This is a genomic window from Sporomusa sp. KB1 (assembly GCF_007830295.1).
Lineage (GTDB): Bacteria > Bacillota > Negativicutes > Sporomusales > Sporomusaceae > Sporomusa.
In genome coordinates, this window is sequence record NZ_VLKC01000002.1 from 5,155,873 (window position 1) to 5,209,553 (window position 53,681).

Below are 53,681 nucleotides of genomic sequence, written 5' to 3' on the forward strand. Positions count from 1 at the left end.
TGATTTTGGGGAGGCGCGGATCGGTAAGAATAGGCTCTGGTGGCTGTACCTGCCTATGTATTGCCTGTAGAAGGTGAAATCGGACAGCCTCAACGGAGTAATGATTGGCTAATTGGGCTTTCCGAACAGCACCCAAGACCGCTTCTTGGCCGTACTGAACAGTGAATTTTAGAATAGTAACGAAATCTCTGTCGGCGTTTTTCCCCGCCAAGCGATGCTTGAAATCCATAATCTCTGACGGAAGTCCGGCGTGGCGTACTGGTGCTGCATTGGTGACAGCGCGTGGTTTTTTCTCAAGCACCGGCAAATAATGAGCTAACTTNTAGGAAACAGCACCTCTTTTGTAAGAGCGTTGATGAGTCACAATCTTTGCTGATTTGTACCAAACCTCCACATTNAGAGGATATCCTTTAACAGTGACTTCCTGACCAATGAGGTGCACCGGTACAGAGTACTCGTTATGATCGAACTGTATCAAAGATCCNTCTCNCACTTTAGCTGGTTTTGTAATGGCNCATTCGAAGCTACTGTGCGGCAGAGACGTGAGACAGGCCTGTTCTTCTGCTAGCATAGTACCAACCAGTGCTGGACGGCTTTGGATTTTGTGAGTCAAGTAATCCTTGCTGTATTGATCCAAACAACTTTGCAGTTCTTCCCATGAATCTACGTGGGGAATTGGAACGAGGACATTACGCCGGGAGAATCCTACCAGATTCTCCACCAGACCTTTTTCATTACCCTGTCCTGGATTGCAGAACGTGCTGGCAAAGGCATAATGAGCTTTGAGATATTGAAAGGGCAATTGCTCCTGGGTAACGTGTCTGCCCCAGCCTTCCTTTACTGCAGTCTTTACGTTGTCATAGATTAGACGTCGGGGCACGCCGCCGAAAAATTCGAATGCCTTTCGATGGCCCATGAGAAAAGACTCATAACGTTGAGTTGGGAAGGCTGCTACAAAAATGGCCGCACTATGACAGAGGCGCATGCAAAAGAGTTGGACTACGGTACGTTGGCCTTTTATATACGCGATAGCCGTTCCCCAATCTACCTGGGCTGCTTCGCCTGGATCAAATTCAAGGGGGATATGTACCTTTGTTGTCTGCTTTAGCTGACGGACGAATTGACGAATGGTGGAGTATCCACCGGTAAAACCATGTTCTTTGCATAAACGATCATAAATTCGTTTGGCGGTGTGTCGCTGCTTGGGCAGATTATTTTGCCGGTCTTCTTCAAGATAGCTATTAATGATATCTTTGACCGGCCCGATTACTGGAAAACCACGCTGAGGGGTTTTGACGGTCAATGGCATGACCTCTCCTTCAACGTACTTTTTTACAGTATTTCTAGAAATACCGAGCCTTCTGGCAATTTCTCTTTGCGAAAGCCCTTCAACTGCGTAGGCATGTCTGATAAACTGGTATTGATCCACCTCGATCACCTCTAAAACCTCCTGTCGCTTTTGTCTCAGCAACTCTAGCATACAGGATTTTAATGGGGTCGGGGTGGCTCATTTTGACATTGTCATTTTGAGCCACTTTGGCTCACTTCTAGAATATCATTCACACTTTGGAAGAATCAGAATGCTCAATCAATCTTTCCCAGTCTGTTACGTCTAATATCCAAATATTATCTAGTGGTAAATCAAGAGGAAGCGTATAGCCAAAGGCATATGTAGTAGGTCTAAACACAACCACACAATAAAATTCAAGTCTTTTCGGCGACACTGTAATCACTTCAGAATCTTGGGCAATTATACCCCTGACTTCTCCCCAATTTCTCCGTTCTTGGAATTCATTAAATTGTTGTATCTCTCCTATAATTTCTTGCGAAATATCTTCTTTGAACTTAGGTGGTACCACTTTGACGATTAAAACCTTATTTTCATCTAACAAATATGATGAATCATTTTGGTTTGTAAGAAGTTTTTTTTCACCTTGTCCTAAAATTCCTAGTAAAGACTTATTAAGAGAACATACTTCCGTAGTTCGAAATCTAATATAATCCATTGCCTCCTCAAATAAAAACTGCTCAATCTCTCCTAGTTTTTCAGAACGAATAATTAAGCCATTAAACAAATTATAAAGAGCCTGGCAATGTATCTGTGGTAAAAGGTAAAAACCATTTCCACTTGTAAACCTAGCATATACCCAATGTTCCAATATGCTAGTAACGGGCTCCAGCCGTCTCGCTTGCCTACATGTTCCTTGATCAAGTATTATACTTTCCGGAACAGACTCTAGAGAGTCAAGATAAAATTCTCTAGAAAAGCTATCAAAAAAAGCTTGTGAAGGAACATGCATATTAGGCTGGTTTTCTACCCAAACTGGTTCTGATTTTAATTTGGCAAGCAGTCTAGTCTGAAACTCTAAGCTTTTTATAAATAGAAATTCCACCGGACTAGTCTTAGCTAATAAGTCTTTATGTGTCAGATTAATAAGGGTCCCTAGTCTGTTCAGTAGTTCATATGGTCGCTCTAAATCGCCATAAAAGAAATAGTATTTCTTTTGGTTATAGAAGTAGGGAATTAATTTAGATTGTTCAAAAGGTTGCCAGTCTTCTAATTGCGAAAAAATTACTTTGCTTTGCAAATCAAATGTAGTTAAAAAATTTTCATATTCTTCTCTTGATAAATGGTTATATTCAAATTCACTATTTTTTATTGAAAACATCACTTCCAATAAAATCTCGAATCTTTTCTGAAATCTTCGATTTGCAGGATGAATAGCGGAAACTTGTATCCATAAAAATATGTGCTCTGGATTAAATTGTTTCATCCAAGTCGAATTTTTTTCAACCATAACCCCTCCACTGATAAAACGTTGTTATTTTCTCTTTCCCATACATCAATAAGATTACTCATTTTCGCTTTTAATCGCCCTATATTCCCATATCCCCTTTGGAAATCGCAATAAGTATTCTTCCGAAGTATTATCAGGAATTGCAACTACTAAGAGCTTTCGAGGTCTTGTCATGGCTACATATACATTTCTTAATTCTTCATCAGCTGGTGTCAAGGTTGCAATTTGTTTTACAGTTGCCTTGCCCCTATTAGAAAGAGCCACCATTACAGCGTCATAGGTTTTCCCTTTTGCAGCGTGAATAGTTTCGACCATAATATCTTCAGATTGATTTTTTACAAAAAATGATGCCACACTTCTTGTTATTGGAGTTGTCTTTTTATAACTTAAATTTACTGTTCTCGCAAGCACTTTATTTAACAATGTCTGAGTCTGACTTTTCCACATTTCAATAGACATTGTTGTTACTGGTGCATTTTTTAGAATACTCCAGCACCTGATACGCCAAGCTTCTAATCCGATACTCTTGGCAATTTCCGTCTCTACATAGTTTACTCGATGAGCGTTACTTCCGTAATAAATTTTTCGTAGAGCGGTATCTGTGGAACGCATTGCAGCTTTGTAATTTTTTATATCTCGATAATACGTCGCCTGTGCAAAGTATCTAGTAATCTCGTCATTCCAGGGATTAAAGTCCGGTTCAACTTTTAAGATTTTACGTAGCATAGAATTTCCCCGGCATAAGATAGCAATCAAATCAGAGGAAATCTCGATTGAGTTTTCGTTACAAATATCCTTTAATTTGTCTTTAAGAAACTCCTCGTCGCCCCCAGCTTTATACATCAATAATATAGGCCTAGTTTTGGAAGCACTTGTATTCCCTACAGCAACAGTCGGTTCCTTAATGATGAAAAAGGATGCGTAGCATTACAAATTAGTTGCGAACTTCGCCTGTTCTCAGTTAGCTCTAGGGAGTTCCACTCGTTATCGGTATACTTATTCAAGAATATTTCGGGATCAGCATTTCTCCACTCATATATTGCCTGATCTGGATCGCCAATCAACGTAATTTCTTCTAAACCGTTTTGAATAAGCAGGTCTATCAATTTCATCTGAACTTGGCTAGTATCCTGGGCTTCATCAATAATTAATGTCGGAAATCGCTTCACTAAAGCTTTGGCTAATACTGGATAAGCATTTAATATTCGCATTGCCCAGTAAGCTGCATCTGATTGAGTAGCCAACCCTGCCTTAACAAACTGCATTTTTAACTCTATACATCGTGCCATTTTATATGGGCATGCGTCTTTACTGAATAATGGATCAGTATTGATAAGTTCTCCATCTTCATTATAAGTAAAATCCAATAGGTTACATCTTTTTTTATAACATTGATTGTGAGCTTTTCCCCAGCTCCATGCCAGAGGAAGTTCCCACCCAGCTTCACTTAATCCAACTATATTCGGGCGCGATTTACATTTCATAACCAAATGTCCGTAAGGAAGAAAAATCCACTTGTTAACAAAACTATCAATTGTCCCAAAAAAATGAGGATAACTAGGCACAATCGAATGTTTCGCTAACTTTAATATTATCTCTTCACTAGCCACATTAGTGAAAGATAAAGCGGCAATGCCAGCATTCGTTTGAGACCATGAACTTATCAGGCATGCCATTTTACATGCTACTGTATAGGTCTTCCCACTACCCGGGCAAGCTTTTAAAATATTTTTCCCTGTAGAGTCAATTACCGTTCTTTGTTGTATAGATAAAGTCGTCAGCACGGTACATCCCCCACACCTTCTATTTGCATTGGGCAAGCTTTCTTAAAGACTTCTTGCAAATAGGTTGGAATTATAAATTTATACTTGGCCGCTCCCTTTTCATCAACTTCTTCCATTTTTACTGCTAACTTCTGAGCAAATATACCTTTCTCTTTGCGAACTGCTAACCAAATTAAAATGGCCGCTTCCTCTTCTGATAAGACTTTTTCCTTTATTTTCTTCAATATCCATGTATGATTTTTAGGTTGCATAACAGCAAGAACTTTCATTATCACGTCAATGTTGTTGTTTGAAGCTTTCGCTAATTCATATTCAAATGTTTTAAAAGCAGTACTGACCGTAACAAACTTGGATTCACATCCTTTTACTTTGGTTGCTCTATCCGATGGTATTCCAATCCCAAGTTTTTCCATAACAGTCTTAATGTCAGCCTTTTTAAGCTTTAAATCATCGCCAGTAAGCTTTACTCCATTTGTTTCCGAGCCCTTCTCCTCATTAGTATCGTCATCGGTATCATCTGTACATCGATCATCATCCGTAACAACAATACAAGGAATATCGATCCTATTATCTTTTTCATTTGCGTTAAATAATTTTATAAATGGCTCAAAAGCAACTCCATCAATATTCACAATTTCAACAGCATTTTCATCTAGCGGACATCCTAATCTCTGGGCAAGAACAGGTAGTAATAAGGCCTCTGATATACCTTCCACAAGTATGACAGCCTTCGAAAAAAACAACTGTGATTTTGTTACATCAAGGTATCGTTTTAGATCTGCCTTCTCATCATTATTTAGTGGACAATTTGACAGTGAAGTTACTGCTACATTTCCCAAACGATCCTCATGAAAGACCATTATATTGTCGATTTGTGCCTTGGATGTTAACGTTGGTGAATGTGATGTAATAAACAGTTGTATCGGCGAATCGTCTGTCCCATTTTGTAATCGATTTGTAAAGAAGTTAAAGAGTAGATCTTGTAATTGAGGGTGCAAATGTGCCTCTGGCTCTTCTATAAGTAACGCATTGTATGTGTAAGATTCAATATTTTTTCGTTCAATTAAATCTCCTAAAACTGTGGCTATATAAATGATATTATTATAACCAAGTCCGTTTTGATGAAGATCAAAGGTAAAATTGGCATGTTCTAGCAGAACGTTATAAAAATCCTGACCAACTAATTCGCTCGATACATCAGTTAGGTTTATTAATACTTTTCCGTTCAAATTCTCAATAGGGCATTCTTTTACATGGTATTTAATTGTGAGGTACTTCCATTCACTCTCATCGAATTGCAGCTTAAGAGACTTCTTGCCTGTAACTAAAAGTGTTTGGAGAGAATCCGCGATTTTATTAAAATCGGGTGGCATAAGACCAATTTGTACATTCTGCTTTAGTCTCCGTTTCTCAATTTCTTTCAGGTTTCCATTGATTATCTCTCCGGTCTTTATTACTGGACTTTCTTGGATTATTTTCCGATTTGCTTGTTTAACATGCTCAAGAATAGACCGTTTATCATCATCACCGGCTACTACTTTTCGTAGCAGTTGCCCCAACCGATTTCCCTTTCCCGGTCGCAGATCACTTTCTGCATCGCGTAAAGCCCCTAGAAACACGTGATTTAAAAGTTCTAAAACTTGAAAACTAATACTTTGCCCTTCAAGCTCTCCTCCCCAGACGGTTGTCTTAATCCGTTCTACGCCTTGCAACTTCACATCACGTTCATAACGAATGTGCAATTGTGCGGTAACTTCCGCTTCCTTTATCACTAACATTTCGTAAAATGTAGCCTGTTCTTTTTCTGATAGAGCCGCAAATGTTAGGTCAAGCGTAATTACGTTTGCCGGTTCACCTATTTTATTTATGTAAAAATCCTGAGGCGTGACATAGAGATCTCTCCGACCGCCCCCTAGAGAGAAAGCCAATCTCAATGCGTCAATAGTGGCCGTTTTTCCAATGTTGTTTTCACCAATAATTACATTTATATCAGGCTTAAAATATATTTGAATTCCTTGGTCATCAAAACATCGATAATTTTTAATTGTCAGCTTTTGCAGATACATTTTATGCACACACCTTTTCCTCATCTGACAAACAAGAGCCCTGTTCACAGATCATCAACATTATATATCAAACGAATTAATACATGGTAATTAATCTTAGCAACTTTTCATTAGACAAATACTCAAATGCCAAAATCATTTTCACCTTTAAATCCCGATCATCCGCTTCAAATTCTAGAGCCAAATTAAATTTATAAGTATGATGCTGTTCAATATAAACTAAATTGAATAGATAGTTTTCCTTAATTTTTTTTTGTATTAACAGTTCTAATTTATCTTTAGTAATATCAATTAAGTTTGCTTTTTTAAATTTTCCTGTTTTTTCACTTAATAGATATTCTAATTTTTTATCTTCAACAAGTACATTTAAATCATTTAAATCATGAATATCAGCGGTTATTGTGTTTAAAGCAAATGTATTATCTCTTTCAAATCCTTTAATTACGTTTCGTTCAATCTTATATGATAAAAAAGTACTGTAAGCAATGTCTGGTAGACTATAACATTCAAAACCGTTTTCTTCAAAAGCATATCCCAAGAAATTTTCATTCTGAATATTGTCCGGGTCAGGTCCATGGGTCATTATTATTTTCTTCTTGTGCTTTATAAATGTTGACCCAAGAATATGTGATATATATTCTTTTAATCCGGAGCTAAATGTCATATCTGCAAATCCAAAGAATGGCTCATAGCCTTCTAACTTAGCAACTATATTATCCATCACTGTATCTGCTAAATTATTAATATAAACACAAAAAAACTGATTGCTGTGCTGAAATTTACACTCATGTATTACTTTGAGCTCTTCTAATAAAATATTGCGTAAAAGCTTTTGATTAGAAATAATATCAATATAATCTCCAGTTAAAACACTATGGCTACTATCGAATGTAAATAGAGGTAAAATTTTATCCCAAACATCCTGCGCATACCAACTACGATCAATTTTTGAACTATCGAAAACAAGTAATAATTCTTTTTTGTGAAGTTGAGGTGTTAAACAATTTTTCAAATCATCATAATTGATTCTTTTGGAACGTAACATTGTTTTCATTACTGGAAAAAAATGCGATATTTCTTGGTATACATCACTAGGGCTAAGTGAGAACCTATCTGTCATCACTTCCCAAAATATATTTCCTCGTGCGTTAAACGTAAAAATCATTGCAATCCCCCTGCCAATCATAATCGCCCTATTTGTTCCCGAGCATTTCATATGAACTCACCATACAAATGCAGTCAAAATTATGTAGAATAATTGCGAAAATTTACATATAATTTAAAGTTCATCATTTATCCATTCTTTTCCTTCACTGCTCAAGCCTATTAATTAGTAATAAAACGGCTTACGATGTGCAGCCACACGTTTTGGTGATTGCTCATCGTAAGCCGTTAACATATAAATCATAACCGCACCTTAAAATGCATGATATTGTCTCCCGCATTGAATATCGGGCTATCCCTTAAAGGGATTGTCCGGTTCTTTTACGCTATCCGTTATTTTGTCGATATCTTCCTGTTCTCGGATATATTTCTTGATTATTTCCTCATTGATACCGACCTTGCTCACATAGTACCCCTTACACCAGAAATGCCTGCTGCCAAATTTGTATTTGAGGTTTCCAAACTGTTCGAAAATCATGAGTGAACTCTTGCCCGTGAGGTAACCCATTATCTGTGCTACGCTGTATTTAGGCGGTATCCTTAAATACATGCGTATGTGGTCTATACATGCGTTTGCCTCAACTATTTCGATCCCTTTGTATTGGCATAGTTTCCGGAATATCGCCCCAATTTCTTTTCTGTACTTTCCGTATATGATTTTTTCTTCTGAATCTCGGGGCCCATACTATGTGGTATCTACAGTTCCACCTTGTATGTTCCTGACTTGCATCCATCCTGTTCCCTCTCCTTTGCATTGTTTTGAAGACAGTATCACTTCAATTCTAGAGCAAAAGAGAGCTTTTTTGTCTCTACCACATCGGCTTCGCCTTTTTTGAACTCCCACGCATAGCGTGGGGTTTTCGGCTGCGCATAAAAAAACCTTACCCAATTTATGGGTAAGGTTTTGACCTTATAATTATTAAAATAAATTATGCCTCTAAAACGGTAGCAACTAACTTCCAATGATCACCATCGCTCGGATTGGGATCAGCTAAGCTAGCAACAAAATATACATTATCAAGCGAATAATCTCCATCTTCTATATCTTGATACTGCATTACAAAGATAGGGTCGGTAACTTTTATATACCGATAACTTCGCCCCATATATGTAAAGCATGCTGTAATCTTTGGCCGTGTGTTTCCATCCCATCGCTTAACATTAATTTTAGTATCTAAAGGCCTAATTAATGCTAATGAGTATTTATTGCCATCGCTAATAGCTTGTATTTCTCCTGGAGTAACCTTCTTATCGTTATTATAAAATAGCTCTCCATGAAAGTCTGTCGGGTGAAGGTCTATAATCTCATCAATATCTGCTCGTCCAGTTTTTACCCAATAATAAGAACTATCCATAGTATAATTCTCTGGCTGGTAATCATTAGGTGTATGAGCTGTCCATTTAATGCTCACTTTATCCAATACTTGGGGACTTGTCCCATCTTCATACTTCATGTCTTCATCCGTAACCGCATGCTGCCTAGCTGCATCATCTGATACTATTCGAACCCACTCTCCCGTTGTGGTGTCAATACCAGCAGTGCAGTAACCGCCACCTTTCCAGGATTTAGCCATAAGGATAATTTCTTTTTCCATAAAATCGCCCTCCACTTAGCTGTGGGCGGCCTCTTTTTCTTCATATCCTACAAAACCAATTTCTTCGTTTTTACGCCGATATGCTTCTTCAATCATTGCTTTCTCATCTAAAGGCTCTCCCAATTGATCTGCAAACATATTAACTTCCGGGAAATACGTCTTTAACAAAACCTTTTCCAATTCATGTTGTGTCATAGTCTTACAATCATGGTCAATGTGTACGACTTCAAAACCGGCATCGGCTAATCCCTTGCCTACTAAAATACTCCTATGACACTCAATTGCCCATTTTTCTGTACACATCAAAGCTATTATAAATCCTGCTTGCAAGCCTTTATTAATACGCTCAATGCCGCACATAAACAGTTCAGACTTACGAGTACGCTCGAAATCAAGATAACCGGAAGGCGAATATAAACTCTGCTCCTCGCGTCTCGCGCCAAATTCATCGCCCATAAAGACATACTGAACAGAATTCCGTTTCAAAAAACGATTTAATTCCTCTTTATTATATTGTGGAGCATGTCGGCTATAAGGAACACTCCGTACATCTACGATGCAAGAGATGCCAAATTTTTGGATAATACTTAAAAAAAATGCGCTGGAGACAGTTGAATGTCCCAGGGTATAAATCTTTTTAGCATTCGTCACTGCTTCCGCGCCCCCTTTTTTTGATCTTACGTTCATTATATCACCAAATTCGCTACACAGTACCGATCAAAGATGAACAATTCTCAATCCATTAATCTTTTCTGCCAAATATTCAGCAAGTAACCTGCGATGACATTGTTTAGGTGTTGGTTCGCTACAAAGTAAACAGGCTCCATCAAATAAGCTGTTATCTAATTGATTGAGAGAAGCACGTTCCTCCAGAATATAAGCATATTCGGTTTCGTATTCCCGCCAACTTATTTTTTTACCTTTATACCCATCCAACAGCTGCTTAGTCGGAGCAAATTCCGGCAAATGAATATACTCAATATCCGCTATCGCTTTAAGAAAATACGCTAAATCTGCCTTCTTGGTGTATCCTGCAAGCTGTGAGACATTATTCAGTCGGATATCAATTACGCGCTTAACTCCATTCTTGTGTAGGAGCGTAAAAAACTCCTGCGCCGTTTTTTTCCCAAATCCGATTGTGTAGAGAATCATATTACCCCTGCCTTTACAACCAACATAACCAATACTATTTCCTCAAGCCATCATCTTATGTATTATTCACATCGGGATGAAGGCCCTTGGAAAAATTGATCTTCACAAGGTTGTCCTCGTGGCTTAAGAAACCTGGTTCGAGTCCGCAAACCTGCTCAATAAAATCAGATTGCAATGCAATCTTTTCTACCAAATCCCTACGGGATTTAATTCCATGCTCTGTTATTAATTTTACAGCCTGCTGCAGAAGTACTGGTTTTTCAGTTTCCAATTGGTCATCATAAGGTTCGGCTTTCCGCCATCTCTGCCGAGAGATTTGCTTCCATAAATAAGTAGATCGTTCTTCTGAAATCAGCTCTAATCTTTCGCAACGCATAATCATTGCCTGAACGGATATCTTCCATTTTGGTTTTAGCAGTAATAGCTGGTTAAGCGCCGTTGAGAACACATCTTTTTCGAAGCCTCCCAGAGGCATCAAAAATGCATTTGCAAACCACTTTGCCTCATCTTCAAGTTCTTTAAGATGTTGTTCAATTTCTTCTGCATCATGGAACAACAAGTGGCATAACTCGTGGGCCACACTCATTCTCATACGTACAGCATTATTGGACTTGCTAACGAAAATGTATGGCCTACCCTGTTCCCAAAATGAAAAAGCATCTAACTTATCATCCAATGAAAGAACAATGACCACTACACCCCGTTTTTCAAGTATCCTGGTGAGGTTGCCTATCGGTCCAAGACCGAGGTCCCACTCACGTCGCACAAGCTTTGCCAATGTTTCCATATTTCTTTCTGTACGTACATCAAGTGCTTCAGAATTTTTTATCTTAGCAAACAACGGATCGACTGCCGGAAGCTTTACATAGGAATCAAGTGCCGGTATCACCTCGCGAGTTACCCATATCGATTGCAACATAGCTGTTTCGCGCATTGATTTAGTAGCGGCTTGGAAACTTCTGAAATATTCTTGGCTGCGAATTGGAGTGTCATTATATGGTTTATAGTAATAGGACGTAGGCATTTGATATATCTGTTGCATCTTAAGCAAGTTTTCTGGACTCGGTGGCACATTGCCTAGTTCATACTGTGATATCATTTGTCTACTTAGACCGATTAAATCAGCAATTTCCTTAATAGAAAGTCCTTTAGCAAGACGAGCATCCCGTAAACGCTGGGGAAGCAGGCCATTGGAGCTAGTCTTCACTTTCTCCCGCACTTTTTTCTCCTACCCTTCTTGCATTGTCTAACAATTCAACTAACATTTCATCATGGTCTTTTGCACTTATATATCCATATGGACCACGTTCCAACGGCAACGCAGCCAACCATGATTTTGCACCTGGAATGCCAACTCTGCCAAATTGAAATTCATTTTTACCACGGTCCCCATATGTAGCAAGAAACCCTTGTTTTATATTAGGATTTTTTTCTATTACATATTCAGAAAAAAGAGGAATGCTAATATCAAAAATATTATCCCGAAAGGTTGACGATGGAGGAATAGCGTTAGGCGCATCAACACGAGCCAGCAATAGAATAACGCCCTCACCATTAAGCTCTACATGGTGGCAATTTTTAATAGAGTTAGTTGGAAAAGAACAATGGAAAGGTAATATTCCTTTGGAACACCAAAGTTGTGCTGTCCGAGCACTAGCTGCACGAAGAATATCTGGCCGGATATCTCTAGCCACAGGATTTTCAGTTAGCCATTTTTCGCGCTGGATAAGCTCATTCGTTATAGTATAGGCTTCATCAAACATTCCTCGAATAGCATTCCGTACTTCCTGGGGAAAGGCTGCCTTTAAATGGGCTTCATGATACTCATACACTTAAAATATCACCTGCTTTCAAAATTGGTCTTTAAAAAAATTATGACACTTTTTCTTTAATTTGTCAATTAAAAAGAGATAACCTGAACATAAAGATAATTATATTGACATAGTCTGCTGCGCAGTTCGCGGCTCCCTTGCTGCCGGCAGGCCCGTTCGCACGGGGCGCGGCGGCGCGGGTTTGGCCGCCGTGGCCGGTGCGCTCCCCTGGCAAGCTTACTATCGCCACCGGCCAGGCTTACGATGTGCAGCCGCGTGGTTTTGGCGGCTGCTCATTGTAAGCCGTTGATTGAGTTGCAAGCACCGGACTGTCGCTTCCCCCTCCCGTTTATTCGGTCGGGAGGGGGATTAAGGGGGTGGGTTCCCTGGAGCGGAGCCGGGCCGTCTGGTGCCGCCGCCGTCTGATTGCCTCCCGGCTAGTGAAGGGCCCTGCCGCGGCCGCGTACCCCCCAATTTGTTCGGCCGCTCCTTAGCGGGGGGTTTGGGGGGTAGTCCTTCCCGCTAGGGCGCCCGGAGTCCTCCCTTCCCCCCGAATTTCAATCGCGGCCCACAGCTTGGACGGCAACGCCATTCAGGAGGGATGGGGGGCTCGGGGGGAAGGGAGGACGGAGAGTGGACACAGGCTTTTCGTGTCCACGGGGCGGGACGGGCGCGGCCACGGCAGGGTACGAACGGTTTGCTCGCCACCTGGCCAGGCGAGTGGCACCAGGTGGCCCGGCAGAGCGGTTGGTTGCCCCCGTTCTCCGGGCTACGTACTTTGTTTTCCGTTCCCGGCGATCGGCAGGACGCCCGGCTGGGTCGGCCGGTGGTGTTTCGGCCGGGCCTGCCGGAGTGGCCTGCCGGGGCCCCGCGCAGCTGTGCGGGGCCAGCCGACGTTCCCCGCAGTCCGGGCGCGAGTGATAAGGAGTGCTCCGGTCTGCCTTCCCTGCCCAGACTATGAACAGACGCCCGGCAGGATACGACTCTAAGCGTAGCGGTGGCTGAACGGGAGCGGATGAGGAGAGTGCAGCGCCAGCGGAACGCCGCAAGGAGCGGACGGGCAGCCATAGAGTGGTATCCGTCTTTTGGGCACTGAGCGGAGCAGCCCGAGGACGGCAGGCGGAAGACGCGTCAGCGGCTGCAGCGCCGCCCGCAGGGATGCGGAGCGGGCCTCATATCTGCAAATATTTTAGAGGATGGCAATTGTGAAGATTTCTTCGCGATTGCCATCCTCTTTGCTTGTAGTGGCACCTATTCGGTATAATACCGGATCACATACTCCCTAAAATTAACGGCGGCTTTAGACAAATACCGCCTTTCATTCCAGGCGAGAAAAAGCGTATTGGGGTAGGTAAGTTCCTTGTTTTTAACAAAGGTAAGCGGCAGGGCAACCTCTTTACTGAAGGGTTCCGGCAGAAACGAAATGCCCAGTCCGGCATGAACCAAATTCCTTATTGCGCTGATTTCATCGCATTCGCACACTATTTTGGGGACAAAGCCGGCTTTTTCAAACAGCTCATCACAGCGTTTCCGAATGCTGTGATTTTCTTTTAGCAGTACGAAGGATTCACCGGCAAGATCGGCAAGCGAAATCGTCCGGCAATTGCCGAAAGAATGCCCTGGCGGCGCCGCCAGCAGCAACTCTTCCGACAGCAGTTCAACACTGGCAACATCAGCGCATTGAATGGTCTGATTAATAAAACCGAAGTCAACATCCCCCGCTGCCAGGAGCTCCAGCTTGGTTTCATCCTCTGACAACTGCATAATGCGAAAACGCATTAAGGGGTGCTGGCTGACAAAAGAACCGATCATGTTACTGAAATCCTCATCCAGGCACGTTGTGGCAATCGACAAGGTGCCGTGCTCCATTCCCGCCAAATCCGCAAGCTCCTGACGGCCTTGCGTCAGAGTAGCCAGCGCCGTATTCACACTTTTAAGAAAAGCCCGCCCATACGAATTAAGGGCAATGCCGCGGTTTAACCGGTCGAATAAAGGCACTCCCAGGTCCTCTTCCAGACGGGCAATGGTCATGCTGAGGGCTGGCTGGGCAATGTGCAGTTCGTGAGCGGCTTTGGTCATATGTTCCGTACGGGCAACGACCTGAAAGTATTTGAGCTGCAATAATTCCATACAAGTGTCTCCTCCGCTCTCAATATATCCTAAGTTATGGTTATATATTATAACATATATTTTAATTTATCAATTATACCATTTATAATACGAACTGTGACAATACGGGATTATGCAGCACTTACTACCGGGAGGTGAACATCAATATGCTGCTTATTACAGCTTAGGCTGTGCAACATCAATTCCGGACATGTGTGAATGTCAGATCGAGAAGGAGAACAAAACAGGTGATGAATACTAAAAAAACCGTACTCCTAGCAGGAATTATCCTTGTTTCCTTTTGCTTGAGAACCCCGCTGACGGCCGTGGGACCGCTTGTCGACCTAATCCGGGCTGATCTTGCCATTTCCAATGGTCTGGCCGGCTTCCTGACAGCATTGCCTTTACTTGTTTTTGCCGCTTTTTCGCCAGCTTCTTCCATGTTAGGCAGCAAAATCGGCAATGAACTTACTATCCTGATCGGCCTGCTGATTTTAACAGCAGGCGTACTCTTCCGCTCGGCTGGCGGGACTGCCGCCTTGCTGGCCGGAACCTTTTTTATCGGGCTGGGCATTGTCGCCGGCAATGTCCTCATCCCCAGCATAATCAAACAAAAGTTCCCGGACAAAGTTGGGATTGTAACCAGTGCTTACAGTGTTTCCATGTTTATTTCAGGCGGTCTTGCCTCCGGGCTCAGCATCCCTCTTGCCGACGGTCTGCACTTAGGCTGGCGCTATACACTGGACGCTTCGGCTGTGCTTGTCCTGGCCGCCCTGCTGCTGTGGCTGCCGCAGCTCCGGCAGCCTAACCCTGCCGCCTTGCGGAAAGCTGCTGCTGCCCCCGCCTCCATTTGGCGCTCCCCGTTGGCCTGGCAAGTTTCGCTCTTCATGGGGCTGCAGTCGTTTCTCTTCTATTGCGTAGTCGCCTGGCTGCCCGCGATCCTCCGCAGCTACGGCATCAATGCGGCGACGGCCGGCTGGATGCTGACCTTTTACCAAATCTGCGCTATTCCCGCCAGCTTCATCGCGCCTGTGTTCGCCGACCGCTGCAGCGATCAGCGCGGAATTACCGTCGTCGTATGTCTGATCTATTTAGCCGGCATGCTGATCTTTTTCCTGGGCAGCGGCTTTTTCCTGCTATTGCTGGGAATCGCACTGATTGCCACCGGGTCCGGAGCAAGCATCAGCCTGGCATTTACGTTTATTTGCCTGCGCACCAGCAGCGCTGGACAAGCCTCCGAGCTGTCCGGCATGTCACAGTCAGTAGGCTATTTGCTGGCAGCCACTGGCCCGGCACTGCTTGGCTTTTTGTTTGACTACTCCCAAACCTGGACATCCTCCATCGTCCTATGGATATTGGCCACCGTGCTCCTGCTCTATTTCGGCTTGTGTGCAGGCAAAGACCGTTATGTTTTCCCCAGGGAACAAGCTGAGAATGCACTAAAAGAAGAAGAGGTGAAACCATGTTAAAAAAAGCCGCACTGCATATCCTGTTTCATACCTGGAAGCAGGGAAGCTTCTCCGTTCTGTTCTGGGACGGAGACCGGAAAAACTACGGAAAAGAGCCACCGGCATTTACCGTCATCTTTCATAAAGAACCGCAGCTAACCATTACGGATGACCTCATCCTTACACTGGGTGAGTCGTATATGGATGGAACGGTCGACATTGAAGGCCCTATGGACGAAGTACTGCGGGTTCTTTCCCGCAACACGCCCGGACGGGAACCTGCTTCAAAGAATACGGCCAGACAGATTACTAAAAAAAGCAACCCCGGGATACAAAGCGAACAACAAAACATCCACCACCATTACGACATCGGCAACGACTTTTTTTCCCTTTGGCTCGATGACACCATGAGCTATTCCTGCGGCTATTTCAAAACATCACAGGATACGCTGCAACAAGCGCAGCTGCAGAAGATGGACCATATCCTGAAAAAATTAAATCTGAAGCCTGATGAAACCCTACTGGACACTGGCAGTGGCTGGGGCGCCCTGATACTGCATGCCGCCCAGCATTATCAGGTAAGAGCGACTGGCATTACCTTAAGCACAGACCAATACCGCTATACACAGCAGCGTATCCAGGAACTGGGGCTGGAAAACCGGGTGGATGTCCGGTTGCTCAACTACCAAAGCATCGATGCCGCCCAAATGCGTTTTGATAAAATCGTCAGTGTGGGTATGTTTGAGCATGTTGGCCAGGACAATTTACCGTTATACCTGGACAAGGTTCAGGAATTATTGTCACCAGGCGGCATGTTCTTACTGCACACCATCACGGGCCTGTGAAACTACGGCAAACTCCTGGATGGGAAAGTACATTTTCCCCGGCGGCTATGTTCCTTCCTTACGTGAAACCATCTGGATTTCACCGGAAAATCAGCTGCACCTGCTGCAGGCGGAAAGCCTGCGCTTGCATTACGCCCTGACCCTGGAACGGTGGCATGAGAACTTTATGCAGCATATCGCCGCGATCAGGCAAAGACACGATGAACGCTTCATACGGATGTGGAGTTTATATTTACGCGGTTGCGCAGCCGCCTTCCGGGTATCCGGGCTTGATATCTACCAGCTGCTATTTACCAAAGATCTGAATAACAGTATCCCGTTAACCTATGACCATGTATACGGCAGCCGTTAACAGATAGGGTTCTTCCTGCGGGACGCCAAGTACGTTTATGGAAAAGAGGTAGTGAAAAATGATTGATCTGAAAAAAATTGTTGTTGCCTACGACAGCTCCGAACACAGCAGGCAGGCATTGAACTGGGCCATCCACATGGCGCAGCTCGCGCATGCTACAATCGACGTGATCATGGTCCTGGTGCCTTCCGCCATCAGTACACGGTCCGCCGGTGCCTATGCATCCCCGGAAGTAAGAGAAGCAGCGGAACAGGAAATTAAGCTGATTCTTTCAGAAGTCCAGGCTGTTTGTGAGTCAAACGGCGTTGAGGCCACAACTCATTCGCTCTTTGGCAATGCCGTCAAAGAAATTCTGCTTCATGCCGATTCCTGCCGGGCTGACATGATTATCTGCGGTACCAGGGGGCTGGGCAGCTTTGCCGGCTTATTGCTGGGCAGTGTGGCGCGTACTCTGGTAACGTACGCCAAAATCCCCGTAATGGTAATTAAATAGCGAAACTGAAATAAAAAAAGAAGAGTTTCTCAGAACTCTTCCGGCTTTCCCCACAAAACACAGCAGCACGCCCCACCAGCGTGCTGCTGTCCTTCCTGCAAAAGATTAAATTAATAACCGTCAGTTCACCTTACGGCGGTGACACTTACAGACCGGTATCTGTCATCCGGTACCACACCGGCCAATTGCCCGGCTTTATGCGTCTGCGGTTCATTGCGAAAACACCGGTTCTTGGCCGGAAGTCCAGGCGCAGGCTCTTCCCGGATGCAGTTTTCTTCCTCCGGCTCCACCGCCTCAATCCGTTCCATAGCCGCCGGCGGCGGACCGTACACTGTTTTTAAGATCATTTCTTTGTGACCTCCATCCTTTCAACGCAGCTGCACATCTGATTGATTGCGCTGGTCAGTTCGGTCAGACGCTTTTCCAGTCTGACCAAAAGATAGAAGGCCACCACCATGGGAAAACCGTAGGTCGCCGTCAGGCGGGCCATTTCTTCCATTTGCAGGGCCTCCTCTCAGCCTTAGCTTAGGTTAACTCGGTAATCGCCAGCTGACGGATCTGCGCCTCCTTGACACTCATCAGATCGCCACCGGTACTGGAAAATACATTCTTGGCAATGATGGTGTTCATCACCGCCTGCACCTCGGCCAGCGTCAGGCCGTCCTTCGGGTCCTTGACCGCCACCGTGACCTCTTTGCCGCTTTCCGTGGCAAAAATCATTTCCAGCGTTTTGGTATTGGTATCAGCCATTAGGTATTCCTCCTTCCCTCAATGTTTCGCTACACTGCCAGGACTTACTCGCTCAGTAAATAAGCATTGTCCACCCGCGCAATATCCACCAGCGGATACGCCTGCAGCCCCATCAAAGCCACAGCGACATCAAACAAATCCTGGTCTGTGGCCGATGGCTTGCCGGGATAATTCCGGGTCACGTACGCCGGACTGCCGGCAGACGTGATGCCCTTTTGCAGCTTAATGGCAATCGTGCTGTTTTGCGGCACTTTTACTATCGCCATTCCGTTTTGCCTCCTTCCCGATTGTCCCACGCAAAAGGCACACCCCGGGAGGTGTGCCTTCTACGCCTGGAACGGATTATGACAAGCGCGGCCTATGGCCACGCGGGTCACCAACGATTACCCGTTCCAGGGGCAATATTTCATTTTGTATTTATCATAAATACATTTCGCAAATATGTCAAGAGTTATCTACCGGCATATTGAGTAATTGCCGTGGAAATAGCAATTGCCGCCCCCAGTTGCCCGGCATAAGCCGTCAACAATTGCCGGTCCTGCTCATGGGAAACAAACGCAACCTCCACCAAAACCGCCGGGCACTGCGTTTCCCGCAACACCTGAAAGTTTGCTTCCTTAACGCCCCGGTCGGCAGTATTCAGCTCCGCCACTAGTCGCCTCTGTATCAGGCTTGCCAATCTTCGCCCCTGTTCGCTCCCCGGAAAATGATAGACCTCTGTCCCACGGGCAGCGGGATTGGCCACACTGTTGGCATGGATGCTGATAAACAGGTCGGCCTGATGTACATTGGCCAGCTCTGCCCGGAAGGCGAGATCATCGGTGGCAATATCGCCGCTACGGGTTAGTAAGACTTCATATCCCTGCTCCTCAAGCTGCTCTGCCAATAGTCTGGCTATGGCCAGCACCACATCACACTCCCGCACACCGCCGGCGCAAGCCCCCGGCTCCACCGGACCGGAATGGCCGGGATCAAGGACTATCTTCATAAACCTTCCCTCCTATCCAAATTCAATTGCTGTTCATCATACCTGGTCCGTCAGCTAACCAGGCCGGGCCAATCCCGGCCTGTCCAAAAACTCCACATCCCGGACCACCACCTCGGTCACTTTCCGCCGCTGACCGTCCGCTCCCTCCAGCTGCCGGGTATGCAGCCGGCCTTCAATGGCCACCCGCCGGCCGCCTTCCCCCGCCTGGCCAATTTGCTCCGCCAGCGTATCCCAGGCCACACAGTCAATCGCATCGGTTTCCTCCCGTACTTTCGTCTTAAAAGCGACGGTCAAAGAAAAAGAACAAACCGCCTTGCCACTCATGGTATAACGCATGTCCAGGTCCGGGGACAAGCTTCCCACCAGAAAGACCTTATTCATGCCCGTCCTCCCCCTTGTTGTCCACATAGTCACAGGCTCTACTACTATTATTGGTTTACGTTTATAAATAAAGTTTACGTTTAAATAATGTATTCAGGTTGCCAATCATAATGATTGACAAACCCGGTTTTGCCATTCCATTTGCCATTCATTATGATTGGCAAATGGGCTTTACCAGGGCCAGGCGCGGTTTATCCACAGGGTTATCAACAGATTTATCCACAGCCTTACCACTTAATGCTTGCAGTTCATAATACGGCGCCAGCCGGCCTGGGCGGGGCGTATGAACGAGCAGCCCGGCCACCACCAACTCACTCCTGGCCCGCGACAACGTCGCATAGCTGTAACCCAGAAATCCCAGCAGCGTACTGGCCGCCAGCGTCAGCCGGGGCGGCCATCCGGCCCGGTTGAACAAATGCAGCAACACATTCCACAAAGCCTGGGCCTCACTCGACAGCGGCCGCACCAGCAGCCTGGCATAAAACGCATTGATTTCGGTAATGTAATTCATGGCCCCGCCCACTTCCACCGGTTAAAGACAGCTTGTTTCCGGTGCCCTTTCACGGCAGGATGCGCTTTAAACCGGCCGTATCCACACCCGTCTTGGCGCTGGTCCGCCGCCGCAGCCACTCATTGGCGGCCTCCACATGAATAATAAAACGGTTCCCCTCTTTCGACGCCGGAAAATCCGGCAGATAGCAAAACTCCCGTACCCGGTTCTGACCGATACCGGTCATGGCCGCAAACTCCTTGACCGTAACCACCAGCTTGGTGTTTGTCATAAACAATCCCTCCCACAAACTGATCATTGCAATATTAACATTGCATTATGTAATAATTATAAGTGAGGCTTTACTATTTTTCAATACATTTTGCAATTTTATATTTACAAATCGCAATACACTGAGTACAATGTGGGTAGCAGCTCTTTTTAGTGTGTGCAAATAAAATGTGATGGTGTGTGAAAAAACATGAGCAAAGAACTAGGAAAACGCCTGCGCGCCGCCCGTGAACAGCTCCATATGTCCCAGGCCGCTCTGGCCGAGGCCATCGGCGCCGGCAATCAGTCCACAGTAGCCGGCTGGGAACGGGGCCGGACCGAACCGGACGGCGAGACACTGGCCCGGCTGGCTGTCATCTTAAAAGTTTCAACCGATCATTTACTTGGCCTCGACTCAGATGTTATGTCCCTGCCAGCCGACGTGACCGATCTGGCCAAAGACATTGCCAGCCTGTCACCAGCCGACCGGGCCGTCATCGAAAAAATCGTGGCAGCCTTAAAAGCTGAAGACAAAGACAAGGTTGTCCCTGGTTAACCGGTGGATTCGCAATATGTTGTATCCCGGCGGCAAGCGCCGGAAATGAAAAAGCGGCCGAGTGGCGGCCGCTGATAACTACATAGGACTTAAAATAAAAAGGATGGTGTGTGAGTATGGCGCATGTGGCAGAATGCCTGCGTGCCTCCGGGACGCCGCCATAACAGGGGGACAAGCCCTGCGGCAAATGACTGGAGCAATCGTCAACAAAGGAGGTGTGTGATATGAAACAAAGTAACTATGGCAAAGGCAGTATTTATCAACGACAGTATGGTCGCTCGATGGGTAAGGACCTGCCCGCTAAAAGCAAAGGGACTGACGCCATTCACGGCCTGACTGCCCAATCAAGCTAGGCTGTGCCTGTAATTCGTTGCAAACCGCATGCGGTGGCAACGGGTTATACAACAACAGTGCACAGCCGCCCTTGCCACCGAACAAAATTGTAAGGTGGTGTGTGCTCATGGCAAAACGGTCCAATGGCGAAGGAACCATTTGCAAACGGTCCGACGGCCGCTGGATGCTCTCGATCATGCTCGGGCGGGACCATAAGACCGGCAAAGTGATCCGCAAATACTGCTACGGCAAGACCAAAAGCGAAGTGCTCCAAAAGAAAGAAGCCCTGTTCGAACAACGCAAAGGGCCGGTCTACATCGACGCCGATAAAATCACCGTCGGCCAGTGGGTGGAAAAATGGCTGACCATCTACGCTAAAGCCAGTGTCCGGGAAAATACCTACGCCGGCTACCGTTCGGTCGTCGAAACCCACATCCTGCCCATCCTAGGCGGCATAAAACTGCAAAAACTCAGGGGGATTGATATTCAGCATATGGTCAATCAGATTAAAGATAACGGCGGCAGCCCGCGCCTGGCGGAACTTACCTTTGCCGTCCTGCGCATTGCCCTAAACAAAGCCTTTCATGAGGAAATCCTGCACCGGCTGCCGTTTAAAACGGTTGCACTGCCCAAGAAGCGGCGCAAGGAATTTATACCGCTGACCCAGCTGGAATGGATGAACCTGTTCGCGGCTGCCGAACCGGATGAAGAAATGTATACCGCCCTGTCGCTCGAATGGGCCACCGGCATCAGCCGCTCCGAACTGCTGGGATTAAAGTGGATAGACTTTAATTTCAGCACCGATACCGTCAGCATCCGTCGGGCCGCGATCATCACTGATCACGGTACCAAACTCGATGATACCAAAACAGCTGCCCGTCAGCGCGTCCTGCCCCTGCCGGAAGTCACCATGCAGCAAATCCGGCTGCACCAGGAGCGCCAGAAGCTATTTATCCGGGCTAACAAAAAAACCTGGGCAAACAACGAACTGGTATTTCCCGATCTCAACGGTAAACTTCAGGACCCTCGCCGTTGGTCCAAACAATTTCAAAAGATCGCCCAACAGGCAAATCTCGCGATCACCTTTCATAAACTCCGGCACGACCATGCCAGCCGGCTTTCCGAAAACGGCACCAGCATCAAGGACGCCCAATACCGGCTCGGCCACAGCACTACCCAGATGCTTCTCAATGTCTATACCCACAGGATATCCGGCGGCCAGGAAAAAATCGCCTTATGGCTCAATTCTTCCTTTCCGGCTGCCCCGACCGACCATGAAACACCACTGCAATGAAAATGTACAAAAAGCAATTCGACCGTGTTGTTGTCACGGTTGTTGTCAAATTGCTATAAAAACGACAAAAAAGGCTTTACGAAAGTATCGTAAAACCTTTGAAATATCTATGGCGACCCCGGCAGGATTCGAACCTGCGACCTTTTGATTCGTAGTCAAAAGGTATTGCCATGTTTACAAAAAATTATGTTCTGATTATACCTCACAACCCGCGTAAAATCAACAGGTATCTTTTATATATTTTAAAATTTATTTTTATATTTTATCTGTTTTAACCTGTTTTTTGTCCCTTATATCACTCCATAAGGTGCAAAATAAGGGACAATTTGCTTTTGGGAAATTAATTATTTCCCGGTATTTTTGACTTTAATTTTTGTTATTTTTCTATAAACCATCTTCCTTCAACACAAAATAAATACACCTGCTTATTTGCAATCCAGCAAGTATATCGCATACCATACCCGCCCGCTTTGAGTGATGCTGCAGGACGCGCATCAAGGACTTTATCAACTTCGAATTTCCGTCCATCTTCCCAGTGAAGTAGAATCGGCCTGATGTTACCCTTTGTGTCATGCTCGGCTGTTATTTTTACGAATATTTTATGTTTGTTAGGGGTATCGGTTGTGGGCATAAGGAACCTCCTTACAGAACATTTGTTTGTGTTTATTATAGAACAAACGTTTGCTATTGACAAGCGGCAATATTTGCTTAAAAACGCAAGTAAATAAAAAAATCAGCCTACCAGGCGAACCTGGCAGGCGGCAGTGGTTAAAATAGCAAAAATAATTTATTCACGGCGCGTTTATACATGATCTGTCCGCCGTTTACTTCCTTTAAATTAGTATTGAGATGCGCTTGCACATCGACAGCAGCATCCTTACTAAAGTTCCGTTGGGCAGATACCGGCAAATACCAGTCACTATCATGTACACCAATACCGGCACCAACATACCAATTTTTATAATTATTTACCTTGAAAATGCCTACATCCCAGTTGGATTCAGGCGTTTTCTGCTCATTCTGCACAACCAGGGTTCGGTCCGTTTTTTCAAGTGCCAGCGGCGGCAGCGAGTTGTCCTGCTGGTTTATCTGCTCAGTTATCTTTTCGGCTGCAGTCTGGACAGTTGGGGCCTGTACAATAAATTTTACTTCCGGCTGTAGTTTCCCGACCTGGGCATCTGCAACAGCCTTGGCCAGCAGTTCCGCATTTTGTTTTGATATTTTAAGCTCATTTTGCAAAACGTTGATATCCTCTGCCTGTTTGGCCGTCATTGTAACGGCCTGCTGCAGTCGCGCTTCTTGGGCCGCATTATGCTGGTATAGCAAATACCCAGCCACTACCAACAATAAAACAGCGCCAAGCATAACAGCCTGGCGCTTGGTTAAACTAAACATACCTCCAACCCCTTCTATTAAGCGCCGCGTTATGTGGCGCTATTTTTATATCCACCCGGCTAGATGCGCAATGCCGACAGCGGCCATCAACGCTACCAGTACACCTAACCAAACCTGCCATTTTTCAAAGTTATGCTTTTCGGCCACGGCTTCTACCGCATCATCGGCCTTATGTCCAGCATTGTCCAATTTTTTCTGTACTTGTTTGATCTCGGTTCTCATGTTCATTCCTCCATTTTTTTTACGCAAAGTAATCTGTAACACCCCGTGCAAAGGCTTTGGCTGATTCCCGCTGATTATCCGAATTTGCCAGCCAGGCTTCTTGATCAGGATTCGAAATAAACGGAAGTTCAAACAAAGCAGCTGGACAATCGGAATAATTTAGGACATATAATCCGGCTTCTTTATCAACATCACCGTCTGACCAATCTGCGCGGACAACCTGGTCCGGAAATGTGCCGTGCATCTGATCCATGAGTTTATTAGCAAATATATCTGCTTTTGTCCAACCTCGGGAAGTCCAAACCTCAATTCCTACAGCAGTTTCATTGAACGAGTTGCAATGGATCGACAATAATAGGTCATACCCACCCGCGTTTGCCGTTTCACAAATTTCTTCCAGGCTGTCAGACTGGATAAAATCCGCTTCCACTCCTGCGACCTGTAAATAATCAACTGTCATATGGGCAACATTGCAGGTAACATCACATTCTCGCAATCCATTCGGGCCGACAGCTCCCGGATCTGGATTTCCATTTGGGGCATGACCGGCATTAACTAATACTTTCATTTTTGCATTACCTCCGCTTTTTGATGATTTAGTTGCTCTAAACTATTTTTTAGACTGTCCGGTATGGGTAGACCCGCTTTTGCAGCGTTTTCAATTATGGATAGACCTTCGTTTCCCAGGAAAAACCAAATTACGGCAGTACGAATAACTTCTTGGTGTGTTGCTTGATCCAGGAAGTGGGCCAAGACGACCAATAACAAAATCATTATTTTTTTACAAATTCCGCGAAATCCGCGTTGACTATTTAGCTGGCTATCAGGATTGATGTAGGCCGCAAGCATACCTGATACATAATCAATCCCAATAGCAAACACCAAAGCTTCAATAAGCCCATCCCATCCACCGACTACATAACAAAAAACCGTGCCAACAATTGACACGGCTGCCCCCCATTCCATTTCCATTTTTACAGGGAGAATTTCGCGAAAAAAATTTATTACTTCGTTCAATATACGTTCACTCCTTCTTGAAATAAAAATAACCGCATTTTAGCGGCACGGCTCACGCGGCATACGACCTCCTTAACAGGAAATTATTGGTTTTTGTCGAATCATCACCTCTGAAGGGAGGTGATAAGCATGTCCGACGAATATATTTATACTTTTCCTACAGGTACTAATGTTTCTATTAAAACACCATACGGTCTTAAATCCGAAGATATCAAGACTGAAATTACCCAAACAGCGAAATGTAATAGATGCGTATCAACATATCCTAATGGATTAGTCTTAGATATATCCCAGTATGCTGATTTAACTATTATCAAGTCAAATAAGAAATTACTTGATAATAACGATGGTACTATGTCGATTGAACTCTAACGTTTATTGAATCCTTAGTTATAACCGCTTCTGATTTTCCGAACCTAATAATTGTTTGATCTTCTAACCGCTCAACAGTCCCTATTGTTTGAGCAGTTTCTTTTTGCTCGCTCATATGTAGACCTCCAATATAATTTATTTCGTCGAAGTATTACTAACCTCTAATTCCAGCACATCACGAAAATTGATACTATCAGCAAAAGTTTGATCTTGAGTAACAAGTGTAATACTTCCCTGGGCCTGCACTGCTGATGAGGTATCTGTAACCGGTGTCAACGTGATGTTTGTCGTAATAGTGGTTCCGTTATTAAACTCGCTTTTTCCATTGACTTTCATTTTAATATTCACGGTGATTCCCCCTTATATAATAAAAATAGACGCCTATGCGTCTTTATCAGCTACTGTCTTCTCGTTATCTGGTAGCAATAATTGCTGGAGTTCTTGGAGTTTCCCTTGTTTCATTCTATCAAGTTGTTCAAACTGAGCTTTAAGCTGTTCTTGTGCAGCTACTATGTCAAAGATTTCAGCCTTTAATTCTATTACTGTCATATTAAATCACCTCCGTTTCTATAGTTGTTTCAGTTTCAGTTGTCGTTTGACTAGCTTTATAATTTGCAATTACTTCTGGTGTCCATACTGCATTTGCTACCGCAACGACAACAGAATCTTCATTATTTAAATTATCACCGGGAGCAAGTACATGACGATGGTTGGTAATCGAGATTACCTCTCCGTCCTTTAATACCTTGTCAATTCTTTTAACATTTATAAAGAATCTTTCTGTTACCTCTGGACAATAAACACTTTCTTCTGTAAAAACCGACATTAACAAAACCTCCCTAAATCGTATATATTATAGTAAAACCTATTGACTTTCCACTTAATTGTGCTACTGTTGCAAGACCATTCGATGTATTCAATATAGCCATACTTGCAGCAGATGGGGTTGTTCTTGCGACAATATTTAGACCAGAGCTAGTAGTCATAGTGCTTGAGAAATATGAGCTACTAGCAAATGGAAGTCCACTGATAGTAGCACCGTTATTCGCAGCAGTGGTAGGATATGCAACAAAGCATGTAGCTATTACAAACCTACCAATCTTAGTATATTGTGCAGCATCAGCAACAGGGGTAAGTGTAAGTCCCGCACCACTTGAATCATTTGGTGTCCAATTGCCTTCCTCGTAGTCATCAAGAGTATTAGGGTCAGATGAAGCATTTTGTGTAATTGGGAACTTTATTTGGCCTGCCGTAGATACTATTCCATTAGCAAACACAGAGAATACTCCAGTAGTAGCTCCAGAATCACACCTTAATATAGTGGCATTAGCAGTTGCCTCGGTCTTGAATTGACCTACCACTCCAGTGTAAGAAGCATTGGTATTATAAGCCAATAATGTGCCAGTAGAACCGAAAGAATTATTGATAGTCAGCATTCTACTTGGATTTGTATCTCCTATTCCCACGAACCCATTGGATAGGAATGTAGCTTTCGGCAACATAGTACCACTAGTTGCATCATAAAAGGCAATATCTAGCGCATTTGATTGATTTTCTATCGGCGCTATTACAGCATTATTATTTGTAGGATTATATCCAAGACGCATACCCTTTAATGTTGGGGTTTGTATTTTAAAGTTACTACTAAAACTAGCCCCAATTGACACACCACTAGATACTACACCTAAACTACTAGTGAATATTGCATCGTCGAGTGGAGCAATAGGATGATAGCTAGCCCCATTATCTTTAGTTATAACAGCGTCTGTTCCTGATAACACCACTCTACCACTATCAGATTTTACCGTAATATCTGAATTAGCAGAACTACCATCACCTATATAACCAGTACGGGTAGTACCATTGGATTCATAAAACTCAATAAATGCAACGTTACCTACTCCTGTTGTGGTTCCAATTATTTGTATATTGCTGCCGAATTTAGAAGTGCCTGTAAAAGTAGGGCCGTCAGTAAAAGCCGATTGTTTCCAAGCCGACCAAACACTGTTATTCATTGTTCTCTGCCATGTGGCGGGACTTGCATAATCATAGCAAGTTTGTTGGATATAATTTGAATTGAACGATTGCACAAACAAATAACAAGCCGCAAGTGTACTTGGCTTATTTACGGGAGTAACGATATAATACATACCATTTATTGTTACCGTATTTAGGTCTGTCCCGGTTGTTAATTGCTTAGAAACCGTGCCTAGCCCATAACCATACGGTGCATATTTAGCATCACTAGCGGTTCTTGAGTAAGCATCAGTTATTCCGTACCCTGCCAAAGTAGTTGGTTTTCCTGTTACCCCGGCCCAAGGGACAGAGGCGGCAGTGGATATACCATCATTCTTAAGTGCCCTACCATTCTCAGTTAAAATGTTAATTATGTCCTTGAACGGTGTCTTAATTCCCCATGACCCTGCTAGGATTATGTTATTGGCAGAGTCCCGAATTTCGCCCTGTTCATAAGCCATTTGATCAACTCCTTTCTATAATCCCGTAACATCAATGACAAAATAATGATAATTGTAATTCAACCTAGTGTCTTTATAAGTATAATTTGTCATATATTTTCCGTTAATAATTTGTTTACAAAAACCTATAGTTTCGGTTGAATTAAAGGTATATCCTTGTCTCCAAGCGTAACCAGTTTGTGCATAATTATCATTTTCCGTCAACCAGTAACAGCCACCAACAGCTACTGCAGTTTTTATACTAGAACTGTGAGAAGTTGATCCTAATACATATCCGGTACTTAGCTTCCCTCCGGCATATCCGGTTCGTGAATCTAATACCTTTAAAAATTTAGCCGTATCTGAAAATACACGCTCGCCGGATGAATTCATTACTTCAAAGCACTGTCCTGCGGGGATAGAAGCATAACTAAAACGATATATTGTAACTATGGCTCCGTTGTCTCCAATAAAATTGATACCTGGAGAACTTCCATCTTTTGGGTAAATTTCACTCCATGTAACACTTAAGCCGTTTTCTACCCTACAAGCAAAAAAGGAATTTAGGTAAGCATCAAGTGTCAAACTCGTTGACCTTATGTCTAGTGTATTTCCCAAGCTGCCATCGTAAACATATTGACTAGACACTGTAATTTGATGTTTATCTATAAACTGTATATTTTTAAAAGCACTATCTATTTGTAAAATATTATTATTGTTGTATATTTGTAGTCCTGCTCCCATCAGTACACCCCATATAAAATCATAGTATCTATATTTGTGTTTTGGTAATTTCCTCCAGTGCTAATAAAAGCCCAACTTAAAATATTGCTACTAAAACTTATTTTTAATGGACGACTTCTCCAGAAATGGTTATCGTCCAAATAATATGTGAAATACCAAGGTGTTCCCAAAAGGAGATTGTTGTCAGTTATTGAACCATCGCTTGTACCTGTTTGAATCGTCCCTAATACTCTGGTCAATCTATCAGTAATATCTAATGTTAAATTTCCGTCAGCATCCCAGCATTGTAATCCTGCTGGCATTACCATACCCCCATTCTGACCCTAAGAACATTATTAGCGTCATAAACAAGTATAAGGTTGTTACTTATTTCTGACCTTGCTCCCGTTGTTGCTGTCCTAAGAGTCCCTATATTAGCCGTTATAGCACTTAAAGATGTTACGCTCATTTTGTCGGCTGTAACCGCTCCCGTTGCTATTTTTGTTGCTGTTATAGCACTTGATTGAATCATACCGGAAGTAATAACATTGCCATCAATCTGCGTGTCACCAGAAATACGAATCAATGATGATTTTAAAGTAATTGCCTCGGGACAAACATTAATCAGCGATATTAGATTTGCTTTCGTTGCTCTAAGTTGTATTGCTGAATTTGCTTGAGCGATTGCGGTATAGGAACAGGTATCTAGTGATTTCCCTAATTCCGTAATGACAGAAGTTATACTGTTAGCATTCTGCGTTATTTGGCTAGAAACACTGGTATTTATTCCGTCTTGCGTAGTCTTGTTTGATTGAACAGTGGTGCTAATGCTGTCGGCAGTGGCCTTTAGTTGCGATATAGCTGAATATTGTCCTGTTGCATTAGGTGCTTTCCCTAATGTAGTTATAATTGCATTTGCCGTCTGACTAACATTGGATATAGCGGTGTCGGCAGAAGTCTTGTTAGACGCCACAGTAGTAGCTAATCCATCTGCAGTAGCTTTGAGTGTTGTTATGGCAGTATACTGACCAGAAGCATCTGGAGCTTTTGCTAGCGTAGCTATAATAGCGTCTGCTTTTTGACTAACGGTAGATATTGAATTATCTGTAGCTGTCTTGTTAGCTGTTACTGTGCTTGCCAATCCATCTGCGGTAGTTTTTAATGTCGTTATGGCGGCATATTGTCCCGCTGCATCCGGAGCTTTCGCTAAAGTAGTAATAATAGCATCCGCTGTAGTTTTAATTGATGTTATTGCCGTATACTGACCAACAGCATCTGGGGCTTTACCCAATGTCGTGATAATAGCGTCCGCTGTTTGTTTTACTGAAGAGATAGCAGAATATTGCCCTGCAGCATTCGGTGCACTATTAAGAGTTCCTATCATGGAAGTAATACTATTAGCATTTTGATTAATCAATGATCTATTATCTGTGTCAGCCTGAGTGAGTGCATTAACTTGGCTTGTGAATGTTATATTACTAACTTTAGCGAGATCAAGTGCTGTAATGGTGGTATTTAATTCTGTCTTTGTATTAGTTATATTGGTATTTACGTCTGTAATAGCAGTCGATAAATCTTCGCTTACTCCGTCAAGTGCGGTATTAAGTACAGTTTGATCTATTGCTACTTGTGCCTTGGCTACTGCGGCCTTTATCAGCGCATCCATCATTTCTAGCGACAACGATTCCTTAGCAATAAGTGCTGGATCAATAGTTGCTTTAACTACTTTCTGAACTACGGCACTTAATATTCCCTCGCCAAACAGGTCAACGTACGCAATTTGTATATCATAAATACCACCAGTGGTTTTAAAGGTATAGCTATTATTTTTACTAAAATAAACCGTGTCATTGATATGGACGTTAATCCCCAAGCAATAAGCAGGTAGAGCATCGCATGTTATCACAATACCCTGGAATATGTCTGTAATTATTACGTTTGTTGGCGCGGCAGGTGCTGGCTTGTTATATTCGGCCCATACATCGTCAGAATATTTCCCAGCAGTATTGTGGTGGTACAGATACACCCTCCCTGATCTAGTTGGCAACGTAACCACTGCTTTATTTGCTGTTGTCTTGATTAGTTTATTAGTGTCACTGCCGGTATTGGTGTCTGTGCGAGCTTCCGTAAAATCAACATCGGTTTGTGTTGCAGCCATCCAAGACAGGGTTGCTGTCTCGGTTATGGTTATAGCAAACCCGCTTGGCTTGAATGGCGCGTATGTCTTGCCGCCGACTGTATATGTTGCTGTCGGGGCAGTGTCAAAGTCTGCCTTAATGTCCCCTTTTGCCACTGACACCAGTTTGAATGAGTATATATGCCCTTGCACAACATTTTGCACAGTAAATGTATTGATCGGATTGCCAAAAAACTTCCATCCCTGCTGCACAGTAGCAAGATCCTCATATGGAGTGCTTAGCATGGATTCGGTTATTTCTAGTATTTCGTCCGCTGCAGGGTTATTTGATTTCATGTAAGCATCACAGTATTTATAAAACTCATAATCAGGCGTTGTAAATGATACCTGCAGATCAATAACAACAACACCGTTACCCACATCCCTGGAATGCTCTTCGAACGTAATATCAGTAACAACAGGCGGCGTATCCGTGTTTCCTATTATCAGAATGCTTTTTATTACCCCGGCTGACTGCTGCAGCCCGTTTGAGGCACACACTTTAACATAATACGTTTTACCTGGGATAATCCCGCTTATGGTTGACATCATATTGTAGGTTGATTCCCAGAATATCCAGCTTGCATTATCGTCGGAATACCACACGTGAAAACTGTCTGCGGACTTACCTTGTTGTAGTGACCACGATGCATGAATAAGCGACACCGAAGTACCTTCCGTCGTTCGATAGCTTTCCTCAGACAACGACATGCCTATGACATCTGCCAACGTACTTGTCTGAGGCGTGTAATCTATAATTGGATAGTTTAAGTCTCCGGTATAAACGCCTGCAACATACTCAGCCAGGCTGAGCTTACATGTCAGGTCCCCTGACTTTTCTATTCCCACCACTCGAAACGGCTTAACAGCTTTGTCAGCTTCCCCAAACATGTAGTTGTCGTACTGTGCCGGGATAACGGTAAACGGTTGAGTTACTGTTAATACATTCGTCTCAGTGTCTGCAGTAACCGGGACAGTGCTTCTTTTTACAATTACATCACTAACGGACAGGGTAATTATAATCTGATATGATTGTCCAGTAGTCAATTTGACGGTCTTATCGAGCGTTACTGTACTAGCAGTAGCTGATATAAGACGTCCAGATGCAATCCCCATTTCGGAAACTGTATGATTTAACCCAATAATATCCCCGTATTGACAAACAAGCGCGTCAATGTCGGTGCCAATGTCCACAAACTGAGTTATTAGTAGATTGTTAGCCAGCGTATACATACCTTCGCGGTACGCCTGTGACTTACGTTTCACGCCAAATAATTGCAGCTGTGCAGGATTGTCCTGCGCGGCTGTCTGTGCAGCCCATTTCGGGGAGCGAACTAAAAATTGTTTATTTTTAAAATCGTTATCAGTATCCGAAAAAACGACTTCAACCGCCGTGGCTCGGTCGTCTATGCCGGAGAATGTTCCCTGCAGACTCGACATGGTAGTCCGGCCCTCACCGAACACTTGTGTCATAGTGCCAGGTTTGTCGCAAACGATACCGATATTGTTACCACGGGGCATTATGGTAGCATGTCCGACATTCGCGGCTTGCTGCGCTGCATCATATCGTTTCTGAGCACTATCAAAAAATGCGTCAAACTCAAAACGTTTTTCGTATGTCGTTCTATCGGTTCCTAATACCTGCTCATCTGCATAGGCCGCACATTCCACCCATTCTTCCCAGTACGGGTCAAGTCGAGTATGAGTCACGCCAAACACGGTGTATTCATATAGTCCAGTGTTGATATTTTTTAAATACCTGCACTGGTGGTAAATATCGTATGCTGCCCAAACTGGGTTGTTTGCGGCGCGGGTTTCGTATGCTGATATTTCAGGATTCCAAACATAAACGGTATTGCGTTTTTGCCGCCAGGTAACGTCAGGCATGCCGCTGGATAATTGACTAGTAGCTAAAACGCGAATACCGACTAATACTTTGTTGGGTCGGGAAAAGTCATCATAAATTATGCTGGTTAGTTGCGTCAAATAGCACGTTGTGCAGTCCATGGTCGATGTTGTTGCGGCTGATCTGGCGGTTACTTTTGCGCGCACTTCGTATTTACCAGCAGTTAGATTATCAATCCTAAAAGACCGTCTTACTGCCGTGTTTTGCGCTGCGGAAATTATTGAGTTATTGGCAATCACTATTTTATATGTACCCCTTTTGTTAGGAGCAGTAAATTTTATTCTCCCATTATCAACTATTGCGCCTCCAGCGGTTGGTAATTGTGTGCCAGATACACTGCCTTTTACTATTACCACATTAGTACCAGTACCCGTATTTATTACACTTATAGTCCATGTTTCTACAGGTGCAGTAGGGTAACACGTCGCCCCCGCTATTGATGTAGATGCAATATGAGAACCATTACCGAACCAGTTAGTCCACGCAGAATCACCCTGTAAACGATACTCAACTGCAAGCGTTACAGATGCATTTTCCAAATTTCCCTTTTTATTTATGTGGTATAGCCCATTAGGAAACTCAAGTGTAATTTGCAGCCCTTCTGCGTTGCTACCGTCAATTAATTGTGTAGACCAATTAGATTCTGACAGTTCGTATGACAATTCTTGATTATTGGTCGTGTCCCCGAAGTTTGGGATTACTTCTTGATCATTTGTGCCGTACCGAATTTCGTATGACACATCAGTATAGTTTTCTATTGGGTTTCCGCCGATTTTGATATCAGTAATTTCGTCAATCGGCCCCATGCCGCCACAAAGCAAAACATTTAAATACTGTTTATCGTTTACGGTATCAATATGAGTTTCTAGTATCTGGGGTGCCGGGATGCATTCGCCATAAGTTACACCAATGACATTTCCCTCGCCAGACAGAGGGGACGGTGTATTCCAGCCGTATGTCTGGGATGATCCCTCGGAACTAATACTATTTGCCTTGGTGCCAAACATAGTATTGATTAGCTTGCCACCGATTGCCATTACTGCACCGGCAGCGAGATATGATGTTAGACCAACCTTGCCCGCAGTCCATAGGCCACCGGCAATATTACCGACATAAGACATTAATAACATGGAAGCTATTGTACCAAGAATTTTTTTAAGTCCAGAGCTGACATGTGGCATTATTACAATCTGATCCCCATCAGCCGGATAGGTTAGTTCTGGCTGCTCCACAAAGTTGCTGTTTAGTATATAATCAATATCCGGTTCTTCGATATACTCTGTTAGCCGCTTCCCAGGCACAAAAATAACCTGCTCTACTTCCCGGCAGGCTCTATCAAATGGATTTTTTACTTTAATGATTTCAATTATTGGTTATCACTCCCTTGGCACGTAGTACCCCAGGATTTTATTTTTCCAACCAGGATCATATATGCGCGTAACACATATGCCACTAGCTGAATAAGCGTGGATAAATTTTCCGTCACCAATATATACGCCAACGTGATTAGCCCATGAGCCGCAAGCCAGGCGTATAACCACTAGACAAGGAACAGGCAAAGGCGGTTTGACTTTTACCCACATGGGTGATTCGTCGGCCATTTGCTGACCTATTTTTACATAGTCCATAGCTGAAATACGGTAGTCAGATAGCGTTTTCCCGTAACGGCGATATACTTCACAGGCAAGGCCCCAGCAGTCGAATTCATAGGGGCCGCGCCCGCCGTCCTTAAAACGTCCTTTTGCAAGTAAATCATCCAACTCTATCATGTCGACTGTATCCCTTGTTCCCCGCCAAATCGATTCGGATTCGTTCCTTTCCAGCGGCACGTCGATAGTGTATAGTCACATTCCGGTAAATCACCCGCATATCCACACTGAATATCCTTGTAATGATATGGGCAAAAATCCCGCATATACCGCCAAAACGGGAACCTAAAGCTATGGTCATTTGACGCGCCAATGATGAACGTAACCCACTGTTCACCATATTTTGTTTGGGTAATGATAAAATCCAGTTCCACTTCAGGGACTGGATTATCTAAATGGGCTGCATGCACCACCATGATTTTTACTTTTGCGTCACAAAAGCCACGATATTGTTGTACGTATGATTGAATTATCCCTTGAACATTACTAACTTTTAGGTTTACTGTCGAAAGTTCCTTGCCGTCCTCTTTTACCTGATCGAAGTCGATAGGAAATCGCTGCCACAGTTGATCGTTCCATGTTTGATTTTGGTTATCCCGTACTAGGCGTATTGGCTCCGGTATGCCGTCTACGTCGATTTTCACTAGTACTAGGAACGGTTTGTCGTTGGCAAGTTTATTTTTTTCAAGAATACCGGCTGCTGACCAGATTAGCATGTTATACCTCCTCGAAGGTTAGGGAGCCGCGATAACCTTCCGCGTACGGCTGCCAGTCGCCTTTCGCAGTAAACCGGACTACTTTGGGCACCCCGGCATATGGCCCATAATACGGAGCAAAATAAAACATACCAGCGGTACCGTTGACAGTAAACCAAAAATCAATCAATTTTTGATAATCGGCATCAGACACCCCGCGCCATGAATAAGACCACGTACCAGGCATTCTACTGGCGCGTGGTCTTGTAACTTTGTAGTTTGCATCCGTTGTGGTTGATATTGTGGAATCCCGGAAATCTTCCTTGAAGCTTCCGGACTCCGCTTCTGGGATTACCGGGGCCGGGAAATCACTTGGAAATATTAGCATGTTACACCCCCAAAGCTGCGCTCATATTTCTTGCATACGCCGGGCTACTAGCGGTTTTATTTAGTACCGCATCCGGCGCAATCTCAACAATAATTTGCCGTATTCCTTCCAGCAGTCCGCCGTCAGTGGCTGTTACCTTGTCATTACCGTGGTTGTTGATTATGATTTGTACGCCACCTGCCCGGCCTCCGCCTGCCTGGCTTACACCGGCGCTGTCGTATCGGTTGCTGAGACTGGATAGTGATGGGCCTGTTACTAATCCACCGCTGGCATAGGCCGGTATCTTGCCGGTTTCATTCATATAGTTCAGGTTGTCTATGCCAATTGCTTCTGTTGCCGCCGCGTTCAGCATATATTCCTTGTTTGAACCCCATAATAATATACTGTCTGAAGTGCCTGTCCCTGGGCCGGTTAGTAGGCCACCTGTGGCTAAGTGGGTAGTAATTGGGGTTTGTACGCTTATTCCGGAAAAGGAATAGTTGCTTGAACTGCCTGAACTGCTTTTTATTCCCGGCAACCAGCTTAGTAGACTAGTTGTCAGGTTCGCCGCCATTTGTTTAGCGTAAATATCCGCAATGATATTGACAACCATGTCGCGAAAAGATACCCACTTATTGCCAATCGTGTCAAGGTTGACAATCATATCCTTGAATATGCCTTCCATGCCGGAGCGAAATTGATTGGTAGCGCCAGCCATTATGGACATGCTGGAACGGTGGGAGTCCTGCCAGGCATCGTAATAAGCTTCAAACATGGCTTTGCGGCCTATTAAGTCTTGATTAAATAATGACTGCTCGCTTTCAATAAGCTGCTTCATTTTTTCAAAGTTCCCGGCATTTTGAGCAGATTCAATGTCTTCTTTCCATTTGGCATAGTCAAAATTTAGGGCTTTTAGTTTTGATAATTTTTCTTGTTCAATAATTTGAATTTCTTTATTTTTTTGTTTTTGAAAATTTACCATGCCATTGGCCGTAATTTCAAAAATTATCCCATTATCTTCCCATGCTTTTCTATAATTTTTTTGTTGTTCTTGGGTTGCGGCATTGTATTTTTCTGTTAAATCTCTATACCAGTTTTCTGTTTCTGTGTTTTGCTTCTTGGCATCATTATTAATATTTGATTTTTCTAATGCTACCGGCGAAGCTTCAACACCAAAGTCAGAATTAACTTTTTTAGACAATCCTAGCTTATCAATTTTTTCCTGCAATTCTCTCGCATGGTTATAGGCGGAATCTCTTATGTCGTTAACTTCTTTTTGTTTGTCGTAAGCGGCCTTAATACGCTTTCTGCTGTAGGTTTCTTCCAGCATGTCTAAATCTTTTTGATAGGTTTCGTTAGCCGCCGCTGATTCTTTGAGTTTTTCCAACGTGTCACTATACCCTATGTCTACTTGTTCCGTTTGGGTCTTAGTGGTGCTAATCCACTCTTGCCTTATTGACCTATGAACTTCTTCCGCCTTAGTTTTTAATTTTTCCCATTCTTTTTCCGCTTCCTTGGCCGCTTTGGCGCTGGAATCGCCCACGCTGGCCGCCGAATTTGACAACCCTTTGAATGTCCGGTCTGTCCCGCCCGCCACTTCTTTGATAGAGCGCAATCCGGCTTCTATTTTGCTGTAGTTTAGTCCGATATTGATTTTTCCCCAAGCGTCACTTACTCTTTTGGCCGCCGCGCCGTTATTATTCGCGGCCAGATTGCGGGCTGTGGTAGCGGAATTAACAGCTTTGGTACTGAAAGTAGATATCCAGTCCGCCATAGTACCAGATAAACTGTCGCCGCCAAAAAAATCTACCAATGTTTTGGCAATACGTAAAACCGCCGTTACGCCTTCATAAGATCGCTGCTTGATTCGTTCCCAAGCTAATGCAACACTATCGGCAATACTATCTCCCCAGGCTGAAAATATCTGTGTAAGCGGTTCCCAGTTTTTCCAGATTTCATAGGCTACTATGCCGAAAGCGACGCCTGCTGCGATCAACGGCAAAAATGGTGATACGGCTGCCCACGCGCTAGCTGCCAAGGAATACAAGGCCGGTACTGCCACAAACATAATCGCAGTTGATAACGCCGCAATCCCTGCCAATACTTCCGGTGGCACCATGTCCAATAATGCGGCTTTAACACCTGCGCTTTGTACTTTTGAGGAAAATTCGCTGAGATAGTTGGCTGTGTCCTGCATTTTTTCTTTGATTCCTAGGGTATCATTTAGCTTGTCCCCTAGATTTTTCATGACCATTTCCACGTTATCTTTTATGGTAGAGAATAGTCCTGGAATCTCTTTGGCTTGCGCTTCCATGCCACCTTTGAAATCTTTTTGCATGCCCAATAGTATAGCGTTTATGCCGCTTTGAGCATCCACTTCGCCGTCTGTAACTTTCTTCATCACGTTGGCAATGGACATATCCATACTGTCAGCCAGGTACTGCCAGGCATTTACACCGGCCTCAGCAAGCTGCATGACTTCCTCCGCCTGTATCTTGCCTTTGGCTTGCATTTGTCCAATTGAGCGCTGCATACTGTCAATGCCTTCTTGTCCGCTGCCCAACATGGCAGCAGTGTCGCCCAAGACATTCATAATAGGAATAATGTCTTGGGCGACAAATTTAAAGGCCAATAGCTTCTTGCTGGAATCCTGTAAACCTTTTAGTTCAAAAGGCGTGTCAGCGGCAAATTGGGTCAATTCGCTTAAAAACTGCTGGACGTTTGTGCCATCTTTTATTAGGGTTTCAAACGCCTTATTGCTGGCGTTCATTTTTCCTGATAACGCCACACTGGCAACACCGGCAGCAGTCATGCCGGTTACTAGCCCACCCAGCAGCCCCGCCGCATTTGATGATAATTCTAATGATTCCGGGCCAAATGCTCTTTTTAATTGCCGCTGCGAAGCCGCTATTTCCCGCTTTAAACCGGAACTATCCGCGCCTATTTTCACCAGAAGTTCCGCAACTGTCGCTATTTTACTCACCCCCCTTCTTAAAGATTGTTTATTTTTGTAAAATGATGGGTTATAATAACAGGAAAGGAGCTGATTATGTGAAAAAGATAGTTCTAATGTTTTGGCTGCTTATTTTTTCAATACCAGCCTTTGCGGCTGATGTTTACTGTGGCGATTATCAAGGCCACCCGGTATATTTGCGAACGGAAAGCATCACAAAAAACACGGTGGCATCAACTAACACCTTTACCGTGTTTCAGGATGAAAAATCTATCAGTGTTTTCCCTGAGTATAGCCATTATTACGAGGCCCATCTGATCACCGAGAATCAACTTTACAGGGTTCTCTTTTCTGAATCATTGAAAGAATCGTTTTTAGTTGAAAAAATACTTAACGGCTATAACAAAGAGACAATGCACGATATGGATTTAAATTTTGTGTACAATGCAGTAGTTGAAAGCTATACTCCCGAAACGCAAAAAGCGAATGCTGAATACAGTCGTAATTTTAGTAATCAAAAATACTCGGAACAATATGACGCTAAGAGGAAGTTAGAATTAGTTCAAGAGTTAGAAATAGAAATTTCCATGTATCGTCACAATAAAGAAAAAGTGCATCCAGAAATGTCCTCTTACAAATCAAATCAGGCACATAAAGGTTATACTCGTTTCCCTTCTCCTACTTCAGAGGAATTAGACCAGAAATATTATAAGGAGTTTGCTGAAGATCATAAGAATGAAATCTTAAGACTGAGTAAGTTTTTTTCCACTGATGAATTAATTCAAATTGCCGACAAATTGAAGTTTAATAATGAGGAAAGAGTATTACTCTTATCAGGAAAATAAAGAGGCCGCAAAAGCCTCTTTATTTATTTCTTAATACCTTCTTAAATTTTTTTCTTAGATATTCTTCATCTTTCTTGCGGTCATTCCGCTTTGTTTCAGGATGATTGAGCGGTTCTAGCAGATCCTTGGCTGAGATTGGATTTTTTATCCATACATTAATTAGACGGCTGACAAAATAAGCCGTTGTGGTTCTGTCCTGCTCCCGCCGCCATTCATACCCGTCGAGCATTGCTATAAATTCATGCGGCTGTAATCGTTCAAACTGCCATGGTTTTAGGTTTAGCGGGCCGTAGGCAATAGATTCGGCCCACTCTACCCATTCAGTAAAACAGGAAACAGTTACTCTGTTTCCTGTTTCTCGTTTTTTTCTTCTTTATCCTGAATTTCCTCAGTTTCATCCTTGGCTAATGCTCTTTTTTTAGCATCCTTACCGTAAATTCCTGTGGCGGCAATAGCCTTGGCAATCAATATACCGATTTCATTAATACTGCCGCCTTCTTCCAGATATTTTTCGATCTTTTCGGCATAAAATTCCAATGTCGCCTTGTGATGGTGATGTTTTAGCCCGATTTGTAGCCCAAGTAGGCAAAAGTTTACACCAACTTCCAGGTTGGCGATATTGATAATTGATTTTCCTGTTACTCTTTCTAGTTCTGACAGCCTTTGAATATCAAAATATAGGTATTGATTTTTATCAAATAACTCAAAAGGTATGCTGTTTTTCATGTTTTTGCTCTCTCCTTTTACTTCTCTTATTTTAATGTTTTTGGTTAGGCGGCAATTACTGTCACGCAGGGAATATCTCCCCCGGTTGTAAGGCTGGCATAAAATAGGTGTTCTCCAACTGTCAGGGTTTCAAGATAGTCACCTTTGATAATAATGTATCCGTAGTCTGTGGTATAGTTTGCAGCCAGGACCGCCCCAGACGCATCCTTTAGGGTTTTCACTTTTGCTTTGGCATCAAAGTAAATTGCTATATCATCGGCAGCAGTTTTTGAAACAACCTCTGAAAGATTAGATATTGGCCCACTACCGCTTAGCGTTCCTTTTAAGGTCGCTTCTCCATCGTGCGGCGTGTCACTGTCAAAGGCAGTAATAGCAGCCCACCCTACCTGATAGCTATCATCAGGATACCGTAACTTTATGTTGATTTTCTTTCTTTGATAGAACGCTTGCCTGAGTACCGCTACGCCTTCATTCTTAAGCAATAGTAACCCATCAAGACTTATTGACCAGGAAAGCAAACCCGGCATTGTTTCTTTAAACCCGCCAGACGTTTTATGTCCCGTTGAAATTTCATCAGCTGACTGGCTCAAGGATGCGCCGCGCTGTCCGCCCACCAGCAACCAATCAGGGACAAACGCAGTCCCTATATTGACATACATCAAATAGTCCTTACCGGCAGTAGCTATGCTTGCGTTCGGTTCTTCTGGTAATTCCTGCTCCATGCCTACAACAGCGAATTTTTGTAGTTCAAAGATATTTAATTTATACTTTTTCATGCTGACCTCCCATATTTTGAGTTTTTGCGTTAAAGTTTACAATCCCGTAAAATAAAGCGTCTTGCCTGGCACCCTTGCCGCTTTTAGCATCTTTTTCAATTAGCTTATATCCACTCGCTGACAAATCAATCTTACCCGCCGTCAGAACATAGGTAATATCCTCTACAATTTCATTAACTTCTGTCTTACCCTGGTAATCCGTCCATATCTCAAGTTCAAATGTTATGTCGCAGATATCAGTATCTTTCGCGCCGCTTAGTGTGTATTCATAGTCACTGATAAGGATATACGGGAATGATTGTTTCTTTGGCAGCTTGTCATATACAGGCGTGGTCTGCTTTTCTTTTAATAGGTTATATATGGCAGTCTGCAATGGATTAATAGGGACTCTGCGCCTCATGGTTTTTTAATCACCTTCTTTAATTCGTTGACCATTTTGGGGGCTTCATCCTTATAAGGCGGTTCCATGTATGGTTTGGCGCGGCGTTTCGGAATGTTGGCCTTGGCGGCGAAATGAGTCTGCCCCGGCATGAGCGGCCCCAGTGTTTTGCCGCTGACAGTCAGGGCCTTTTTTCTTTTTGGTACTTCTGTAGCAGCAGAGGCCCCAAACTCTACTAAGTGAGCATGGGGCCTCTTGGCCGCGATAGTGCCGGTTATGCTTAGTTTGTTGAACCGGAAAGAAATGTGCTTTTTTAAGTCTCCAGATTCTACCGAGACAAGTTTCTTTGCCCCGGCACATATTGTTTTGGTGGAATTATATACTACATGCTCAATACCCGCCGCCGTTTTTCTATCGTAAGCACTTATGCTTTTGATAGCTTCCTGCAGTTCCGGCACTTTATAATTGACATAAAAACCTCTCAACGCACCACTTCCCGACAAATCAAGATCATGTTTTCTGTATCAAAACTATAGGTGTTCTCCACACTGAATATATGCTCACCCCATAGCACCCGCCAGCCGCGTTCCACGTCTTGCCGCCGCCATATTTCAAATTCCTGCAGAATGTTGCCGACGAGGTTTCCTGCTTCCTCTTTTACCGTAGGGCGCGGCTTACGGAATCTGGCCCACACTGTAGCCACTGTGATCCACTCTGTTTCGCGCCCTCCCCGGCCATCCTCTAATTCTTCCTCGATTGCTTCCCGCTGTATAATTATTTTTTTGTTTTTAACCCCGGCAAGGTCTTTTGCGGCCTCAATTTTGGTTTTCAAGTTCCATCACCGCGCTTTGCAGTTGCAGTCTTAATATTGCACCGGCAAAATTTTCTTCAAAGTACTCGGATGCGTTATTATAGGCATAGCGGCAATAATCAAAAAGGAGTGACTTGGCAAGCCCTTCACTTTCAAAGTCAAGGGTTGTACCTGTCAATCCTTCCAAATGCGTTCTGCCGCGCAATATTGTGTTTTCTAATATGGTATCTTCGTCATTGCCGGTTATTCTAAGATAGTCTTTTATTTCATCCAGTAGCATTATGCACCTACGCGGTATGGGTTACAGCCAATACGTATGCTTCCATTTCCGTGTCCTTGGTTACGGTAATGACAACCACGTTCTGCCCTTCTACCCATGTCAAGGCGTTTGCTAGGTCTTCCGCCGTACCGTTTAATGTCGCCGTGATGGTTGCTTCTCCATCTTTAACCGTTGCAGTTACCAAGTCAGTAGCGTTTCCAGTTTCAGCCGTGTAGTAATGGATTGCACTATTAAACGCCGGGCTTATCTCAACAGCACCGTTAGCGACCTTCAACCCGGCCAAAGTAGCATCAACAAAAGGCTTAGTGCGCATAATCGGGTAAACCGGCTTTAAGTTCGTGATATTAAGGCGTTTGAAAGAGGTGCTGTCAAGCGGCTTACCATTTCCGTATAACTTGGTCAAATATACCCTTTCATCTTCAAGGAAACGGTATTCATCCGAATACTCTATTTTACCGCCCTTGCCAGTTCCAAGCGCCATAAAATACCGTTTTCCAAGGCCGATAATGGCCTCATTTGCCGGAACCCATACTGATTGTATTACTCTGGTGGGAAATGGGAAGATGTTGGTCACATAACTGCCATCTTGCCTCTGGAAAACAGATGCAGGCATAACCTTGGTAAAATAGTCAACCGGGTTGACTATTAGCAAAACTTCGCTGATCGTGCGGTATAACCCAGTAGGCGCGACGGCCAAACTTGCCAGAATGCCACCGTAATTTTCCGGGGTAAATGAGGAAAACGGCACGGCTACCAGTAATTCATAGCCGTTTGTGGGATGCAGTGCCGAATTCGGGTCCCGCCGCATACCGCAAGGCTGATTTACGCCGGTTCCATTAATAATGCCTTTTTCAAGGCCGTTGGCGATTGCTTCTGATAGGATTGTACGGATATACCGATCAAGCCACGCCGGTCCTAAATCCAGCATTGCTTTGCCAATCGGGATAAACGCGGATAATTTCTTTTGCGACAAGTCAATTTTACTAAATCCTGCTGTCAATTCGGTTGCGATAGCGGCGGTCAAGGTGTCCCATGTCGCTAAGTGCCGACCATCCTGAACACTGACCAAGATTTCAACCAATGGGCCGGTAGGCATAAAATTAATGGCATCTAACAAGGGGTGTGCCTCGGTTATGTCTTCAAATACCGAATCAATAACGGTTTTAGGGAGAACAACATCAAATTCCGTAAGGGACTGTTGAATGTTCCCCGTTTTCATGCCGGTGATGAGTTTTTCATAAAAGTTAGTTTCCTGTGAAGTCAAAACCCTTACGCCACGCCCGGCAAGAATGGTATTGTCGGAAGACTGGACAAGCCCTTTAGCCTCCGACATTACCGCTTCTTGCAGCATGTCGGTGTAATCGGTAAACGCCTGGGAAAAATCTTCCTCGTTGCCGTCTTTTATGGCCTGATTCATTTTGACCATGATTTCTGCTTTCTTTTGCTGGATTAAATCCAAGTTTTTCACATGCTTCACTCCTTTATTAATAAAAAAATCAGCGGAATAATGCCGCTAATAATTTTTTTGGGTTATTTTGTTGATGTTTTTCTTCCAGTTTGGGCGGTGGTTCCGGCGCGGGATGCACTGCCGGTTTGCTTTGTTGGCTCATTTCGCGGAATTGTGCCGTAAGCGCCCGGTGATAACTCAATTGTTGCTCTAATGTTTTATTAACGGCTTGCAGCATTTGTTTTGCCGTCGTTAAGTCGGCTTCCTGTTCTAAAATCTTGTCGCACAATCCATATTCAAGGCATTGCTTGGCTGTTAGCCACGTTTCCGCCTCCATTAGTTCTTTTAATTTTTCTTCGGTTATTTTTCCGCTTGATTTTTCAAGATATGCCTGTCGATTACCCTCCATTCTCATGTCGTTGTCATCAGCCGCCTTGCGCAGTTCCCGTGAGTTTCCAAATACATAAAGACGTATATCGTGTATCATTTGCATTGTGTTTGAGTACATAAAAACTTCATCGCAAGCAGTAAGGATAAATGACGCCGCTGAACATGCAAAGCCATCGACATATCCCGTCTTATGCGCACTGTGTCGTTTTAATTGGTTTCTGATAGCATAAGCCTCATAGGCTGACCCGCCAAAGCTATTCGCGTAGATATTAATTTGCTTAACATCTGGATATTTAGCCAATTCTCTCCTGAAATACTCGGCAGAGGTTTCGCTTTCGACAAGTTCCCAGTTCCACCAGTCTATATAATCCGCTTGAATATCCCCATAGATATACATATCCAGTGAATCCGGCTGTGCCGACTGTTTTAATTCCCATGTGCGTTTTTCTTGTTTCACTGTTTTTCACCCCCTTTTAATCTTGTTTCAATTGGTTCATAGTTCTTGGTCATCCAGCGGGCGCGGCTCCATTCGGTGTTTAGCGGTTCCATGCCTAAAACTTTAAGGCTGTCATCGACGCAGAATGCCCCAATGCGTTCCAGTATGTCTAGAGAGTTGGCAATTTCTTTAATATCAACGGCTTTCACGCGGGAAACATCTAACCTGGTGTATGTTTTTTCAAGGTACGCCGCTTTGCCGTAATATTTGCGGTTAATTTCATCGGTGATTAGTTCACCCATTGGGTTTATGCAAAATGTCAGGAAATTACTCATAGCTTTGTCAGAATCCGCCACGTTCCCCTTCAGTAATGGCGGCGGTACCTGAAAGGCAATAGCTGTAAAGTCAAAAACATCGTCAACAAGAGCACGTATATCACGGCTTTCCGTACTACTGCTTCCTGTAGCCGTTTTACTGTTTAATTCGTTATATTTCATCCCCTTGGCTAATGGGATGACGGCGTTTCCTTCCGCTTCAAAGAATCGTTTAAAACGAATATCAAGGAGATTTGTCAGGTCTTCTTGTGCTTTTTGCGTTTGCGGGTAAGTTGATTCAAGCTCCAGTGTTCCGCGTTTGGCCCGGCTTTTTTTATAGTTATCCTGGCTGGCCGCGATTAGTTTGGCGTAAGAAATATAAAGCCCTTCAACTACCGGCCTTATTTCTTCGTTATGGAGTTCAAAGCGGAATACTTCTGATTCTTTATATGGCCTATTCAATTTTAAATCGCCAATAACTATGTCGGTGTAGATGTTTTCAAGAAATGCAAATTCCTTTGGCTGAAAACTGTCTGCTACATAAAATTTTCCGCTCTGCTCGATAACCAGACATTCATTATCTAGTACCAATTTACTAATAACGTTCCGCCAAAATTTTGAGGCGGATTTGTTTTGATTCGGTTCCACATTAAGCAGATAATAGTTGTCCTTCCTCACTTCCTCCCCCTTTAAATACGTTAAAAACTCACCACGGGCCACGGTATTGGCAATCAGGTTAATGCATGACTGGATAGCTAATTTTTTAAAATATACTTCCGCTGTCAATAGCCCTACCTGGGTGTCTAGCTTTAACGTATTGGTATTTCTGTCAAATAGGCTTAAAAACCAATCCCATACAGCCATACCCAACCCCCTACAAAAAACATTAGTACGTCCTCACTTCCATTGTGTTAAAATCCTCGCTGATTTCTACTAATTCAGAATCAAGCACTAGGGCATGAATAAAGCCGAAAAATCCGTCAGTCTTACGGGTTTTCGGCTCAATTTTTTTATAGGTCACATTTCCTTTTTTGTCCATTTCCTGGCACGTGTTATTGATGTACCACCGCATTGTCATATTATCGCCGAATATAACTGTTTCCTCAGAAAATATAGATTCAATGAGCGGTGCAACCTTGGCATGGGTAATCGGCCCGCTGCGAACAACTTTAAGCGGCAGCCCTACTTCCGTGAATTTCTTTTCCACCAGTTTGGCCCGGTAATCGTCGCAAGCAATGTTGATTATATTGTATTTTTCTGCCTGCTCTAAAAACCAGTCGGCGATATGATCGGCGGTTATTGAATCGCCTTTGATTATGGTTATTAGCTTTTTTTCCTCAGCAACCTGGACGGGGAATTTAATTGGTCGGCTTTCGATCTGCAGAGCTTTATGACAAACAAATGAATGTTCTATGCCAATTCGCTTGCCCTTGTGTTTAAACAACAGTCCCACACTGGCAAAGTCACGAATACTCGCATAATCTAGCCAGCCAATACAGTCTAATCCCTCTAATTCGTCGTATGGGATTGGTCTGTCCGAGCTAGCGGCTGCTTTGATTTTTTCCCATTCGGCCACGGCAGCATATATATCCTCTGCTGGAAAATTCATGCGCTTTGTCATAAATTCAATAGCTATTTCCGGTTGGTATTTCATTTTTATAAATTCCTTGTCCATTTCCTTTTTTAGCTCCGGGAAATAAGGCAAGGACGGGCAGGCTTTCGGCCACATGTCCGGGTTTTTGGCTTCCTCTTTTTTGTCAATCCTATATATGAGCGGCAGTAGTCCCATGTCTTTTATTTCGCCGTTCAAAACATCCTCGGCTATTTTTAGTTCCTGATCAAGCACCCCGCCCCGTACATAGCCGTTAGTGGTGATCTTGAAAATCCTCGAATGTTTTCGCTTCCCAAATCCAGATGTAAACACTTTAATGGTATTATAGTTTTCATATTCGTGTATTTCGTCGAATACCAGGCAGCCGGAACGTTTGCCGTCCTTGGTTCTGGCGTTTGATGTGTTGTACCTGATATAAGACTGTGTTTTTAGATTGATAATTTCTTCTTTGGATTTGTAGAAGAATTTTTTTGACTTTGTCCACGTTCGGTCTAATACTTCGTAAACATCGTTAAAAGACGTTTTTGCCTGATCTTCATTATTGGCTATAATGTCAATATTATAGCCCCGCACGCCATGGTAATGCGTGGTTAAGTACCATATCACCGGGGACACAAAACCATTTTTCCCATTGCCCCGCCCCATGACAATCAATATTTCGTCAAATACTACCGTATCATTTGACCTGTAATAACAATGGATAAGGGCAATGGCAAGAAGCTCCCAATCCAGGAGCTTCATTTCAAAATACCGCTCGATTAGCTCAACGGCTTTGTCTATCTTCTCTGTGGCAATCAGTACATCGGCTGGCGGGGCAAGTTTAAATTCGATGTAGTCTAATGCCTTGATAATATCCTTTCCGGCTGTAATTTTACCGCCGCGAATATTATCCATGTACGAATCAATGTAAGGGTGATAGTTACATTTCCTCATCGTCGTCGCCAGGCGCTTTTAGTTCAGTTGCCCTAAGACCAAGGTCATTCAGGATTTTTAACATTTGCGCATTGGTTTTGTTTAGTTCTCCTATGGACTCATTCTTTTTATATCCTCCCTGGTTAGGGCCGTTATTCCAGGCAACCATAACGCCCCGTTTACGGATATCCGCTATGAGTTTATTTTTTATTTGCCACAAGGCCATGTAGTCATTGACCAAATCTGTATACTGGTTGCCGTAAACTCCATTTCTTTCCAGTTGTTCCATGAGGTCATTTTCAATATCGATTTTTTTTACTTTCCTTGCCATTTACCCCCCTCCCCCCTCACGCGAGAATTTGAAAAAATATCTTTTGTCCTGTCCCCTCCCCGGTCCGGGGTTTAGGCAGGAAAAGCCGTTTTTCTGACCGGGGGGGTATTACCAACGTTCGTTATTAACGAATTTTTTCTTTATTTGTTTCGAATGTAATTTTTCCGGGTGTTCCTCATTGTGGCATGAGTTGCAAAGGCTAATTAGATTACTGTCCTCTAATGCCAAGTCTTGTCTATTCTTTAAATGCTTTATATGGTGAACGCATTCAGCTATTGAAAATCTTCCTCGGCTTTTACATTTTTGGCATTCGTTATTGTCACGTTTTAATATCTCTGTCCTTTTGTGCAGCCATACAGCAGAGCGGTAAAACTGTCTGATTTGTTCTAGTGTCACATTATTACATAAATCTTTCCCAATACTTAGGATAAAGGCCAGATAGGTATTCTTCGCATTGTTCTCTTATGTCTGCACCATTCGTTCCACTGTGCCGCTCTGTATGATGTTTCAAGCAAAGTGTAACTCCATGTTCAATGCGATCTTCTTTGTCGTTTCCTTGTGGTTCATGATGAAACTTTTCTCTTGGGTCTACATACCGGCCACAACCTTTGATTATGCATTTACTGTCGTCTCTTCCGTGGATATCGTCATTGAGTTTAGAAAGTTTCTTACCGGTTATCCGTACTTTCTTACGTTTTGGCAGCATTATAATAATGTCTCCTTAAAAATAAATACGTGTTTTATACATATTTTCATTGACACGTATTTTATACGTGTGTTATAATATAAACATCAGGAGGGGATATGTAATGCCGATGAAAGTTAGAGATATACTAAAACTAATAATGAAAGATGGATGGTATGAAATAGAACAGAAGGGTTCGCATCGGCAATTCAAGCACCCTGTAAAACAAGGCAAAGTCACTATACCGATACATGGTACAAACGATGACTTAACGCCTAAAACAGAAAAATCTATACTAAAACAAGCAGGGCTAATTTAATAGCCCTGCTTGCAAGGAGGTTTATATTATGCGTGACACTTATATTTATCCCGCAATCTTCGAGAAGTCAGTACAAGGCAAATACGGAGTTTCTTTTCCTGATCTTCCTGGTTGTATATCTATTGGCGATAACCTGCAACACGCTCACGAAATGGCTAAGGAAGCTTTAGGGCTTCACCTTTGGGGAATGGAGCGCGACGGCGACGATATCCCTGCACCTTCCTCTATCGATAGCATTGAGTTGGAAGAAGGCGAAGTAATCGGCTTAATCGAAGTATGGATGCTTCCCATTAGGGCTGAGCTTGATAATCGTGCTGTCAAAAAAACTTTAACTATTCCCCGTTATCTTAACGATATTGCCGAAAAGCAGAATGTTAACTTTTCTAAAATCCTGCAATCTGCATTAAAAGAGCATCTTGGGTTACATGCCAATAAACCATTTAAAAAGCAGCCTTAGTGGCTGCTTTCTCTCTATATAAAAGCCGCCCCGTATTGGAGCGGCTTTTCTCATTTCTCACTATATCACGTTTTTTGCTGAATTTACTGTATCAAAACTGTATTTTTTATTTTTGGTAGCACATCATTAAAATATTTAAGTGCTTGTCGATGTGTCTTGTAAAACGTACTCTCGCTGCAAAATAAGAACAGGGTATATATAGCCTTATCTGGCGATATTCTTTGTATGTATCTATGTCTGATTATTTGCGCCGCCAAGCTTCCCCAATTACCTTCTCTTGATAATGCTGTAATGATTTCATTATACTGCTGAATTTTATTTTGTTTTTGTTGTAGTTGATCTTTCAGAAAAGATTTTCTCTCTGGATATGCTTCGATAAATTGAACCCATGCTTCCTGCTTAGAACTTTCCATCCCGCCCGTAACGCTGACCGAATCAAGGTTGTGCATCCAAACCGGTGGCGATTCGCGGCGCGTTTCTAAATCTTCGATAGCCCGTTCAAGATTTGTGATTGCTAACTCAGTGCGCTTAATTGAATATAGGTATTGTATTACTGCTTTTTTCTCTTGCTGGTTCATTTCTACTCCCCCTATTATCTCCCTATTGATATCTGTTGACCGCTACGACAAAGTTTCTTAGCGCGATAGTAATTTTTCCATCTGAACTTTTTACGCTTGGTTAGTTTATTTGTGGTCACGTCTTTTAATTTTTGCGCTGCTTTTTTAATACCTTCTAGGTTAAATGGTCTATTGTGTAGCCATTTATGATAAGCATTACTAATTACCTCTGTATTTCCATTATTCGCATGATTAATATTTGCTCTACAGGTAATATGTACCATGGATTGTTCGCATTTATTTAAATCATGTTCATATTCTTTTGTATCGCCAATGGAGATAAATATTTGACCGCAATATCCACACCTTACCCTTTGACCATCCTTTGCCTTATAATTTTCAAATTTAGTTACAACATTCATAAACGGTAACGTTTTTCCTTGTTGGCGGCCCGGCATGACAAGCCAATGTTCTAAGTTAATTGTCTTCTCGCCTTTAACTACTCCGCCAGCAGCTTGCCCCGCCCGTTTGTCTTCTCTATCATCTGCCATACAATTTACCTTGTCCAATAACCATGCTACTGTAGCCATTAACGCCAAAATGATAATAAAACACGGTATCAGCACAAATAATTGGTTCATATTCTTTCACCCCGTTAAGCGTTTTATCCCGTCCTATGTTCTTTCATTACTGGATTCCTTAGCTATAAATTTATCAATGATCCGGTTTCCTATCTGCCGAAACTTTTGATATTCTTTGATCCGTTTCTAGGGAGCAAAGTCCTTATTTCGGTGTCGATGCGGTCAAAGTGATAAATCAGTTCCTGTAGGTCCTTTCTGTCCACATAGGCTTTATCTTGTCTTACACCTTCTTGCCGGTTAGCTGCCGCCTCACGCAGTCGGGCTAATTGTTTTGAAAAGCTCATTTCTATTTTTCACTCTCCCAATTCCGCATATATCTGCATCGTTTGCATTGTTCGTAAGGTTCGTCGCTCTCATGGGTGCAATATCCTTCGCATTTGTCCGGCAGTTCGGTTTTTGGCGCTCCGACTCCTAACCATTTACCACGCCGAATTACACGGCAGTTTTCTATGGTTTTCATTTATACCCCGCCCCCATTCTCGGCAAATAGCGGCTCACCCAGTACACTGGCCTTAATTGATTCAATATCATCATAAATTAGGGCGTTTAATGTTTCTAAGGCTTTTAATGCTCGTTCACCTGCCGGTATATCCATTAGGCAGTTATATTGCGCTCGAATGCGTACTAAACTGTTTAATAGCTCTTGTAGCTCGGTAAGTCTGATTTTTGGCGGTTCCGGTGTCGGTTCCGGCGCTGGCGCTGGTTGCTCCTCCCGGTGTACAGTTTCAGCTTTTTTCTGCCTGACAGTCTTTAGGTTTGTTTGACCGGTTTCCTTGTGCTGCTCATAGACGGCTTTTTGGTCTACCACCGATAGCCGGGATAGTTCGGCAGCTGTTGAAAAGTTAATATTGTCATGCTTTAGCTCTTCTTTGAATTCCTCTGTCAAGTTGTCGTTAATGCTTTCAATCCTGGCGACCTGGCTTACTGACACGTTTAGTGTTTCTGCTAATAGCTCCCTTACCCGCCCCGGCAGCTCATGAGTTTTCTTGTACTCTTTGAGCAGTTCTTTCAGTTGGTCCAGTTGAGTTACTTTTTCCCAGTCGCTTAATTGCCTGGTTGTTGAGTTGGTATAAATGAGCAATATTCGTTCCTTGATATCGTCAATGTTGGTTTCGACCCGGCAGGGGATATGCTCGAACTGACTTTTACCTTCTTCCACCAATTTAAGGCTGGCAAGCCTTCGCCTGTGTCCGGCTATTACTTTGTATGTGTCACTGCCGGTAATGGGTTTCACGGTTAGGTTTTGCTGTATGCCCAGCATTTCAATAGAGTCTTTTAAGTCTGCAACGTCTTCTAAGCTATAAAAGTTGTCGGCTGATGGTATAAGTTTATGGACGCTGATTAACTCAATTTTAAAGTTATCTGCTGGTGTTGGTTCGGCTTTTGAAGTAGAGTTAAGCAGGTCATTAAGACTAAATTTCGGCATTATCCCGCCCCTTTTGTGTTCAAATTGAACACATTTTTTATTCTCCTAGGTATTCCTTGACGAAACTAAGATAGTCTTTGGCCGCGTTACACCTTGGAGAGTATTCGATTATTGGTCTCCTGGCAAAGGTGCTTTCATCTACCTTATCCGTTCGGCGTATATGAGTTTTGAATATGGGATACTTGGTTTGCTCCCTTAAATGGGCTTCTCCTTGGGAATTTACATCATTGTTGGCGTACTGGGTTATGAGGCATCCCCTGAAATTTATGCCGGGGTTAAATTCTTTGATTTGGTCTATTTGTTCTGCTATCTCTTTAAGACCATCAAAGCCGAATTGGTCTATTTTTAGGGGAATTATGACTTCATCGGCTGCAACTAGGCCATTTATGACGCTCATGTTGATATCAGGGGCATTGTCGATTATACAATAGTCGTATTCTGACGCGACTTGTTGTAAGGCGTTTTTTAGGATGGTTTGCTGTTCTCTGGTTTCATCTAACATGATTTTTAGGTTAGCTTTCAGAAGGTGCATGTTTGCCGGGATAATGTCTAACCCCGGATATTCCGTTTTCCGTATTGCCGTGCTGGCGGTTACGGTTTCTGTTAATAAGTCAGCAAGGCTAGGATCATTATCGTTATGCAATCCTAGAAATTTTGAAGTATTTCCCTGTTTGTCGTTGTCGATGAATAATACCCTTTGGCCGCATTTTGTAGCCAATATATGGCCTATGTTGATTGTGGTTATTGTCTTGGCTACCCCGCCCTTTAGGTTGATTATGGATATGATTTTCATGGTTTCTCACTCCTAAATACAATCTCAATATCCCTTATATGCTTTGTCTTACTCTTGTCAAGCACCAGTATTTCCTTTTCACCCCGCCGAAGAAATAACGCCAGTACGTCCCTCTTCTTAATGGAGTATTCAGATATTCGATTTACTTCGCGCTCCCTTGCAAATCTACACGCGATATTTAGATCAAGAGTGTAGGCAATCCAATCTGTTTCTTCCGGCCTATGAGCACGGTAAGCGGTTATAAAATATGGTAACCGGTCATATTCCGCTAACTCTGATGGTTTCATGATAGACCGTAATTTTTGGCCTCTTTCTGAAGAAAATAGTCGTTTCCATAGCTCGATATCCGAACGTCCGCTGTAGTTAACCCAAAGCGTTGAGAGGAAAAACCAGTAGGCATAGTTGGTCAGTTTTTCGCATACCTCTGAAAAATATTTGATTGCTTCAGGTGTTCCTTCGAGCCTTATCATGTTTTCAGCAACTGTAGAGTCGTAGGCACTCCACCGGAAAATTGGAGATACATCTGTAAAATCAATCATTATTCAGCAATTCCTTCCTTTCTATTTCCGCTATTGCAGCTAATATGGGGTAAATCTGTTGAGGTTTCACTGCGTTTCCGAGGGTTCTAATTCTGTCCATCCTGTTGGGAATCCCATGTATTCCTCGGCCCAGCAAGGGTTTATGTTTCCACTCATTTCGGGGTGTAATAGCCGGAGGAATGACGGTAAATCCACTCCCCGGGATGAATTTTCCTGCATTTTTTGTGTGCGTGATGGTTTTGCTCCCGCTTTCCAATCCCGCGCAATCAAGGTTGGCCACAACGAACAATCTGTATCGTTCGTCATTTGCTCCGACACTTGCAGCCGGTATAACAATCGGTTGTGTGGTGTAGTTGACGCTCTCCAAGTCAGATAACACATCGTCGAGTCCCATG

Annotated in this window: 69 protein-coding genes and 2 pseudogenes (1 of these 71 running past the window's edge); 11 read left to right on the forward strand and 60 right to left on the reverse strand. The window is 43.5% G+C overall.

The annotated features are described in order from the left end of the window. The 13 genes and pseudogenes from istA to SALPA_RS27740 form a co-directional block, all read right to left on the reverse strand. Positions 1 to 1,438, reverse strand: a 1,438-nt coding sequence (istA, locus tag SALPA_RS27680; RefSeq protein WP_186451260.1) for an IS21 family transposase, incomplete at its 3' end; no start/stop codon positions are given. A gap of 121 nt (positions 1,439 to 1,559) precedes the next feature. Continuing rightward, positions 1,560 to 2,798: a hypothetical protein gene (locus SALPA_RS27685; protein WP_145101581.1), complete on the reverse strand. Its 1,239-nt coding sequence runs from the start codon at positions 2,796 to 2,798 to the stop codon at positions 1,560 to 1,562. Positions 2,799 to 2,852: 54 nt separating this feature from the next. After that, positions 2,853 to 3,641: a 3'-5' exonuclease gene (locus tag SALPA_RS27690; RefSeq protein ID WP_145101583.1), complete on the reverse strand. Its 789-nt coding sequence runs from the start codon at positions 3,639 to 3,641 to the stop codon at positions 2,853 to 2,855. A 38-nt stretch (positions 3,642 to 3,679) separates the two neighbouring features. Beyond that, positions 3,680 to 4,582, reverse strand: coding sequence for a UvrD-helicase domain-containing protein (locus SALPA_RS27695; protein WP_186451262.1), 903 nt, complete (start codon positions 4,580 to 4,582; stop codon positions 3,680 to 3,682). Continuing rightward, positions 4,576 to 6,648 (reverse strand): ATP-dependent endonuclease, encoded by a 2,073-nt coding sequence (locus SALPA_RS27700; RefSeq protein ID WP_186451263.1) that lies wholly within the window; start codon positions 6,646 to 6,648, stop codon positions 4,576 to 4,578. Before SALPA_RS27700 ends, SALPA_RS27695 begins: the two co-directional genes overlap by 7 nt. Before the next feature lie 76 nt (positions 6,649 to 6,724). Further along, the gene (locus SALPA_RS27705; RefSeq protein ID WP_145101588.1) at positions 6,725 to 7,813 is read right to left on the reverse strand and encodes a hypothetical protein; all 1,089 of its coding nucleotides are present in this window, start codon (positions 7,811 to 7,813) and stop codon (positions 6,725 to 6,727) included. A 291-nt stretch (positions 7,814 to 8,104) separates the two neighbouring features. Then, positions 8,105 to 8,546, reverse strand: a pseudogene (tnpA, locus tag SALPA_RS27710) (IS200/IS605 family transposase). 195 nt (positions 8,547 to 8,741) lie between these two features. Further along, a complete protein-coding gene (locus SALPA_RS27715) occupies positions 8,742 to 9,407 on the reverse strand; it encodes a hypothetical protein (protein ID WP_145101590.1) in 666 nt (221 codons plus the stop codon). Positions 9,408 to 9,422: 15 nt separating this feature from the next. Next, positions 9,423 to 10,058 carry a DUF488 family protein gene (locus SALPA_RS27720; RefSeq protein WP_145101592.1) on the reverse strand — a complete coding sequence of 212 codons (636 nt, stop codon included), beginning with the start codon at positions 10,056 to 10,058 and terminating at the stop codon, positions 9,423 to 9,425. A 66-nt stretch (positions 10,059 to 10,124) separates the two neighbouring features. Beyond that, positions 10,125 to 10,559: a DUF488 family protein gene (locus SALPA_RS27725; protein WP_145101594.1), complete on the reverse strand. Its 435-nt coding sequence runs from the start codon at positions 10,557 to 10,559 to the stop codon at positions 10,125 to 10,127. A 55-nt stretch (positions 10,560 to 10,614) separates the two neighbouring features. Next, a complete protein-coding gene (locus tag SALPA_RS27730) occupies positions 10,615 to 11,778 on the reverse strand; it encodes an XRE family transcriptional regulator (protein WP_145101596.1) in 1,164 nt (387 codons plus the stop codon). Beyond that, positions 11,756 to 12,322: a hypothetical protein gene (locus tag SALPA_RS27735; RefSeq protein WP_222428145.1), complete on the reverse strand. Its 567-nt coding sequence runs from the start codon at positions 12,320 to 12,322 to the stop codon at positions 11,756 to 11,758. Before SALPA_RS27735 ends, SALPA_RS27730 begins: the two co-directional genes overlap by 23 nt. Positions 12,323 to 13,621: 1,299 nt before the next feature. Further along, the gene (locus tag SALPA_RS27740; protein WP_145101600.1) at positions 13,622 to 14,500 is read right to left on the reverse strand and encodes a LysR family transcriptional regulator; all 879 of its coding nucleotides are present in this window, start codon (positions 14,498 to 14,500) and stop codon (positions 13,622 to 13,624) included. A gap of 112 nt (positions 14,501 to 14,612) precedes the next feature. On the opposite strand from SALPA_RS27740, the gene SALPA_RS31755 reads away from it, so the two are divergent. The 4 genes and pseudogenes from SALPA_RS31755 (at position 14,613) to SALPA_RS27755 (ending at position 17,617) form a co-directional block, all read left to right on the forward strand. Next, a complete protein-coding gene (locus SALPA_RS31755) occupies positions 14,613 to 14,741 on the forward strand; it encodes a hypothetical protein (protein WP_255451393.1) in 129 nt (42 codons plus the stop codon). Continuing rightward, positions 14,731 to 15,948 carry an MFS transporter gene (locus tag SALPA_RS27745; protein ID WP_145101602.1) on the forward strand — a complete coding sequence of 406 codons (1,218 nt, stop codon included), beginning with the start codon at positions 14,731 to 14,733 and terminating at the stop codon, positions 15,946 to 15,948. Before SALPA_RS31755 ends, SALPA_RS27745 begins: the two co-directional genes overlap by 11 nt. 209 nt (positions 15,949 to 16,157) lie before the next feature. Beyond that, a pseudogene (locus SALPA_RS27750) lies at positions 16,158 to 17,124 on the forward strand (class I SAM-dependent methyltransferase). A gap of 58 nt (positions 17,125 to 17,182) precedes the next feature. Beyond that, positions 17,183 to 17,617, forward strand: coding sequence for a universal stress protein (locus SALPA_RS27755; RefSeq protein ID WP_145101604.1), 435 nt, complete (start codon positions 17,183 to 17,185; stop codon positions 17,615 to 17,617). A 125-nt stretch (positions 17,618 to 17,742) separates the two neighbouring features. Here the strand turns inward: SALPA_RS27755 and SALPA_RS27760 are convergent, their stop codons facing one another. From SALPA_RS27760 to SALPA_RS27795, 8 genes are all read right to left on the reverse strand, one after another. Continuing rightward, on the reverse strand, positions 17,743 to 17,964 hold the full coding sequence (locus SALPA_RS27760; protein ID WP_145101606.1) for a hypothetical protein: 222 nt from the start codon (positions 17,962 to 17,964) through the stop codon (positions 17,743 to 17,745). Further along, entirely contained in the window at positions 17,961 to 18,116 is a 156-nt protein-coding gene (locus tag SALPA_RS27765) for a YvrJ family protein (protein ID WP_083945765.1), read from the reverse strand. The genes SALPA_RS27760 and SALPA_RS27765 overlap by 4 nt, the downstream gene beginning before the upstream one ends. 26 nt (positions 18,117 to 18,142) lie before the next feature. Then, positions 18,143 to 18,367 carry a DUF2922 domain-containing protein gene (locus tag SALPA_RS27770; protein ID WP_145101609.1) on the reverse strand — a complete coding sequence of 75 codons (225 nt, stop codon included), beginning with the start codon at positions 18,365 to 18,367 and terminating at the stop codon, positions 18,143 to 18,145. A gap of 44 nt (positions 18,368 to 18,411) precedes the next feature. Then, positions 18,412 to 18,663 carry a DUF1659 domain-containing protein gene (locus tag SALPA_RS27775; RefSeq protein WP_145101611.1) on the reverse strand — a complete coding sequence of 84 codons (252 nt, stop codon included), beginning with the start codon at positions 18,661 to 18,663 and terminating at the stop codon, positions 18,412 to 18,414. Positions 18,664 to 18,818: 155 nt separating this feature from the next. Continuing rightward, positions 18,819 to 19,355, reverse strand: a complete 537-nt coding sequence (locus SALPA_RS27780) for an N-acetylmuramoyl-L-alanine amidase (protein WP_145101612.1) — start codon at positions 19,353 to 19,355, stop codon at positions 18,819 to 18,821. Positions 19,356 to 19,409: 54 nt separating this feature from the next. Next, positions 19,410 to 19,736 (reverse strand): single-stranded DNA-binding protein, encoded by a 327-nt coding sequence (locus SALPA_RS27785; protein ID WP_186451265.1) that lies wholly within the window; start codon positions 19,734 to 19,736, stop codon positions 19,410 to 19,412. Between the two features lie 151 nt (positions 19,737 to 19,887). Beyond that, a complete protein-coding gene (locus SALPA_RS27790) occupies positions 19,888 to 20,247 on the reverse strand; it encodes a hypothetical protein (protein ID WP_145101616.1) in 360 nt (119 codons plus the stop codon). Positions 20,248 to 20,296: 49 nt separating this feature from the next. Continuing rightward, positions 20,297 to 20,518 (reverse strand): helix-turn-helix domain-containing protein, encoded by a 222-nt coding sequence (locus SALPA_RS27795; protein WP_093797755.1) that lies wholly within the window; start codon positions 20,516 to 20,518, stop codon positions 20,297 to 20,299. Between the two features lie 189 nt (positions 20,519 to 20,707). On the opposite strand from SALPA_RS27795, the gene SALPA_RS27800 reads away from it, so the two are divergent. The 3 genes from SALPA_RS27800 (at position 20,708) to SALPA_RS27805 (ending at position 22,679) form a co-directional block, all read left to right on the forward strand. Then, on the forward strand, positions 20,708 to 21,052 hold the full coding sequence (locus SALPA_RS27800) for a helix-turn-helix transcriptional regulator (protein ID WP_145101618.1): 345 nt from the start codon (positions 20,708 to 20,710) through the stop codon (positions 21,050 to 21,052). Positions 21,053 to 21,276: 224 nt separating this feature from the next. Then, on the forward strand, positions 21,277 to 21,405 hold the full coding sequence (locus SALPA_RS31760) for a hypothetical protein (protein ID WP_255451394.1): 129 nt from the start codon (positions 21,277 to 21,279) through the stop codon (positions 21,403 to 21,405). Between the two features lie 107 nt (positions 21,406 to 21,512). Then, entirely contained in the window at positions 21,513 to 22,679 is a 1,167-nt protein-coding gene (locus SALPA_RS27805) for a site-specific integrase (RefSeq protein ID WP_145101620.1), read from the forward strand. A gap of 376 nt (positions 22,680 to 23,055) precedes the next feature. Here the strand turns inward: SALPA_RS27805 and SALPA_RS27815 are convergent, their stop codons facing one another. The 5 genes from SALPA_RS27815 to SALPA_RS27835 all read right to left on the reverse strand — a co-directional run bounded on the left by SALPA_RS27815 (position 23,056) and on the right by SALPA_RS27835 (position 25,313). Next, on the reverse strand, positions 23,056 to 23,310 hold the full coding sequence (locus tag SALPA_RS27815) for a hypothetical protein (RefSeq protein ID WP_145101622.1): 255 nt from the start codon (positions 23,308 to 23,310) through the stop codon (positions 23,056 to 23,058). A gap of 137 nt (positions 23,311 to 23,447) precedes the next feature. Further along, positions 23,448 to 24,074: a hypothetical protein gene (locus SALPA_RS27820; RefSeq protein ID WP_145101624.1), complete on the reverse strand. Its 627-nt coding sequence runs from the start codon at positions 24,072 to 24,074 to the stop codon at positions 23,448 to 23,450. A gap of 45 nt (positions 24,075 to 24,119) precedes the next feature. After that, entirely contained in the window at positions 24,120 to 24,296 is a 177-nt protein-coding gene (locus SALPA_RS27825; protein ID WP_255451395.1) for a hypothetical protein, read from the reverse strand. Positions 24,297 to 24,315: 19 nt separating this feature from the next. Continuing rightward, positions 24,316 to 24,864 (reverse strand): N-acetylmuramoyl-L-alanine amidase, encoded by a 549-nt coding sequence (locus SALPA_RS27830; protein ID WP_145101628.1) that lies wholly within the window; start codon positions 24,862 to 24,864, stop codon positions 24,316 to 24,318. Then, positions 24,861 to 25,313 (reverse strand): holin family protein, encoded by a 453-nt coding sequence (locus SALPA_RS27835; protein ID WP_145101630.1) that lies wholly within the window; start codon positions 25,311 to 25,313, stop codon positions 24,861 to 24,863. Before SALPA_RS27835 ends, SALPA_RS27830 begins: the two co-directional genes overlap by 4 nt. Before the next feature lie 129 nt (positions 25,314 to 25,442). Here SALPA_RS27835 and SALPA_RS27840 point away from each other — a divergent pair, with 129 nt between their 5' ends. Further along, positions 25,443 to 25,685: a hypothetical protein gene (locus SALPA_RS27840; protein WP_145101632.1), complete on the forward strand. Its 243-nt coding sequence runs from the start codon at positions 25,443 to 25,445 to the stop codon at positions 25,683 to 25,685. On the opposite strand, the gene SALPA_RS31765 is transcribed toward SALPA_RS27840, so the two are convergent. The 12 genes from SALPA_RS31765 to SALPA_RS27890 all read right to left on the reverse strand — a co-directional run bounded on the left by SALPA_RS31765 (position 25,666) and on the right by SALPA_RS27890 (position 38,640). Next, on the reverse strand, positions 25,666 to 25,800 hold the full coding sequence (locus SALPA_RS31765) for a hypothetical protein (protein WP_255451396.1): 135 nt from the start codon (positions 25,798 to 25,800) through the stop codon (positions 25,666 to 25,668). The genes SALPA_RS27840 and SALPA_RS31765 overlap by 20 nt on opposite strands. A 20-nt stretch (positions 25,801 to 25,820) precedes the next feature. Beyond that, positions 25,821 to 26,021, reverse strand: a complete 201-nt coding sequence (locus SALPA_RS27845; protein WP_222428146.1) for a hypothetical protein — start codon at positions 26,019 to 26,021, stop codon at positions 25,821 to 25,823. Between the two features lie 45 nt (positions 26,022 to 26,066). Beyond that, a complete protein-coding gene (locus SALPA_RS29360; protein ID WP_186451266.1) occupies positions 26,067 to 26,234 on the reverse strand; it encodes a hypothetical protein in 168 nt (55 codons plus the stop codon). A gap of 1 nt (position 26,235) precedes the next feature. Beyond that, positions 26,236 to 26,511: a hypothetical protein gene (locus tag SALPA_RS27850; RefSeq protein WP_145101636.1), complete on the reverse strand. Its 276-nt coding sequence runs from the start codon at positions 26,509 to 26,511 to the stop codon at positions 26,236 to 26,238. 13 nt (positions 26,512 to 26,524) lie between these two features. Beyond that, a complete protein-coding gene (locus SALPA_RS27855; protein WP_145101638.1) occupies positions 26,525 to 28,162 on the reverse strand; it encodes a pyocin knob domain-containing protein in 1,638 nt (545 codons plus the stop codon). 15 nt (positions 28,163 to 28,177) lie between these two features. Beyond that, entirely contained in the window at positions 28,178 to 28,885 is a 708-nt protein-coding gene (locus SALPA_RS27860) for a hypothetical protein (RefSeq protein WP_145101640.1), read from the reverse strand. Continuing rightward, positions 28,885 to 29,187, reverse strand: coding sequence for a hypothetical protein (locus SALPA_RS27865; RefSeq protein ID WP_145101642.1), 303 nt, complete (start codon positions 29,185 to 29,187; stop codon positions 28,885 to 28,887). The genes SALPA_RS27860 and SALPA_RS27865 overlap by 1 nt, the downstream gene beginning before the upstream one ends. After that, a complete protein-coding gene (locus tag SALPA_RS27870; protein WP_145101644.1) occupies positions 29,187 to 34,247 on the reverse strand; it encodes a phage tail protein in 5,061 nt (1,686 codons plus the stop codon). Before SALPA_RS27870 ends, SALPA_RS27865 begins: the two co-directional genes overlap by 1 nt. A gap of 75 nt (positions 34,248 to 34,322) precedes the next feature. Beyond that, a complete protein-coding gene (locus SALPA_RS27875) occupies positions 34,323 to 34,715 on the reverse strand; it encodes a C40 family peptidase (protein ID WP_145101646.1) in 393 nt (130 codons plus the stop codon). After that, positions 34,712 to 35,311, reverse strand: a complete 600-nt coding sequence (locus SALPA_RS27880) for a hypothetical protein (RefSeq protein WP_145101647.1) — start codon at positions 35,309 to 35,311, stop codon at positions 34,712 to 34,714. Before SALPA_RS27880 ends, SALPA_RS27875 begins: the two co-directional genes overlap by 4 nt. 1 nt (position 35,312) lies before the next feature. Further along, positions 35,313 to 35,678 carry a hypothetical protein gene (locus SALPA_RS27885; RefSeq protein ID WP_145101649.1) on the reverse strand — a complete coding sequence of 122 codons (366 nt, stop codon included), beginning with the start codon at positions 35,676 to 35,678 and terminating at the stop codon, positions 35,313 to 35,315. A gap of 1 nt (position 35,679) precedes the next feature. Beyond that, entirely contained in the window at positions 35,680 to 38,640 is a 2,961-nt protein-coding gene (locus SALPA_RS27890) for a tape measure protein (protein WP_145101651.1), read from the reverse strand. A gap of 68 nt (positions 38,641 to 38,708) precedes the next feature. On the opposite strand from SALPA_RS27890, the gene SALPA_RS27895 reads away from it, so the two are divergent. Then, positions 38,709 to 39,455: a hypothetical protein gene (locus SALPA_RS27895; RefSeq protein ID WP_145101653.1), complete on the forward strand. Its 747-nt coding sequence runs from the start codon at positions 38,709 to 38,711 to the stop codon at positions 39,453 to 39,455. Between the two features lie 19 nt (positions 39,456 to 39,474). Here SALPA_RS27895 and SALPA_RS27900 read toward each other — a convergent pair whose 3' ends face one another. The 14 genes from SALPA_RS27900 to SALPA_RS27965 form a co-directional block, all read right to left on the reverse strand. Beyond that, positions 39,475 to 39,684 carry a hypothetical protein gene (locus SALPA_RS27900; RefSeq protein WP_145101654.1) on the reverse strand — a complete coding sequence of 70 codons (210 nt, stop codon included), beginning with the start codon at positions 39,682 to 39,684 and terminating at the stop codon, positions 39,475 to 39,477. A gap of 110 nt (positions 39,685 to 39,794) precedes the next feature. Beyond that, the gene (locus SALPA_RS27905) at positions 39,795 to 40,181 is read right to left on the reverse strand and encodes a hypothetical protein (RefSeq protein WP_145101656.1); all 387 of its coding nucleotides are present in this window, start codon (positions 40,179 to 40,181) and stop codon (positions 39,795 to 39,797) included. A gap of 44 nt (positions 40,182 to 40,225) precedes the next feature. After that, the gene (locus SALPA_RS27910; protein WP_145101658.1) at positions 40,226 to 40,957 is read right to left on the reverse strand and encodes a phage tail tube protein; all 732 of its coding nucleotides are present in this window, start codon (positions 40,955 to 40,957) and stop codon (positions 40,226 to 40,228) included. Further along, positions 40,944 to 41,357: a DUF3168 domain-containing protein gene (locus SALPA_RS27915; RefSeq protein ID WP_145101660.1), complete on the reverse strand. Its 414-nt coding sequence runs from the start codon at positions 41,355 to 41,357 to the stop codon at positions 40,944 to 40,946. Before SALPA_RS27915 ends, SALPA_RS27910 begins: the two co-directional genes overlap by 14 nt. Next, the gene (locus tag SALPA_RS27920) at positions 41,354 to 41,821 is read right to left on the reverse strand and encodes an HK97 gp10 family phage protein (protein ID WP_145101661.1); all 468 of its coding nucleotides are present in this window, start codon (positions 41,819 to 41,821) and stop codon (positions 41,354 to 41,356) included. The genes SALPA_RS27915 and SALPA_RS27920 overlap by 4 nt, the downstream gene beginning before the upstream one ends. Then, positions 41,818 to 42,168 carry a head-tail adaptor protein gene (locus SALPA_RS27925; protein WP_145101663.1) on the reverse strand — a complete coding sequence of 117 codons (351 nt, stop codon included), beginning with the start codon at positions 42,166 to 42,168 and terminating at the stop codon, positions 41,818 to 41,820. Before SALPA_RS27925 ends, SALPA_RS27920 begins: the two co-directional genes overlap by 4 nt. Next, complete coding sequence (locus tag SALPA_RS27930; protein ID WP_145101665.1) at positions 42,152 to 42,427, reverse strand: head-tail connector protein; 276 nt, start codon at positions 42,425 to 42,427, stop codon at positions 42,152 to 42,154. Before SALPA_RS27930 ends, SALPA_RS27925 begins: the two co-directional genes overlap by 17 nt. Before the next feature lie 7 nt (positions 42,428 to 42,434). Beyond that, positions 42,435 to 43,895 (reverse strand): phage major capsid protein, encoded by a 1,461-nt coding sequence (locus tag SALPA_RS27935; RefSeq protein WP_145101667.1) that lies wholly within the window; start codon positions 43,893 to 43,895, stop codon positions 42,435 to 42,437. 28 nt (positions 43,896 to 43,923) lie between these two features. Next, the gene (locus tag SALPA_RS27940) at positions 43,924 to 44,721 is read right to left on the reverse strand and encodes a head maturation protease, ClpP-related (protein ID WP_222428147.1); all 798 of its coding nucleotides are present in this window, start codon (positions 44,719 to 44,721) and stop codon (positions 43,924 to 43,926) included. Beyond that, the gene (locus SALPA_RS27945; protein WP_145101669.1) at positions 44,718 to 45,878 is read right to left on the reverse strand and encodes a phage portal protein; all 1,161 of its coding nucleotides are present in this window, start codon (positions 45,876 to 45,878) and stop codon (positions 44,718 to 44,720) included. The genes SALPA_RS27940 and SALPA_RS27945 overlap by 4 nt, the downstream gene beginning before the upstream one ends. Before the next feature lie 22 nt (positions 45,879 to 45,900). Next, positions 45,901 to 47,520, reverse strand: a complete 1,620-nt coding sequence (locus tag SALPA_RS27950) for a terminase large subunit domain-containing protein (protein ID WP_145102330.1) — start codon at positions 47,518 to 47,520, stop codon at positions 45,901 to 45,903. Between the two features lie 25 nt (positions 47,521 to 47,545). Then, entirely contained in the window at positions 47,546 to 47,869 is a 324-nt protein-coding gene (locus SALPA_RS27955; RefSeq protein WP_145101671.1) for a P27 family phage terminase small subunit, read from the reverse strand. A 108-nt stretch (positions 47,870 to 47,977) separates the two neighbouring features. Next, positions 47,978 to 48,265, reverse strand: coding sequence for an HNH endonuclease (locus tag SALPA_RS33360; protein WP_145101672.1), 288 nt, complete (start codon positions 48,263 to 48,265; stop codon positions 47,978 to 47,980). 4 nt (positions 48,266 to 48,269) lie between these two features. Further along, entirely contained in the window at positions 48,270 to 48,575 is a 306-nt protein-coding gene (locus SALPA_RS27965) for a hypothetical protein (RefSeq protein ID WP_145101674.1), read from the reverse strand. Between the two features lie 103 nt (positions 48,576 to 48,678). Between SALPA_RS27965 and SALPA_RS27970 the strand changes: the two genes are divergently transcribed. Together SALPA_RS27970 and SALPA_RS27975 are read left to right on the forward strand one after the other, a co-directional pair. Further along, positions 48,679 to 48,873: a type II toxin-antitoxin system HicA family toxin gene (locus SALPA_RS27970; protein WP_370516726.1), complete on the forward strand. Its 195-nt coding sequence runs from the start codon at positions 48,679 to 48,681 to the stop codon at positions 48,871 to 48,873. Positions 48,874 to 48,901: 28 nt separating this feature from the next. Then, positions 48,902 to 49,330 carry a type II toxin-antitoxin system HicB family antitoxin gene (locus SALPA_RS27975; RefSeq protein WP_222428148.1) on the forward strand — a complete coding sequence of 143 codons (429 nt, stop codon included), beginning with the start codon at positions 48,902 to 48,904 and terminating at the stop codon, positions 49,328 to 49,330. 83 nt (positions 49,331 to 49,413) lie between these two features. Here SALPA_RS27975 and SALPA_RS27980 read toward each other — a convergent pair whose 3' ends face one another. The 8 genes from SALPA_RS27980 to SALPA_RS28005 form a co-directional block, all read right to left on the reverse strand. After that, positions 49,414 to 49,908, reverse strand: a complete 495-nt coding sequence (locus SALPA_RS27980; protein WP_145101678.1) for a DUF1492 domain-containing protein — start codon at positions 49,906 to 49,908, stop codon at positions 49,414 to 49,416. Between the two features lie 14 nt (positions 49,909 to 49,922). Further along, complete coding sequence (locus SALPA_RS27985; RefSeq protein ID WP_145101680.1) at positions 49,923 to 50,528, reverse strand: hypothetical protein; 606 nt, start codon at positions 50,526 to 50,528, stop codon at positions 49,923 to 49,925. Between the two features lie 89 nt (positions 50,529 to 50,617). Continuing rightward, complete coding sequence (locus SALPA_RS30660) at positions 50,618 to 50,812, reverse strand: hypothetical protein (RefSeq protein WP_222428149.1); 195 nt, start codon at positions 50,810 to 50,812, stop codon at positions 50,618 to 50,620. Positions 50,813 to 50,814: 2 nt separating this feature from the next. Beyond that, complete coding sequence (locus tag SALPA_RS29365) at positions 50,815 to 50,988, reverse strand: hypothetical protein (protein WP_186451267.1); 174 nt, start codon at positions 50,986 to 50,988, stop codon at positions 50,815 to 50,817. Further along, positions 50,989 to 51,954, reverse strand: a complete 966-nt coding sequence (locus SALPA_RS27990; protein WP_145101681.1) for a ParB/RepB/Spo0J family partition protein — start codon at positions 51,952 to 51,954, stop codon at positions 50,989 to 50,991. 37 nt (positions 51,955 to 51,991) lie between these two features. After that, the gene (locus tag SALPA_RS27995) at positions 51,992 to 52,747 is read right to left on the reverse strand and encodes a ParA family protein (RefSeq protein WP_145101683.1); all 756 of its coding nucleotides are present in this window, start codon (positions 52,745 to 52,747) and stop codon (positions 51,992 to 51,994) included. Beyond that, positions 52,744 to 53,286, reverse strand: a complete 543-nt coding sequence (locus tag SALPA_RS28000; RefSeq protein WP_145101685.1) for a hypothetical protein — start codon at positions 53,284 to 53,286, stop codon at positions 52,744 to 52,746. The genes SALPA_RS27995 and SALPA_RS28000 overlap by 4 nt, the downstream gene beginning before the upstream one ends. After that, a protein-coding gene (locus tag SALPA_RS28005; RefSeq protein ID WP_145101687.1) for a DNA cytosine methyltransferase crosses the window boundary here: on the reverse strand, positions 53,279 to 53,681 show its 3' portion. The gene runs 362 nt beyond the window's last position; the window shows 403 of its 765 coding nt (coding positions 363-765); the start codon falls outside the window, past its right edge; its stop codon occupies positions 53,279 to 53,281. Before SALPA_RS28005 ends, SALPA_RS28000 begins: the two co-directional genes overlap by 8 nt.

Coding starts and splice junctions, on each gene's coding strand:
- SALPA_RS27685 (WP_145101581.1), bottom strand. CDS start 2,798: ATGGTTGAAAAAAATTCGACTTGGATGAAACAATTTAATCCAGAGCAC.
- SALPA_RS27690 (WP_145101583.1), bottom strand. CDS start 3,641: ATGTATAAAGCTGGGGGCGACGAGGAGTTTCTTAAAGACAAATTAAAG.
- SALPA_RS27700 (WP_186451263.1), bottom strand. CDS start 6,648: ATGTATCTGCAAAAGCTGACAATTAAAAATTATCGATGTTTTGATGAC.
- SALPA_RS27705 (WP_145101588.1), bottom strand. CDS start 7,813: ATGATTTTTACGTTTAACGCACGAGGAAATATATTTTGGGAAGTGATG.
- SALPA_RS27715 (WP_145101590.1), bottom strand. CDS start 9,407: ATGGAAAAAGAAATTATCCTTATGGCTAAATCCTGGAAAGGTGGCGGT.
- SALPA_RS27725 (WP_145101594.1), bottom strand. CDS start 10,559: ATGATTCTCTACACAATCGGATTTGGGAAAAAAACGGCGCAGGAGTTT.
- SALPA_RS27735 (WP_222428145.1), bottom strand. CDS start 12,322: ATGTTTGATGAAGCCTATACTATAACGAATGAGCTTATCCAGCGCGAA.
- SALPA_RS27740 (WP_145101600.1), bottom strand. CDS start 14,500: ATGGAATTATTGCAGCTCAAATACTTTCAGGTCGTTGCCCGTACGGAA.
- SALPA_RS31755 (WP_255451393.1), top strand. CDS start 14,613: ATGCAGCACTTACTACCGGGAGGTGAACATCAATATGCTGCTTATTAC.
- SALPA_RS27745 (WP_145101602.1), top strand. CDS start 14,731: ATGAATACTAAAAAAACCGTACTCCTAGCAGGAATTATCCTTGTTTCC.
- SALPA_RS27755 (WP_145101604.1), top strand. CDS start 17,183: ATGATTGATCTGAAAAAAATTGTTGTTGCCTACGACAGCTCCGAACAC.
- SALPA_RS27760 (WP_145101606.1), bottom strand. CDS start 17,964: ATGATCTTAAAAACAGTGTACGGTCCGCCGCCGGCGGCTATGGAACGG.
- SALPA_RS27765 (WP_083945765.1), bottom strand. CDS start 18,116: ATGGAAGAAATGGCCCGCCTGACGGCGACCTACGGTTTTCCCATGGTG.
- SALPA_RS27770 (WP_145101609.1), bottom strand. CDS start 18,367: ATGGCTGATACCAATACCAAAACGCTGGAAATGATTTTTGCCACGGAA.
- SALPA_RS27780 (WP_145101612.1), bottom strand. CDS start 19,355: ATGAAGATAGTCCTTGATCCCGGCCATTCCGGTCCGGTGGAGCCGGGG.
- SALPA_RS27785 (WP_186451265.1), bottom strand. CDS start 19,736: ATGAATAAGGTCTTTCTGGTGGGAAGCTTGTCCCCGGACCTGGACATG.
- SALPA_RS27790 (WP_145101616.1), bottom strand. CDS start 20,247: ATGAATTACATTACCGAAATCAATGCGTTTTATGCCAGGCTGCTGGTG.
- SALPA_RS27795 (WP_093797755.1), bottom strand. CDS start 20,518: ATGACAAACACCAAGCTGGTGGTTACGGTCAAGGAGTTTGCGGCCATG.
- SALPA_RS27800 (WP_145101618.1), top strand. CDS start 20,708: ATGAGCAAAGAACTAGGAAAACGCCTGCGCGCCGCCCGTGAACAGCTC.
- SALPA_RS31760 (WP_255451394.1), top strand. CDS start 21,277: ATGAAACAAAGTAACTATGGCAAAGGCAGTATTTATCAACGACAGTAT.
- SALPA_RS27805 (WP_145101620.1), top strand. CDS start 21,513: ATGGCAAAACGGTCCAATGGCGAAGGAACCATTTGCAAACGGTCCGAC.
- SALPA_RS27815 (WP_145101622.1), bottom strand. CDS start 23,310: ATGCCCACAACCGATACCCCTAACAAACATAAAATATTCGTAAAAATA.
- SALPA_RS27820 (WP_145101624.1), bottom strand. CDS start 24,074: ATGTTTAGTTTAACCAAGCGCCAGGCTGTTATGCTTGGCGCTGTTTTA.
- SALPA_RS27825 (WP_255451395.1), bottom strand. CDS start 24,296: ATGAGAACCGAGATCAAACAAGTACAGAAAAAATTGGACAATGCTGGA.
- SALPA_RS27830 (WP_145101628.1), bottom strand. CDS start 24,864: ATGAAAGTATTAGTTAATGCCGGTCATGCCCCAAATGGAAATCCAGAT.
- SALPA_RS27840 (WP_145101632.1), top strand. CDS start 25,443: ATGTCCGACGAATATATTTATACTTTTCCTACAGGTACTAATGTTTCT.
- SALPA_RS31765 (WP_255451396.1), bottom strand. CDS start 25,800: ATGAGCGAGCAAAAAGAAACTGCTCAAACAATAGGGACTGTTGAGCGG.
- SALPA_RS27845 (WP_222428146.1), bottom strand. CDS start 26,021: ATGAAAGTCAATGGAAAAAGCGAGTTTAATAACGGAACCACTATTACG.
- SALPA_RS29360 (WP_186451266.1), bottom strand. CDS start 26,234: ATGACAGTAATAGAATTAAAGGCTGAAATCTTTGACATAGTAGCTGCA.
- SALPA_RS27850 (WP_145101636.1), bottom strand. CDS start 26,511: ATGTCGGTTTTTACAGAAGAAAGTGTTTATTGTCCAGAGGTAACAGAA.
- SALPA_RS27855 (WP_145101638.1), bottom strand. CDS start 28,162: ATGGCTTATGAACAGGGCGAAATTCGGGACTCTGCCAATAACATAATC.
- SALPA_RS27860 (WP_145101640.1), bottom strand. CDS start 28,885: ATGGGAGCAGGACTACAAATATACAACAATAATAATATTTTACAAATA.
- SALPA_RS27865 (WP_145101642.1), bottom strand. CDS start 29,187: ATGCCAGCAGGATTACAATGCTGGGATGCTGACGGAAATTTAACATTA.
- SALPA_RS27875 (WP_145101646.1), bottom strand. CDS start 34,715: ATGATAGAGTTGGATGATTTACTTGCAAAAGGACGTTTTAAGGACGGC.
- SALPA_RS27880 (WP_145101647.1), bottom strand. CDS start 35,311: ATGCTAATCTGGTCAGCAGCCGGTATTCTTGAAAAAAATAAACTTGCC.
- SALPA_RS27885 (WP_145101649.1), bottom strand. CDS start 35,678: ATGCTAATATTTCCAAGTGATTTCCCGGCCCCGGTAATCCCAGAAGCG.
- SALPA_RS27900 (WP_145101654.1), bottom strand. CDS start 39,684: ATGCTCGACGGGTATGAATGGCGGCGGGAGCAGGACAGAACCACAACG.
- SALPA_RS27905 (WP_145101656.1), bottom strand. CDS start 40,181: ATGAAAAACAGCATACCTTTTGAGTTATTTGATAAAAATCAATACCTA.
- SALPA_RS27910 (WP_145101658.1), bottom strand. CDS start 40,957: ATGAAAAAGTATAAATTAAATATCTTTGAACTACAAAAATTCGCTGTT.
- SALPA_RS27915 (WP_145101660.1), bottom strand. CDS start 41,357: ATGAGGCGCAGAGTCCCTATTAATCCATTGCAGACTGCCATATATAAC.
- SALPA_RS27930 (WP_145101665.1), bottom strand. CDS start 42,427: ATGCTACTGGATGAAATAAAAGACTATCTTAGAATAACCGGCAATGAC.
- SALPA_RS27945 (WP_145101669.1), bottom strand. CDS start 45,878: ATGGCTGTATGGGATTGGTTTTTAAGCCTATTTGACAGAAATACCAAT.
- SALPA_RS27950 (WP_145102330.1), bottom strand. CDS start 47,520: ATGGATAATATTCGCGGCGGTAAAATTACAGCCGGAAAGGATATTATC.
- SALPA_RS27955 (WP_145101671.1), bottom strand. CDS start 47,869: ATGGCAAGGAAAGTAAAAAAAATCGATATTGAAAATGACCTCATGGAA.
- SALPA_RS27965 (WP_145101674.1), bottom strand. CDS start 48,575: ATGCTGCCAAAACGTAAGAAAGTACGGATAACCGGTAAGAAACTTTCT.
- SALPA_RS27970 (WP_370516726.1), top strand. CDS start 48,679: ATGCCGATGAAAGTTAGAGATATACTAAAACTAATAATGAAAGATGGA.
- SALPA_RS27975 (WP_222428148.1), top strand. CDS start 48,902: ATGCGTGACACTTATATTTATCCCGCAATCTTCGAGAAGTCAGTACAA.
- SALPA_RS27980 (WP_145101678.1), bottom strand. CDS start 49,908: ATGAACCAGCAAGAGAAAAAAGCAGTAATACAATACCTATATTCAATT.
- SALPA_RS27985 (WP_145101680.1), bottom strand. CDS start 50,528: ATGAACCAATTATTTGTGCTGATACCGTGTTTTATTATCATTTTGGCG.
- SALPA_RS30660 (WP_222428149.1), bottom strand. CDS start 50,812: ATGAGCTTTTCAAAACAATTAGCCCGACTGCGTGAGGCGGCAGCTAAC.
- SALPA_RS29365 (WP_186451267.1), bottom strand. CDS start 50,988: ATGAAAACCATAGAAAACTGCCGTGTAATTCGGCGTGGTAAATGGTTA.
- SALPA_RS27990 (WP_145101681.1), bottom strand. CDS start 51,954: ATGCCGAAATTTAGTCTTAATGACCTGCTTAACTCTACTTCAAAAGCC.
- SALPA_RS27995 (WP_145101683.1), bottom strand. CDS start 52,747: ATGAAAATCATATCCATAATCAACCTAAAGGGCGGGGTAGCCAAGACA.
- SALPA_RS28000 (WP_145101685.1), bottom strand. CDS start 53,286: ATGATTGATTTTACAGATGTATCTCCAATTTTCCGGTGGAGTGCCTAC.